This is a genomic window from Pseudarthrobacter enclensis, assembly GCF_030811655.1.
Lineage (GTDB): Bacteria > Actinomycetota > Actinomycetes > Actinomycetales > Micrococcaceae > Arthrobacter > Arthrobacter enclensis_A.
In genome coordinates this window covers 113773-165164 of the sequence record NZ_JAUSRE010000010.1, presented here as the reverse complement: position 1 = coordinate 165164, position 51392 = coordinate 113773, and the positions used below count along the sequence as shown (strand labels likewise).

Here is a 51392-nt window from a genome sequence, read left to right as displayed (position 1 = left end):
GCGCGCGTTACCAGCAAAGCCCTGTTGACCTGCGGAAACGCTGGATTCGTCAAGGGAAGGGAGTTCTCGCAGCTACTTCTACTCCCGTACTTTAAGAGCCGATAATGGTGATTATGTCAACTAGTACTCTGCGTATTGCATCAGATGAATCAATCGTCCCAATCCCCCGGATCCACAAGGAGTTCTCTCACTTCCTTGAGATTCCGCGGAATTTGCAGCCTGACAGCCTTGATGTGCCGCTGGCCAGGTGCTGCCTGACGAGTGCAATGCTGACCCTTAGAGCTGTTACGACAAGCCTCTGACCTGCGGTTTTGTGCTGATGATGCATTTAATGAATCATTGATTCAGGAACTGTGCACGGATTTCGACGGAACTGTGGGGCGAAAATGGCGGTCGACGGGTCCGGGCGTGTGCTGCAGCTGAGCGCTGTTCAGCTGCTGCATCCCGAGGAACAGACGCTTGAGGACATGCTGGCCGGGTGGCGCAACCAGCAGCTCTCCAGGAACCTCCAGGTCGACACGATCGACAAGGGAATCGCAAGTGTCCGCAGGTTCGTGAACCATGTGAACGAGTTCCCCTGGAACTGGGGACCGGAACACGTCGAGGAGTATTTCGGTGACCTCCGCTCGATCCACCAGCTGAAGCACTCCACCGTCCGCGGCTACCAGTCCACGCTCCGCCGGTTCACGTCATACGTGTCGAACCCCGACTACGGCTGGGACCGGGTCTGCGAACAGCGCTTCGGCACACACCCGTCCCAGGTCTTCTTTGACTGGAACACCGCCTCCCACACACAGGAGTACGAAGGACGCGCCTCCAAGCGGCCCTTCACCAAGACGGAACTGCAGATGCTGTTCGATCACGCCGACGACCAAGTCCAACTCATCGCCGCCTCAGGCAAGAAAGGCTGGCAGGCAGCCTACCGGGACGCCGTCATGCTGAAAATCGCCTACTCGTACGGGCTCAGATTCAACGAGCTCCGGCACCTGCAAACCATCGACTTTGCGGCCAACCCGCAGGCGCGAAGGTTCGGCAAGGCAGGCGTCTGCAAGGTCCGGTTCGGCAAATCACGCAAGGGCTCCCCGCACAAACCCCGCAGCGTCCTGACAGTTTTCGACTGGACCGCCGGCATTCTCGAAGACTGGCTCGCCAACGGACGAGGCACGCTCGACACCCTGGACCTGTTCCCCAGCGAACGCGGCGGCCTAATCTGCGAATCCACCCTGCTCCGCCGGCTCCGGCGCTACCTCAACGAGCTGGGCCTGCCAATGGATGGCCTGGACCTGCATTCGCTCCGGCGCTCCTATGCAACGGACCTGCTGGAGGACGGATGGGATCCTAGATTCGTGCAACATCAAATGGGCCACGAACACGCCTCCACCACCGGGATCTACCAGTTCGTCAGCGACGACTTCCGCAACATGACTCTCCGGGCGGCCCTGGACCGCACCATGGACGACGTCCTGGGCGTGCAGATGCGAGGTCAATGGTGAGACGCGAAGTCGAATACAAATGGCGGCTCTCCGAGCTCATGGCAGCACGGGGACTGCACAACACCACCGACCTCATCCCCCTGCTGGCCGAGCGCGGCATCAGCTTGTCCCGGCCACAGGTTTACCGTCTCGTCAACCAGAAACCCGAACGCGTCGCACTGCAGGTTATCGCCGCGATCTGCGACATCTTCTCCTGCGGACCCGAGGACCTCATCACCGTCACGGCCGCCGATGTCCGGGCACGCAAAACCGGAACCAGCGCCCCCAACGTCGTCGACCTGAACCGAACCGTCAGACCCCGACGGGCACGCATCATCGACAATGACCACTGACAAACCCGAAGGCCTCAGCCCCCGCAGCACCAGCCGCGGCCGGCCCCGCACCAGCGGAACCGCCACGTGCGCACGCTGCGGCCGGGCCGTCGGCAAAACCCGCGCCACATGGCCCGAAGGTCGAATCTGCGGCCCATGCTTCACCACCGCCACCCGCACCCAAGGGACCTGTCCGGAGTGCGGCCAGCACAGACTTCTACCCGGTCCAACGGGCATCAGCGGAGGGCCACACTGCGCGCCCTGCGCCGGCATCCTCCACGACTTCCACTGCACCCGCTGCAATACGGAGGGCGAGTTCTACCGGCGCGGTATCTGCGCCCGCTGCGCCCTCCGGGAGGACCTCAATGAGCAACTGCTGACAGAATTTTCCGACCCCGAAACAACTGGCAAAATCGTCGATGTCCTCTGCAAAGCAGACCGGCCTGAAAGCATCATCACGTGGAAGCGCTCCCCCAAAGTCCAAGCCCTCCTAGGCTCTCTTTCACGCGGGGAAATTCCACTGACGCACGAAGGACTCGATGCCGCGGCCGAAACAGCGAGCCGCGAAGCCAATCACCTGCGCGCCCTGTTCATCCATCACCAACTCCTCCCCTACCAAGACCCATATCTGGCCCGGTTCGAGACCTGGATTGAGAACAAGCTCCGCGACTTGCCCGAGGAGGTCGCCAAACCCGTCGCACAGTTCGCCACCTGGCACCACCTCCGCCGCATCCGGTCCATGACAACACCGGAGAAAAGCGCTCAGGCCCCGGTCCACTCCGCCAAACAAGAGATCACCGAAACCATCAAATTCCTGGACTGGCTCTGGGATACCCACCAGCGGACCGCAGCGACCTGCATCCAGCAAGACATCGAAACCTGGCTCGCGACTGGCCCCACGACCAGGAAAGCCATCCGCACCTTCATCGTCTTCATCAAGAACACCGGCACCAACCACCGAGTGGACATGGGCCACTACACCGCCAAAACCCGCCCAACAATCACACAGGACCAACGCATAGCGTGGCTGCAGGAACTACTGACCGGCACCAGCGAATCCCTGCCCTACCGCGTCGCAGGCATCCTGCTGCTTCTCTACGCCCAACCGCTCGTGAGGGTCGCCAAACTCCGGATCGATACCGTCGAAACCAATGAAGCCAACGGCAACATGTGGATCACCTTCGGCACGCACCCGGTGCCCGTTCCCGAGCCCTTCGCCGGCTTGCTTCGAGAGCACCTTAAAAGACGTCCGAACCTCAGGACAGGATCAGACACCCAAAGCCCTTGGCTCTTCCCTGGAACCCGGGCCGGACAACCCCTACACCCCAACGGCATCATGGGCAGGCTCCGTGGCCTGGGCATCGACCTACTTGCCGCACGGAACACTGCGTTGGACGAACATCTGTTAATGTCACCACCGCCACTGGTCGCCGACGCTCTCGGCTTTAGCCACCAAGTAGCCTTCCTCCACGCCGACAACGCAGGCGACGCCTGGTCACGCTACGTCAACCTCCGCACCAAGCCCTGACCCCGTGGGCAGACCACGCGGATGCTCCGAAACGGACGACAGGAACTCCTAATTTTGACTAGGCGGAAGCTTTGCTGCCCGGTAATACCACCAGACACTGAAGACGAAAAGAGCCAAATTTAGAGCCTGGGTGGCCCAGTACCAGACAGTCGCCTTGGCACCCTCTGCGAGCACCGCATACAGGTTGCTGGCCGACAGCAGCACAGCGAAAATCCCCATAATGACGGCGTCCATCTTCTTTGGCCGCTTCCAATCCCAGGCGCCCATGCCCTGAGCCTAACGTCAGCATCATGGGTTGTCACGAGAGTTTTAGGACCGCATGCGCCCGTCCTTGGCACCCATGGATATCAAGCGCATCGCATCCTAATTGATGATCATGCGGCGTTTTACGGCAGGATTACGCACACACTGAATCCGCAGGGATGCCAGTAAAGTTGCAAAGCTAAAATTGTTGTCAACCAAGGTTGCCTAAGCCCATACTGTCACTTTAGCAATTGGGGCCGGGCGAAGGGAAGCAGAATGGGATGGTTTACCGAGGGCAGTGATCACGAAGGCTACGTCGTGTCCGTCTTCGCAGATGGCATGTACGGCTCGGGTGGCAGGTACATGGAGATCAACCTGATGACGCCCGACGGCCGGCCGGTCAGTCACGAGAATGACCCGGACAGTGATGCGTGGCGGCCGCCGTCCCAGGTGGTCGGATGGCGGGTTGCCTGCAGCTGCGTTCCGTTCCGGGAACACGTCATCCTGGACCCGTTGTGGACACGGGTCTGGGACCCGGCTGACGAGGACATCGCGGCAGGGCGCATCTACGCCGGTCCGCCTGACAGCGCTGATGCCGCTGACATCAGCGACCGGGAGAACCTGGAGCCAGTGTTCCTGCAGGTGTGGCAAGGCCATGTCGCCCCGGAGGTGTCGCTGCACACCATCGGCACCCTGAGCCAGACCCTGAAGGACCTTGAAGCCCAGCTAGACGATGCAGTCGCAGCTGCCAGGGCTGCGGGTGTCTCCTGGGACAAGATCGGACGGGCGTTCGGAATCAGCCGCCAGGGAGCGCAAAAGCGGTGGGAGGCACGTGACGGGCAAACAGCTGCAGAAACGTGAGGCGTGCAGCTCCCCGCGGAGCCAACCGGTCCTATTAGTACCCGGATAAGGGCCGGCCGTGCCGTCAACGCCCTCGGCGGCCTGATTCGGAGCAGTTTTCCCGGCTGTCGTGCTTGACGTTCCTGCTGGCGGCACTGACACTCGAACTCACCACATCAAAGGGGTTGGAGGCGGCCGTGAAAGGTCAGCGGATCGGCTACGTGCGCGTGAGCACACTGGACCAAAACGAACTGCGCCAGCTCGAGGGCCACGTCCTGGACAGGGTTTTCAGGGACAAGGCTTCTGGCCGGGACACCGCCAGGCCGCAGCTGACTGAGCTGCTGCGGTTCGTTCGCGACGGGGACACCGTCGTCGTGCACAGCATGGACCGGCTGGCCCGGAACCTCGATGATCTCCGCGCTCTCGTCCAGGGCCTTACCCGGCGAGGGGTGCGGGTGGAGTTCCTCAAGGAACAGCTCCTCTTCACCGGTGAGGACTCCCCCATCGCGAACCTCATGCTCTCCGTCATGGGTGCCTTCGCTGAATTCGAACGGTCACTGATCAGGGAACGGCAGCGCGAGGGCATCGCCTTGGCCCAGCAACGCGGCGTTTACAAAGGGCGGAAGAAGACCCTTACGCCGGAACGGGCAGCCGAGCTGATCCGGCGCGCCGGCACCGGAGTCCCGAAAGTTGTTCTGGCCCGGGATTACGGGATCAGCAGGGAAACCGTCTACCAGTACCTCCGGCAGGCAGCTCCAGCACAGGTCACCTCCCCCAGTACGACGGCTGCTGCCGCTGCAGCGGGCAACCAGCAATGACCTACCACGGGTCGTCAACCAACCTCGGTGCCGGAACCGGTTGAAGCGGCTGTTGAAGGCGTCTCGGGGTCAGTGAAAACAGCGAAGCATCGACGACATGCGAACGCATCGCTGCAGCCCCGCCGCCCGGCCCAATGCGGTCCCGCAAATGCACATCTGAAGCAGTCCGCATCGGAATATGCACCATCATCGGCATCAAGCCTGACCGTCATGGCTCGATGGTAGACGGCCGTCCCAACCCGTGAATAGAGAACGCGGGACAAAGCGGACTTAGCGGCCAAGGTGGTCGTTCATTCCGCGAACGCCGTTCCTCCTGTTCCCAGCTGGCTTCAAGGTCCAGCCTGCAAGATGTGGGTGGAACTCCGGCCAACCGCTATTTGGCCGGAGTTTCGCCATATCCGCTGCGCAGGCTTAACTGACTGCAGTCACGGTGTACCGCCGTCGCTCATACTTTCTTTGGAACCTCGAAGCAGCGCTCCCCTCCCCCAGGGTTACGGTAGGTCCGTTATCGGCGTTAGCAGCCCGGGCGGGTAGAAGTATGCCAACAACCCGCCGAACCACCACACGCGACGTGGCCATCCTTCCTACCCGTGTGAATGTCATCGAGTACAGATTCCATGGAGGATTTCGATGATTCTTTAGCAAGTCGCGTACTTTGTTCGCTTTATCGGCAAACACTGCCGGCCTCCTTCGGCCTACTCGGCCGACCGGTTTGAGCGTGTCCTAACTCGTTGGCTTAACAATCAGCGCTCAAGCGTGCGGGACGGCCTGCTTTCGCGGGAGAAAGCTGCGAGCTAGTGCGGCTGTTACCTGGCTGGAAGTCACCGAATTGGATACGTCGAAGCTGGGATCAATTGCTGCTCCGCGTGATCCAATTCAAGACTGAGCATGAGCGGTGGCCATCACGGGAGTCCCCGGACCGCCAGGAGCGAACGCTCGCGCGTTGGCTCTCCCGCCACGGCCATCCGAGACAGCGCCCGTCTGACCTGACTTCAAACAGAACGAATGGCCCGGCTCGACAAAGATCTGCCCGGCTGGCGGATAAGCGATTCCCCGCGGAGCCGTGACGAGGGCTGGAACTCGCAGCTGCAACAACTTCTGGATCACATAAGTCAGCACGGGAGCCTGCCCGTCTGGGCAGGCTCCCGCTCGAAAGAAGAAAATTCGCTGGGAAACTGGCTGCGGTCCCAACGACAATCTCTACAAGCGGGCCGACTCCAGCGGGAACGAGGTGACAAGTTCGACGCCATCGCCCCAAGCTAGGGCGGGACTAGCTCCCCTTGCCTTGCACCGCGGGCTCGACGGCTCGTTGGTCGCCGCCGCTCTGGGTGAGCGTGCCCTGTCTTTTCCGCTCGTAGCCTGTGGCGGAACTCTGCAGATCTGCAAGGCCAGGGTCTAAGGACTTACCGATTAGCTTCCGCGCCACCGGGTTTCAGCCGGTGCCGGGGCCCGCCTGGTCTCTCCCGATGGAGTCGCCCTCTGCTGCATGATCGTGGCCGCCCGTGGGCTGCCGCGGTCGCAAGCTCGCTGCCCAACGGGCTGCAACGGTTGGAAGCCGCCGCGGCAAGTGACCGACGGGGCACGAGGGCCTTAGGACCGGGTAAGAGGCTCCCTCATGCCCAAAATTCGTCGGCGCTGGCCGTGTCGGTAAAGTATTCCCGGCCCTCTAGTACCTTGCCATCCCGCAGCACGAAAGCGATAACCGTTTCGGCGTCCAGCGTCTTTCCGTTGTTTTGAGCATGGCTCTGCTGGATGCCGATCGTGTGGTCTTCGCCTCCGACGATGTCCTCGACTGTCGCCTGGAAGGACCCGTTCGAGCGGCTTCCGAGTTCCCCAAAATATGCCAGAACGGCGTCCCGTCCTTCCTTCTTTCCGGACAAGACGCCACGGCCGGCCGCATACCAGACGGCATCGTCAGCAAATAGCTCGGCGAGGGTATTCATATCCCCTGCGTTGAAGGCATCGTACCCACGACGTACCAGTTCCGCGTTTTCCTGAGCACCCATTTTTCGGCACCCACCCTCTATCAGTGTTTGTAAAAAGAACATTTGAGGTCAGAGCCGCCGCTGGCCTGTAAACGACGGCCATAAGCAGCCCTATGGCGAAGTTTCGGTGGAGTTGTTCCGCTGCAGTCGGCAGTAAACACTCTGCTTCACATTCGTGGCATCAGTCCGAGCTGCCCCATCATAGACGCGACATCCGGGTGGGCCCGGAACGAGACGATCTTTCCGTTCCTGACCGAGGCGAAGTAGGTTCCCGTGCCGACCACTGACTTGCCCGTTGCCGGAATCTCTTGGTCGCCCATGCGCAAGGGACCGGTGTTCGTGCCGGTGAATTCGACTTCGGCTGCCACCTCGTTGTCGCTGACTACCCGGTTGATGGTCTTGACGTGCATGTCGGGAAAGGCCGAGAACCATGCGTCCATATAGGATTGGACCTGCTCCCGTGTCCGGAACGGCTCGGGCGCCATTACATCCGAAAAGGTGAACTCGTCGGCCAGCAGGCCGGCGAATCCGACCGGATCGTGCTGGTCCCAAGCCGCCATTCCGCGGTCGTCAAGCTGCTCAACTTCCGTGCGTGACATCACACATCTCCTTTTTGAAATTGTCCTGACGCCGATGATGCTAGCCTTGCCGCGGCCGCAATCAATGGGCCGTTGGACCCGAATATCCGGACCACCGCGAGGCCACTAAACACTCATGCCTCGAGCCGACGCAGGAAGACCACGAGGCCCACGGCAGACTCCTGTACAAGCCGCGCGCAGCCTGCCACAGTCGTGGGGTCCGAAGACTTTCCAATATGCAGCGCGATCCCGTGGGGGTGTGGATCAGTAACGACAGCCCGGGTTCGGCGGTCAGCTCCATGCCTATATACGCGAGGGCCAGGTCACCGACGGCGTGGTGGGGCACGCCGTCGACTTCGGAAAGCGTCGCTGATAGTACTGAGACCACCGGTGAGGTCATGGGAATCTCTTGTCCCTGGGGCCACGTCCGGGATCGTCTGGCAGTTCACCATGATTTTCCCTGACTGGCCTCCATCTGCCCGTCACGCATGGAATGCTGGGCTGGTACAACCTTCTACTCGACTGCCTCCCGGCGGTCAATCCTCGAAAGGATCGCTATGCCCCTACGTAAGGAACCGTGGCCCGAAGGAACTCCGAACTGGGTCGATGCACAGGTGGACGACGTCAAGGCAGCGGCCGCCTTTTACTCCACCCTGTTCGGCTGGGACATTCAGGACGCCGGACCCGAAGCCGGCGGCTACCACATGGCCTCCCTGGACGGGTCCGTCGTGGCCGGAATCGGCCCGAAACCCGATAACGCCGGTCCCATGCCCTCGGTGTGGAGCACCTACATAGCTGTTGACGACGCCGACACCACCGCAGGGAAAATCACCGCCGCAGGCGGGTCACTGATGATGCCCCCATTCGACGTGATGGACCAGGGCCGGATGACCGTGGCCTTCGACGCCACCGGCGCCGCGTTCGGGCTCTGGCAGGCCAAGGCACACCACGGCATCGCCCGCCACGGCGAACCCGGATCCGTTACCTGGAACGAGCTGCACACCCGCGACTACCAGCGGTCCCGGGACTTCTACTCACAGGTCTTCGGCTACACCTACACCGACCTCGACGGCGGGGACGCCTTCACCTACGCCACCATCGAACGCGGCGCCGACGGTCAGACCGTCGGCGGGATCAGCCACGACACCTCCCTTGGCGAGGGAATGCCCAACTACTGGTTGACCTGGTTCGCCGTTGCCGACCCGGACGCCACAATCGAGCAAGCCACCGGCCTCGGAGCCGGGGTACTGTTCCCTGCCACTGACAGCCCATTCGGCAGAATGGCAGTCCTCCGGGGGCCCCAGGGCGAAGTCTTCGGCATCATCCAACCACCCGCCAACCAGCCCACAGACACCAACCAGGCCTGAGGCACCGGAGGGTGGCACAGTACCTCGATAGCTGGCAACCCTCCGCGGGCCCCAGTCCGAATTACGACGGCTCCAAGAAGTAAGGGCCTTCAAAAAGTCTGGTCAGTTCCACCAGCGAGGCCGGGATATGTCCGCACCAGGAAACGTCACCGTCCCGAAAGCCGCCCCTTGCTGTACATCCGGTCGCTGGTTTTCGGGCGCCGCCAACATCCGCCCGACCCGGCTAACAATTGAAAGGCAACAATGGCCCACGCCGAGAACGAGATCACTATCCACCGCTCACCGCTGGACGTTTACGCATTCCTCGCGGACGGATTGAACAACCCGAAGTGGCGTTCCGGAATTCAGTCGATTTCCTTGAAAAGCGGTACACCCGGGACCGTTGGCGCCGTCTACGGCCAGACTCTCACTGGGCCGGGCGGCCGGCCCATTGCCGGTGATTACACGATCACCACGGCCGACCCCGGCAAACGCCTGAGCTTCCAGGTTGTCGCTGGACCGGCACGCCCCGCCGGTGAATACCACCTGACCGAAGTCGCCACCGGAACCGTCGTCCACTTCATCCTGGACTTGCAGCCGAAGGGCCTGATGAAATTCGTTGAACCCATGATTACCCGCACCATGCGGGCCGAGGTCGACCAACTAGGCAACCTCAAGAACATCCTTGAATCCTCGTAACCAATGCCCCGCTGGCGCGGAGGTGCGGTTCACGGGGTAGGTTCGGTGACCTCGACGCCGTTGTTACCTATGCTGCGTACCCTGTCACTGACGACTTCCGGGATCAGGACCAACTGGCAGGGCGTCCAACTGTCGGGCCCGGGGCAGGCGGGCCGCGGCGATCGGCCTGGGCTCTGCCGATGGACTGATGGGGCTCCGCTAGGCCTTGGCGGGCAGTGCCTTCGGACATTCACAAGATCCCGAAACCTGCGTAGCGTGAACCATATGGACACCGCCGTCATCCGGACCGTCGGGCTGCGTAAGGACGACGGCCGCGTCAAGTTCGGCGCGGACTCCGACCGCGTTCACGAGCTATTTCCCCTGCTCGGTCCCCTCAAAGTCAAGGGCCTCCTCATCTCTCCTCCCTCGCTTGAGGAGCTTCTGCCGCTACTACGGCGTGACGGCCACACCGCCCGCCAACGGAGCACGGCATGACGGCCCACTCGCCGCCGCCATCGCAAGTGAGGAGCAGGCGGGAATCTGAGATGAGTACGCTCCTGACCCTGTACTGGCAGCGGCTGCGCAGAGACCGCTGGCGGCTCCCTATCTGGGTGATCACGATCGGCTTGCTCGCGTTCCTGTCGGTCACGACGATCCTCCAGACCTATGGCGTCGAGTCATCCCGCGCCGAGGTCCTGCGGCTGGCGACTGCGACCCCCGCGATCCTCATGCTCCGCGGCCTCGTCCGTGGGCCGAGCGAAGGCGCGTTCACGTTCTTTGCGCTGTTCGCATTCATTTCGCTTCTGGCCGGGTTCATGAGCACCTTCCTCGCCGTGCGACACACCCGGGCCGAGGAAGAGTCGGGCCGTGCGGAGCTCGTCTCGGCGACATCCGCGGGGCGCTGGACACCGCTGGCCGCAACGGTTGTCCATGGGTTCGTCGCGAACGTTCTCGTGGCGGCGGCCCTTGCCGCCGGTCTCACGGTCGGCGGGCTCGAACCCGGCGGTTCGCTCGTGACGGGCGCGGCAGCGGGAGCCGTCGGGATGGCATTCCTCGGCGTCGGGCTGCTCTCGGCCGAGTTCATAAGTACTTCGCGCGGGGCCAACGGGATCGCCTCGGCGCTCGTCGCACTCGCCTACCTCCTTCGCGGCTTCGGCGACGCGACAGGGAAGGTGAGCCAGGACGGTCTCACCGTTACGGCAGCGTGGCCGAGCTGGCTCTCACCCATCGGGTGGGGCCAGCAGACCTTCGCGTACACGGGCAACCGACTCTGGCCAATCGCGCTCCCGCTCGCGCTCGGAGCAGCGTGCATCGCCGCGGTCGTCGTCCTCATGTCACGGCGCGACGTCGGCGCAAGCGTCCTCACGGGACGGGCAAGCCGCGCTTACGCGCGGGCGAGCCTCCGAGGCCCGTTCTCACTCGCAGTACGCCTCCAGCTGGGTGCGATCATCGGCTGGTGCGGCGGCGGCCTCGCGACCGGACTCCTCGCTGGAGCCCTCGGCTCCGCCGTCCAGCAGTCCCTCAACGATGCCCCATCAATGACGAGCGTCCTGCGCGCCCTAATCCAGGCCCAGGGCACGTCCATGACCCAACTCGTGATCTCGGTCCTCTTCGAATTCGCCGGGGTACTGGCCGCGGCATGCTGCCTGCAGACAATCATCCGGTTAAGGCAGGAAGAGACGGCCGGCACCGCCGAGCTTATCCTGGCGCAGCCCCTCAACCGAGTCCACTGGCTCGCAAGCTTCCTGGCCCTAGGTGCAGCCTCGGTCGTGCTCGTCATGGCGTTCGCCGCGATAGGCGCAGGGGCGTCCCTGGCCGCGTCCGGGGACACCTCGGGCGCCGTCACCGGTGTGTGGCAGAGCGCCGCCGATCAGATCCCCGCCGCCCTGATCTACCTTGCGCTGCCGGCGGCCGCCTTCGCCCTCTGGCCGCGCTCAACCATGCCACTTGGCTGGGGCACCCTTGTTCTGGGCGTGATGATCGGCATCTACGGCGGCATGATCGGCTTGGACAAGAGTATCCGCGACCTCTCCCCGTTCACCCACACGCCCGTTCCCTCGGCCGACGGCACCGACTGGACCGATGGGTTCTGGATGCTCGGCATCGCCGGGGCCCTCACAACCCTTGCGCTCCTCTCCATGCGGTGGCGGGAGCTAGGAACGGCGTGAATGGACATCCCCACGGCCACCTCGAGCTTTGGCGTAGAACAATCCTGCCGGCGGCTCGCGGGGTAGAGGGCGATTTTGGAGCGGTCGCCGTCCTGCGGGTGCAGCCAGCCATGCAATTACTCGGCAGCCTCGCGGCCGTGAAAGCACCGACCATGATCGCTGCCGACGAAATGAGCTCCACATCATGGCAGCTCTGGCCACCCCTCCCCGAGGCAGACGAAATCTCCATAATCGGCATTCGACCTGTTTGAGATCCCGGTTCTTGGGCCTCCTGAACTTCTTGCTACGGCCCCTTACGACTTCCGAAGCCTGGATGTCGAAGGAGTCCATCAGCGCCACTGTCCAAGCACCAACTCGCAGTGCCATGGACATCGCAGTAGGAACTGAACCTGGGCGGTGGTTCCCGACCGCCTTGGTTGGCGCGGTAAAATAGGGCTACAGTTTATGGCTACAAAATAGTAGGATGGGATATGGCACCGCGGTGGGAACCATCGAGCGAGAAGCACGGCGTTTCGCGCCAGGACCAAACATTCGCGATCATGCACGCGAACTTCGTTCACGAGCTGGACGAGCCGGTCAAGGAGGGCAGGATCGTCCTTTACATCGGCCCGGAGCATGCTCAGACGGATCGCGAGATTGAGATTCTGGTGCACGAGTTCGGCGATGGAAGAGAATCTTCAATCTTCCACGCGATGCCGCTTGGACCAAAGTTCAGTCGATTCCGAGAGGAGCACCCTGGTGGCTGGAAATGAAATGGATTACGAGGCGCTGGCGCAGCGTCTTACCGACCCGGGAACGGAAGCGCGCGGGAAGGGAACTCCGCTACATGGACCTGATGCGGCCGAGGCTGGCCGATCCTTCCTGTTGCGGGAGTTTGGCAGCGAGGAAGCCCTGCAGGAGGCCCTGCGGCCGGGGCGTCCCAAAGTGGGCCACAAAAAATCCGAAGGTCCGTCTCCGACGGTGCGGGGACGGATTTCTGAGAACGAGTACCAAGCGTTCAATGACTTGGTTGCGGAGACAGGGAAGGGCCAAAGCGCACTAGTCCGTGAAGCCGTCCACCTACTGCTGCAGCACCACCATAAGATCGCCAGCTGACGCAGGAGCTGTCAAGGCAATGGTGGGGAATAACAGCTTAGATCTAGGAGGGTTCCCTGATGGTTGAGGTTGTGGAGGAGCGGGCGAGACTTGTGTTGGAGTATATAGCTATGCTCCAGCGGCAGGGCTATCGCCCCACAGTCGCCGAGGTGGACGCTTATGCTGCTCGTCCACACAGGGAAGGGCCCAAGCGACAGAACTTTGCTTACAGCCTGAGCACTATGATGGAGTCAGCGTTTTCAGGCCCCTTGATCGAGCGAGGCGAAACATATCTCGACTATTTGAAGCGACTCCGGTGGGCCAAAGTTTCGCAAAGTACGGTGGCGCTGACCCCTCTCGCCCTAGCGATGCTCAGGGACTTGAACTCACCAAAAGTGGATCCCGAAGCACAATCTTACGTCGAGGTGACCGTTGATCCGTCGGACAAGATGGCTTTCGCACGGCTTCTCAATCAATTTAATAATCTTGGGCCTGGCCTTCTCATTGATCCATACCTACGGCTGGAACAGTTCCTGGAAGTCGCCGAAGCAACCCCGGTGACACGCGTGCTTACCTCTTCTCGCGCATTTGGAACAGACCCGCAGCGCCGGCTCTATCAGCGCGCGCTATCTGCGGCCGATGGCAAGATTCAAGTTCGCCACATCGACAAGCTTCACGACCGGCATTACATCCCGGAGACGGGAAATATCTGGATGTTGGGCGTGAGCTTGAATGGCGTTGCCAAAAATATCAGCGTGCTGACTCAACTAGGCGATGAAAGCTCCAAGGTACTTCGAGACGCCTACGAGGGTTATTGGCGAGATGCTTTGGTTCTGGAGCCAACCAACGCAGTCGGTGCTGTTGAGCTTGAAAAAGAAGAAAGCAATAGCGCTAGCCCCAGCTAGCGGCTACGCGTCTCCGTAGCGTCCGGAAGACGGGATGTAAAACTGGCCAGGGCCCGTTCGCAGCTTCTCTCCTTCATCCGAAGAGGCAACCACTCCCCTAGGTTGACGGAAGATCAACTATCGGCTCTTTAAAGCTGCCGGGGGAGTGCCTCCCAGAGGGGCCGTTTCCTGACGTCGTTCGTCCCGCTTTTTCCCGAATTCTTGGCGATAGAACCGGCCAGCCAGCAGCTGGTTGACGGCGTCCTGCCATGCTCGTACTCGCCCCGCGTACGGCCTGGTCTTGCTACAGAGTTGGGGAATCCAGCCGGTCGTCCCGGGCTCTCTCCTTGTTCATCGGTGCGGCTTTAGCAAAACATTAAAGACTGTTTCCGAAGGGGGCGTGGAAGCCACGATACGTCGCCTTGGAACGTGCCGTCGATCTGAGTTATTCACTCGGTCAGCCAGGTTACCGCTTCGTCCATTGAGGTGAAGAACCGCGTCTGACACGAAGGGGTATGCCGTGCGGCATAAAAGGTGGCTATGACTTCGTCTACGGGACTGGCGCCCACGAGGGCCATCTGCGCGAGTGGCCACGGGGCTGCAAAAATCTCCGTGGCGCGGCGATCGATCCACTTCATGCTGGCCATTTCCACCAGCATTGGGAGGGCGCGCCCTGCACTCAGCTCAGCAGCGCGGCTCTTCAAGGCGGTCGCCTCGATTTCAGTGACCACTGCTCCGGGCGTCCATCGCACATGCAAGTAACCGTGAGGGGATAGATCGATGGTCACGATGTCACTTTCTTGCCCATTTAGTTCCACGACAACTCCTCAACACCCCGTACGCAAGCCCGTCCTTACTGAAATCAGCAGTCCAGAAATCTAGTCGTAGGTTCCCTGGGACCCTTTCATGTCACTTGTAAGGCCCTAGGCAGGCGTTCACGCCTCCTTCACGGTTGGTGGCGCAGATTAATCCGGGAAAGGCTTGATAGTTAGGGCTGGCATTCCTTGAGCCCGCGGGCGGACTGCGGGTGCGGAATAGTGCGCGAGGAGGGCTAGCAGCCTACAGGACATCGTTGTCAAATCGGCGCTCACCTCTTGGGAGAAATAGCACTGACGCATTGCCGCCTTGGATACAGGTGTCGGGTCAGCTGGCAATTTGTGCGGACCACGCTTTTATGTCCTCCGCAGTGAACCGTACGTCCGGCAGGGCAGCGCGGAGCCTTGTGGTTAACTCTTCCTCGACAACGAAGAGCGGCAGGCCGCTGGCGGTCGATGCAGTCTCCCGGATTGCTACTTCAACACGGCCAAGCAAAGCATTCAGCATTTCATTAGGGTCCGGGATTTCGGGTGACCCGCTAGTCATTGCCGGCCGGATTTCATTTGGCAGAATTCCTGGGTAGTTCCGTAGGGAACCTTGGTGCTCAGAGCCACTGTGAAGGATCCGGGCCCTAGGCGTGTGACCAAGATGCCCTGCCGGCCATCTTTCATCGCCTCGTGACGGGCAATTTCGACGGCTGCGGTGAGGTCCTCCTGAATAATCCATGGATTATCTCCCCTGACGTGATACGTACTCCCTGCCTGGACGGTGGTGATCATTACGTGGTCCTGCTTCTACTGATAAAGGTTTTTCGTTTTTTGCGGCGCGGATCAGTGTCGTGTCCACCGCTGCTCGGGGTTCTCGGCTCATGGCTTCGATTGGTCCCCGTGGCGACGTTTGGCGCAGAAAAGGGGGCGCTTTCTGAGACGGCTTTTGCGATACGCACAAATATGGTCGCCACAAATTCCACCCCGGCAGGTCCGGAATGGGGGCTGGAGCCTGCCGGGAGTGGAACCCGCAACCAAAGTATCATAGATTCGCCCACTAATTATTCGTGTACGAAGTCTTCAGTAACAATGTTGGTTGTAGGAAAATGCGGAGGGAAGAACGTGGCCAGTGGAGAGACCCCGGTTCAGAAGTTCATGCGGCGGACCGGGAAGTTGCGGGCCATTTTTTGGGCCTGCTCAGCAGGGCCCGGTTCAGGGGCGTGTGATAGTCCGGCAGGACGCGGCCCAGCGCCAACGTGAAGAGCAGCTGCCCCAGTGGACCACGGTACGCAACGCCGACGGCACAAGCTACCTCGTGTCCCGATAAACGCGCGGGTAGATTTCACGCAGGTCTGGGGCTCTTTTCCCACAGCGCAGCATGACCAGATATTGGGGGTGGGTGAGACCCATCCTGTCGAGCACAGGTTTGTATGCAGCGACGACGTTGCGGGCCGCGACGCTTAGGGCAAAGCACAATTGCTTCTCCCGCAGAAGGTCTTCCTTAGCTCCTGCTGTTTCGGTTTGCGGGATGCTCAACTCGGTCAATACAAATCTCCAGAACTGATAATTATCCGAGCATGCTCGGATGGGATGGCGGCAAGCCTGCGGGGTGGAGCTCCTCGGGGCGACCTTCCGACTACGGCTTTAACGCAGGGATATGTCCTCGGGATTCTTCGGTACGACGTAGGTGCTGCCGTCGGGGCGGTGACGGGTTTCCCACTGCTGTGTTTCGGCCTGGCGCTTTCCCAGTAGTTCCCTGTTTGCGCTCGTCATGTCGTGATCAATAGACGTTCTGTGGGCGGGTCCGAAGACGGCCCGCAACTTGCCCATTGCGTTCATGAATCTTTCCACAAAGGCCATCAGTGTTTCCTTTGCTGTCTCTTTTACACCTCGAAGCCGCCGGACTTCAGTCCCGCCGCAGGGCTGCAGGGAACGAGCGCTCCCTCGCTGCTGAACTGACCGAAGCCGGCGCCGCCCTCAAGAAGGAAGCGATGTCCGTGCCGGGAATCATGATGCAGAAACTGAAGCTGGAGCGCGAGGACGTTATACAGCTGCATACAGCAATGACCCGGCTTATCGCTGCAGCAAAGACTCAGCCCGCGATCACGGAGACGACCAACTCCTAACGCCAAGTGCGACCGGATCAACCCCTCAATGCCGAACCCGCCAGAGACTGCTTGCCAACTTGACGGCGCCGAGGGACGACGTTTGGCCCGCTCCCACAAGGTAATCAGGCCAACATCCCTGCGACTGACTTCACGACCAGCCAGAACAACCCGGTCGCCAACCAACACGGAAATGGCCCAGCAGCAGCGACAACAACGAAAAAACAGATGGCGGGCCGAAAGGGCCGGCCGTAACGATCAGAAAGCCATCATGGAAGACCCGCGACTCACGGCACCTCACTCACCGGAGGCGGACCATTCGCGGTTCGGCGTGCCGGCGTTGGTCCCGGGTGGGGCTGATACCGCCACATCCGATACCGCGCTAATGCCTCAGGGGTTCCTGGCCCACCGGCCGCCTCTTATCAACAGCAGTCATGCTGGTCGAGCATTCCTGGAACGAGAGACTGGCCGGCGCCGGCCTAACCCACGTCGGTGCGAGAGCCCTTGATGTTCCTTCCGCGACGGAGGAGCCCACGCGACAGGCAAAAATCGCGGGTGACTCCCGGACGCTCGCTTCCTTCCGTGCCCTTGCCTTCCCCTCCGCCGGTCAAAGGCGGATGTAAGAAAATCATGCGCGACCGTCGATATTAGGAGACTTCGCCCTGATCGGAAGGCACTGTCCGTAGCGCGATTGGGGGCCATGAGTAGAGGACCGAACCCACCCCACGCCTAATGCAGTCGGTTGGGGTATTCGCCTGTTGTTGGAATCCCTCGGCCCGCCCCGGGTGCGCGTTTGTTCGGAGGGGCGTTACCGTCAGGCGGGGCAAGGGGTTCGTTGTCCACTAGGGGGCTTAGGGAAGCAGTTCGAGTTCCCAGTCTTTGACGTCGGCCACGGGGGCGAACAGGCTCGCGTTCAGTTCGTCGAGTGGCCGGCCGTTCCTGACCCGGTTGGGCCAGTCCCGGTTGCCGAGGGCGGCCTTACCCAAGGCCACGACGTCGGCGGCGCCATCAGTGAGCATCGATAGGGCCGTTTCGGGGTCATCAAGGTGACCGTTGGCTATGACGGGCAGGCCTGTGTGCTGTTTGGCCAAGGCAGCCAACGATGGTCCCTGGTCCCCGAACGCTGGAGCGTAGGCCCGGTATTCGGTGGTGTGGATGAAGTCGACACCCGTGGCGGCGAGAGTTGAGAAGATAACTTCGGCCTCCTCGGCACCTCCGGCCCATCGGTGGTCGTGGTCGCTGACCTTGGATTGGGAGACGCGAATACCCACGGTCAGGTCCGGGCCTACGGCTTCGCGGACGGCCTGTGCGATTTCGGCCGGGAAGCGGACGCGGTTTTCTGCCGAACCGCCGTATTCGTCCGTTCGCAGGTTCAGGTAGTCGGTGAGGAACTGGTCCAACAAGTATCCGTTGGCGCCGTGGATCTCTACGCCGTCGAATCCTGCTTCCTTGGCGTGCAGTGCGGCATCCACAAAGCCCTGACGAACTTCGTCCATCTGTTCACGGCTGATTTCGGCAGGGACGCGGTACGGGCCCTCGCCGCGGTAAAAGTCCAACTGCTCACCCTTTGGGGCGACGGCCGACGGGGCAATGCTTCCGTCTTTGAAACGGTTTCCCTGCGCCTGGCCCCCGGCGTGCATCAGTTGGGCGAAAATCTTGGAGCCCGCCGCGTGCACCGCGTTAACGACCCCGGTCCAGGACCTGGCCTGTTCCTCCGTTGCAAGACCTGGCTGGTAGAGATAGCCCTGGCTGTAGGAGGCGTCAGGGTAGATGCCCTCCGTGATCAACAAGGCAAACCCGCCGCGGGCAAATGCCTCGTAGTAAGAGATCATTTTCCCGGTAACCAGCCCCTCTTCCGTCGCGCTGATACGCGTCATCGGGGCCAGTGCCACACGGTTTGGCAGGTGGGTAGAACCGATCTGCAGCGGGTTCCAAAGCGGCGTGGAGTTCATCGGATGTCCTTAAATCGTTGATGTACTTCCGGCCCAACGATTGAGTCTTGAGCGGGTGTTGTGGGTCATGAAAGCTGGGCGCGGGAAAGCATTGGCCTGGAAGGCAACATCGGGTTGTCTAGTACGACATGCATCGTAGTACGGAATACATCGTACAATAGAGAACGACCCGACCAGCCAACAGCAGGAGACCTTCCCCGTGCGATCACTTGCCCATCCCGAGAAGGGTGAGCTGCAGTTGGACGCCGTACTGTCAGCCCTGGCGGATCCAATTCGGCGGCAGATAGTCGGCTACCTCGCTGCATCCCCCGGAACACATGCCTGCAGTGCCTTCAATCTGCCGGTTACCAAGTCCACTTCGACGCATCACTTCAGGGTTCTGCGTGAAGCAGGCCTGATTCGCCAGGACTACCAGGGGACCGCGATCCTCAACTCACTGCGGACGGAAGACCTCGACGCACAGTTCCCGGGCCTCCTTCAGGCTGTCCTTAAACCCACTAATGTGGCGCCTTTGTCTCCGGTCGTGGACGTTCACGACCGGGACTGAGCCCACGGAATCACTGCCGGCTTTGCGATGCAGGCGCGGCTCCAGCCGCGTCAGGTGCCTGGAAGTAAAGATGGGCGTGGGCGCCACACCGTTCGTTGAAGCGAGCAGAGCAGTTCGGGCACGATGTGGTTGCCAGATAAGCGTGGATGGACATCTCGCATTTGCAGACACCGCATAGAATTGCCGGCTCTGGCCACTGGTTCCTTGGCCATGTTTGGGCCTGGTGATCGGCCTCTTCCTCGTGACAGAGATGGCAGGGGTAGTACCGAAGACAGCACTTGAACTTTATGGCTATCACATCCACATCGGTGCGGTAGTGGATGCAGTGGGTTTGGTCGTCGACGATTTTGCCGAAGATCTTCACGACTCTTGCCTCGCTCACTTCACGCGGCGGACAAGGATGTCGGGGAAGGCCCTGTGCACAGCCACCGCCGCAACCGATGCCACGGCGTCCTTCAGGATATCGCCGGGGTAGAAGATTAGATCACTGGCGAAGGCAGCCTGCCAGGACAGTTTGAGGTTCACCATCATGCCGAGTACGCCGGGCATGTGTGATGCGACCACCGTCACCACGATGCTGGCGAGGAAGAACCCAAGCCCACGCCGCTTGGCCGGAAGGCGCCGGATGATCTGCTCGGCGGCGATGCCAACGAGAAAGGCCGCAAGAAGGAATCCCATAATGTAGCCGGCAGATCCACCGGCGAGGACCTGCAGGCCCGCTCGGCCGCCCGAGAAGATCGGCAGCCCAGCGAACGCAAGAAGGAGGTATAGCGCGACCGCGGCGACGGCACGCGATCCGCCAAGGACGAGGCCGGTCACCATGATGGCCAAGGTCTGCAGCGTGATAGGCACACCGAAGCCACCGACAGGGATGCCCGGGACAATCGCCGAGGCCGCGATCAACGCGGCGAACACAGAAATAAAGGCCAGGGACTGCGCATCCCGCAACCCATGCGGCGCGCGGCGCCCTGCCTCGGCCCGGCCGCGGCGTGCCGAGGTCGGGGTCGTCGGATGGCTCATAGTTTCTCCTGGTCCTGGGCGGCGTTCTCGATAGAACGCTACACAGCGCCCACCTACGGCCTTTTGTAGCCAAGCCACGACAGCGCCCGTGATCTTTGGAGCGATGGCTACAAAATGACCTCGACCGTAGATGCCGGCCGTGACGTCCCTGCCCGTTTCCTTGGCTGTCGCCATAGCTCGCTGCTTTCGGCGCCCGGGGGAAGAAATATTTGGTCCGCACTTATCTGACAATGCGGTCGCTTGGGACTCACAAAAAGGCTTTGGCCCAGCTGGGGGTCAGGCTGGCCGACCTTCGGGCTCAGTCTGCGGCGTGGCTGCTGTCGTACCCCAATGCACGGCTGGCTTCCAGTCCCGCCCGGGCCACCACCGGCCCCAGCCGTTCAACGTCGGCGGGCCCGATCCGCTGGGTAGGGAACCCCAGGCCCACGGCGCATGCAAGCCGTCCAGTATGGTCGAAGACGGGCGCGCTGATGGAGCCCACGTCCTGGTTGCGTTCCCCGAAGGCCGCAAAGAAACCCTGCTCGCGTGCAACGGCCGCCTGCTGCCTGAGCGTCTCCATTGACACCGGCGTATCGGCCGTAAAGCCCTCGAGCCCCTGCTGGTCCAAGGCGTCCCAGGCTCCGGGGTCGAATGCCAGGAACACCTTGCCGGGGGCGCCTGCATGGAGTGGCATGACCATGCCCACCATGAACGGCCGCATCACCACGTGCCGCGTCTCGGCCACGGCTACGATGGTCCGGAAGGCCCCGTCCCGGGCGTACAGGCAGGCAGTTTCGCCGGTTTCGTCGCGCAGCTGCTGCAGGACCGGCTTCACCAGCCGGACCACGTCCAGCCCGAACGTCCCGGGGGTAGCCCAGCGGACCAGGCCGATGCCGATGCGGTACCGGTCGCCGTCGCGGTCCAGGAATCCCTCGCGGAGCATGTTCTGGACCAACCGCTGGCAGGTGCTGGACGGCAGCCCGGTTTTGCGGATGATCTGCTGCAGCGTGGGCTCGGGCTCCTCCACGGAAAAGCAGTCCAGAATCTCCGCCACCTTGTGCAGGACCAACAGGGGCGAGGCCCCAGCTCCCGGTTCCTTGGCCACTGTCCGAACACCCTTTCAATCTGTTTTCGCCAGCCTCCAGCTTAGTGAGCAGGGAGCCGTCCCAGCGTGTGATCCATTTGACATCCCATCAGGGTGACCCACATCATGGGATTAGAACCCACTTTATGGGTTTACTCGCAAATCCCCAACACAACGACGTGGAGAATCCATGAGCACCCCCGCAATCACCTGTGAAACAGCCCCCGAGCCCAAGCGCCCCGGGATGAGCCGGGTTGGACTGATCGTCCCCAGCTCCAACACCACCATGGAGACCGAACTGCCGGAACTGTTCCGGCGCCAGGCCGAGGCCACCGGCCACAAGTACACCTTCCACTCGGCCCGCGCCGGCATGAAGAAGGTCACCAGGGAAGAACTGCTGGCCATGGTGGGCAAGGCAGCGCAGTGCGCCGAAGCGGTCTCCGACGCCGACGTGGACGTCATCGCCTACGCCTGCCTGGTGGCTGTCATGGCCCAGGGCCCCGAAGCCCACGAGGGCTCCGAAAAGGTCATTGCGGACGCCGCCGCCGGCAACGGACACCCGGCTCCGGTCACCAGCAGTGCGGGTGCCCTGGTCCGCACCCTGCACGAAATCGGCGCCCGGAAGGTCGCCATGATCACCCCCTACATGAAGCCGCTGACCAAGATGGTGGTGGACTACATCGAGGGCTCGGGCATCACCGTGCTGGATGCCATCAGCCTCGAAGTAGCGGACAACCTCGAAGTCGGCTGCCTTGACCCGCAGAACCTCCCCGCGCTGGCCCGCAGCCTGCAGCGCGAAGGTGCCGACGCCGTCGTCCTTTCTGCCTGTGTCCAGATGCCCTCACTCGCCGCCGTCCAGGCAGTGGAGGACGAGCTGGGCCTCCCGGTCATCACGGCGGCCACGGCCACCACCTACGAGATCCTCAAAGCCCTGGGCCACAAGCCTGCCATCACTGGGGCGGGCAGCCTGCTGTCCGGCGCCGGCGCCCGGACCGTGGCCCACACGTAGGCGGCGGGCACCATGTCACTTTCACTCATCGCGTTCCTGGTGCTGGTGGCGGCCTTCGCCGTCGGCTCCTTTACCAAGATCAACGCCGGCCTGCTGGCCACGGTCGCCGCATTCGGCGTCGGCACCCTCCTGGCCGGGATGTCCATCAAGGATGTCATCGGGCAGTTCCCCGCCGGACTGTTCTTCATCCTGGTCGGCGCCACCCTGCTCTTCGCCATTGTGCGGATCAACGGCACCATCGATCTGCTGGCCTACTGGGCAGAACGTCTCGCCGGCGACCGGAAGATCCTGGTCCCCATCCTGATGTTCCTGCTGACAGCAGCCCTTGCCTCCGCCGGCGCCTTCACGCCGGCCGCCATCGCCATCGTTGCCCCGGTGGGCCTGGCGCTGGGCGCGCGGTTCGGCATCAGCACCCTGGCCATGGGCCTGGTCATCGTCCAGGGCGCGAACGCCGGCGCCTTCTCTCCCGTCAACCCCTTCGGCGTCCTGGGCAACAAAATGCTGGACGGCGCCGGAGCCTCGGATGATTCATTCAAGCTCTACGCGTACTGCTTCGTCTTCAACGCCGTCCTGGCCGTGATCGCCTACGCCCTGGTGCAGGCCATCATGAAGCGCCGGGCAGCCAAGGCGGAGGCGCGTCAGGCGGACGCCGGCAATGCCATGAAGAACGACGACGGCGCTGACGCCCCCTCAAGCGGCAGTGTTTCGGGTCCCGGCGGCGCCGGAACGGCCGTCCTCACCGCACCGGCACAGACCATTGTGGCCACCGGAACCAAAACCGGCCCGGTGAAGGTGGCCGCAACCCCCATGCGTATCCTCACGCTGGTGGGCATCGCCTCCCTGCTGGTGCTCACCACCGTCCTGGGACTCGATGTGGGAGTCGCCTCGCTGGTCATCGCCGCGGTCCTGATCGTCCTGGACTCCAACGTGCAGAAGCCGGCGGTGGAAAGCATGCCGTGGTCGGCCATCATCCTGGTCACCGGCATCGTCACCTACGTGGGCATGCTGGAGAAGATGGGCGCGCTGAAGGAACTCCAGGAAGGCATCGCGGGCCTGGGCAACAGTTCCCTCGCGGCGCTGATCGCCAGCTACGTGGTGGCCATCGTGTCAGCTTTTGCCTCCACCACCGGAACCCTCGGTGTCATCAGCCCGGTGGTCGTGCCCATCGCCATGGACCCGCTGCTCACCCCCGTGGGAGTGGTGACGGCCATCGCCATCAGCTCCTCCGTGGTTGACGTCAGCCCCATGTCCACCAGCGGCGCCCTGCTGATGGCCAGCGCCCAGCCCAAGGACGAGCGGATGTTCTTCCGTGCACTGCTGCTGTGGGCCATCGCGATGATCGGTGCGGTGCCGCTGCTCGTCTGGTTCGTCTTCGTCCAGCTCGGCCTCGGCTAAGAGCCCCGGGCGGACAAGGGAAAGGGACGTCCTCGCCGGGGCGTCCATTTTCCTTTGCCTTTCCCCTTGCACGGGCAGGGCGGGCCGGCCCGCCCTAGTCCTTGGGCCGGAAATCGCCCGGCCAGTCCTTCAGCCGGATCCGGCCGAGGTCCTGGATTTCGCCGAGGGTACCCCACTCATCCAGGCCCAGCCGGGCCAGTGGCTCCAGCAGGTCGATGCGCGGGTGGCTGCCGTCCAGCACGGCATCGCTCACGGCGGCATGGGTGACTTCGCCGAAAACCAGGGTCGAGTCCCCTATCGGCAGCACGGAGTGGAGACGGCATTCAAGCACCGCCGGTGATTCCTTGACCCGGGGGGCGGCCACGGTGAGGCTCTGCTCCCGGGTCAGGCCGGCGGCGTCGAACTCGCTGATCTCCGGCGGGAAATTGGTTCCGGTGGCGTTGACCTCCTCCAGAAGTGCGGCCGGGGCCAGGTTGACCACGAATTCCCCCGATGCCGTGATGTTGCGGAGCGAATCCTTCTCGCCCACCGAGGTGAACTGCACGATGGGCGGATTCGTTGAAGCGACCGTAAAAAAGGAGTGTGGTGCCAGGTTGTCGATGCCCTCGGGAGAGACGCTCGAAACCCAGGCGATGGGCCGGGGCACCACCACCGCGGTGAGCAGCCGGTAGAAATCACGGGCGGACGTGCCTGAGGGACTGAAATCAGTTCGCATGCTGCCAGACTAACGATCAGGGAAGGCTGAAAAGGAAGATAGATGTCCATTTCACGGCAGGCCGAAGGACTTTAGGCACGGCCCCCCGGATCGTTAGTGTTGGATCCGGGCTGAGTAGGCCAGCCGGGTCATACGCTCCTGGAGGTCTTCGGCCTCGGCCCTGGTGAGGCCCAAGGTATCCAGGATCGCGCCGGGCACGGTAAGAGCCTTGTCCCGCAGCGCCGCCCCCTCAGGGGTCAGCGCAACCGCAAGGGATCGTTCATTTCCCTCGGCCCGTTCACGGGTGAGGTACCCGTGCCCTTCGAGCCGCTTGAGTAATGGAGAAAGGGTTGCGGATCCAAGCAGTAGCGTCTGGCTAAGTTCCTTTACCGTGCGCGGGCTTTCCTGCCACAGGGCGAGCATCACGAGGTATTGCGGATGCGTGAGGTTCAGTTGCTCCAGCAGGGGCGTGTAGGCGTTGATGACAGTCCGCGCAGCGACGGACAGCGCGAAACATAGCTGCCGCTCGAGCAGAAGATCATCTTCGCTCCCTGAAGGGGAAGTCATGACTGCAATGGTAACTGCGCGGGTTCGTCAACGGTGAAATCACCAGCGCGATGGGATATTTCGTGCATGAATAGTTCGTGGACGAATCTATGATATATTTGCGATTAGTTCCATCTCGGCAGGCGCTATCCCCCAATATGGGCCTGTCGAGGTGGAATCCCCTGTCTGGTCTCTTCGCGCCGTGCCGGCGGTCGGCAAAGTGGCGCATCCGGGCATCGGAATTTCTCCTAACTCCGGTTGGTGCACTGAGCACAGCCGCCTACTTGAAGGCACCATGCGCTGGTCCAGAATCCTTCGCAGCGGCATCGGGCCCTGAAGTGGCCCTTGTGGTTAGTGTGGGCCTGTCTTATTCAATCGTTCAGCGCGGCCACAAGAGGGAAGGTGAAGCAATGAGAGCTAACCCCGAGGCAATTCCAGAAGGAAGCCATGTTCAATTAATGGCCCACGGCCAACATCTAGGTGGCGGCGTTATCGACACCTGGATGCCCGACGGCTCAGCCTTCTGGATTTGGCTCGATCGCGGAGCAGGTCGACGCCTCGTACACGAAATCGACGACGTGCATGTCCTAGTCTCCGCGAGGGATCCGCGATCCGCTTCCCATGATGACTGATAAGTAGCCCTCAATCCCACGAACTCCGAGCCTGATTCTGCAAAATCCCGATCCACGAAGTTCCACCATTCGGGACGGCGACGACAAGAAATTAGGCTGACATTTTGAAGTCTCACGCGGTGGCCGAGGTGCGAGTGATCGGGGCTCAAATACGAGTATGGCTGCTCATGGTGACACTGTTAGGTTCCCAACAGACTCCCGGGCAGCTCAGGCAATCCGCTATCGGGAGAGCGGGAAGGCTGGTTGATGGTCGGAAATGTGTGCATGGTGCCGGTTTCAACAAACCTGTCATGCCAGGAAAGCGCTTCGGCGAGAAGGTGGGGGGAATGTTGCCCGTAGCTCTCACGTCTGGCGCGGTCGTAGTAGTCCTGGAGCATGGGCCGGTAAAGGGGGTGCGCGCACCGGTCGATAATGAGTTGCGCGCGCTGCTTGGGTGCGAGCCCGCGTAGGTCAGCAAGGCCTTGTTCGGTGACGATGATCATTGTGTCATGTTCGGTGTGGTCGACGTGGCTGACCATGGGCACGATGCTTGATAGTCCGCCATTTTTGGCGGTGCTGGGTGACATGAAAATGGAAATTGAACCGTTTCGGGCGAAGTCCCCGGAGCCGCCAATTCCGTTCATGACTTTACTTCCGGCGATATGGGTGGAATTGACGTTGCCGTAGATGTCGGCTTCGATCATGCCGTTCATGGCGAGGACACCAAGGCGGCGAATGAGCTCAGGGTGGTTGGAGATTTCCTGGGTACGCAGCAGGATCCGGGTGCGGTAGAAGTCGATGTTGTCTTTGAATTCCTGTACGCCCGCGGCACTGAGTGAGAAAGACGTGGCCGAGGCCATCTTCAGCACGCCTGTGCGAATCAGGTCAAGCATGCCGTCCTGGATGACTTCGGTATAGGCGGTAAGCCCTTCGTAACCACCCTCGGAGAGAGCCGCGAGTACGGCGTTGGCGATGTTACCCACCCCAGATTGAAGCGGGAGCAGGTTCCGGCCCAGCCTGCCCCGTTTGATCTCATGTCCGAAGAAGTCCAGCAGGTGGACCGCGATACTCCGGGAGGCTTCATCGGGGGCGGTGAAAGGGGAATTTCGGTCAGGTGCGTCGGTGGTAACGACGGCGACGACTTTGGCGGGATCCACGTGCAAATACGCTTCGCCGATGCGTTCATCCGGTGCCGTCAGCGGTATGGGTTTCCGCTCCGGGGGCAGGGCCGTGCCGTAATAGATGTCGTGCATGCCTTCGAGTCCGGCTGGTTGAAAGGCATTGACTTCGAGGATGACCTGGTCTGCCTGTTCGAGCCAGGTCTTGTTGTTTCCGACCGAGGAGGAGGGTACTAACCGTCCGTCCTCCAGAATGCCCGCGACCTCAACCACTGCAAGGTCAATCTTGCCGAAATACCCGGACCAGGTGTGCTGGGCAACGTGGCTGAGGTGCATGTCGATGTAGTCGATTTCACCGCTGTTGATTCGCTCCCGAAGTGCGGGGTCGGACTGGTACGGCAGCCGCAACTCCATGCCATTGGCCTTCGCCAAAGCACCGTCGAGCTCGGGAGCCGTGGAGGCTCCGGTGAGGACTTTGATCCGGAACGGGCTGCCCGCGGCAGCCGCGGCCTCCATCCGGGCGGCCAAGGCCTGCGGTACGGCTTTCGGGTACCCGGCGCCGGTGAATCCGCTCATGGCCACCGTCATGCCCGGTTTGATCAGAGCAGCGGCCTGCTCGGCAGACATCATCCGGTCGTGCATGCCGGCGTTACGGATTCGGTCGCACATCAAGGCTCCTTCGTTGGGAAACTCCACATCAAACCAACGGGCTTGACAGGATGGAGCCGGGCCCGCGGCCCGTGCCCCACTATCGGTTGATCTGGCTGAGGTATCGTCGACGGCCTAGGACCGGCGCACATGGATCGTGGCGAGGCCGTTCCTTTCTACAGTCGCGTCGCTGTACCGAGTTCAGCACACGTGCCGACCGGGAAAGTTCCCGGCCGGCACTTGCGGTTGGCCTGCGGTCTGCGGGCAGGCCGGATGCTAGCTCGCGTAGGGGTCGGCGATGCCGATGTACTGGGTGTAGAGGTATTCTTCGATGCCTTCCAGGCCGCCTTCGCGTCCCAGGCCCGACTGCTTGACGCCGCCGAAGGGTGCGGCCGCGTTGGAGATGACACCGGCGTTCAGGCCGAGCATGCCCGTTTCGAGTTTTTCCCCCATCCGGATGCCGCGGTTGATGTCCTTGGTGAACACGTAGGCCACCAGGCCGTATTCGGTGTTGTTGGCCAGCCGCACGGCCTCGTCCTCGCTGCTGAAGGTGATGATCGGGGCAACGGGCCCGAAGATTTCCTCGGAAAGGATGCGGGTCCCCTCGGAAACGCCGGACAGGATGGTGGGCTGGTAGAAGTAGCCGGGCCCCTCCACCGGAGCGCCGCCCAGGACTGCCTTCGCGCCGGAGGCGAGGGCATCGGAGACGAGTTCGTGGACCTTGTCCCGGCTCTTGGCGTCGATCAGCGGGCCCACCTTGGACTCGGGCTCGGTTCCGCGGGCGGTGGTCATTTCCTTCATCTTCGCGGCGAATTTCTCGGCGAATTCGCCGGCCACCGACTCATGGACGATGAAGCGGTTGGCCGCGGTGCAGGCCTCGCCCATGTTCCGCAGCTTGGCTGCCATGGCGCCGGTGACGGCGGCGTCCAGGTCGGCGTCCTCGAACACCAGGAACGGGGCGTTGCCGCCGAGCTCCATTGAGGTCCGCAGAACGTTTTCCGACGCATCGGCCAGCAGTCGGCGTCCCACTTCGGTGGAGCCGGTGAAGGAGAGCTTGCGCAGGCGGGAGTCCTTGATCAGGGGCCCGGTGGTGGCTCCGGCCGTGGAGGTGGGGATGACGTTGAGGACACCGGCGGGCAGGCCGGCTTCCTGCATGACGGCGGCGAACAGCTGGGACGTCAGCGGCGTCAGGTTCGCGGACTTCAGCACCATGGTGCAGCCTGCGGCAACTGCCGGGGCGATCTTGCGGGTGGCCATGGCCAGCGGGAAGTTCCACGGCGTGATCAGCAGGCAGGGGCCCACCGGCTTCTTGGCCACCAGGAGCCGGGACTTGCCATCGGGCGAGACGGAGTAACGGCCAAAGGCCCGGACTGCTTCTTCGGAGAACCAGCGCAGGAACTCGGCGCCGTAAGTCACTTCGCCGCGGGCTTCAGCCAGCGGCTTGCCCATTTCCAAGGTCATCAGGAGGGCGAAGTCTTCTGCCCGTTCGGTCACCATGTCGAAGGCACGGCGGAGGATTTCGCCGCGTTCCCGGGGCGGCACCTTCGCCCAGGATTCCTGGGCAGCGGCGGCGGCGTCCAGGGCGGCTGCACCGTCCTCGGGACCGGCGTCGGCGATACTCAGCAGCACCTTCCCGGTGGCGGGATCCTCGACGTCGAACGTCTTGCCCGAGGCGGCGTCGCGCCACTCACCGTTGATGAGAAGCCCGGTAGGAACGGCGGCAAGAAGTTCGGTTTCTTGCTCAATGGTCGTTGTCATTCTTATCTCCGAAGTTCTTTTTGGCCGGATGTGAAGCCGTCTGTTGTCAGGGGCCGAGCGGCGAGAAGTCAGTGGCGGTCAGGTAGACCGAGGAAATAGTCAGGGTGAGTTCACCATTGGCGACGGACGCTGCGCGCGCAGTCACCCATCGGGGATCGTTTTTGAACTCTTTCCAGTTTGATTCGGGGTCGCCCTCATGTCTTACGAGGTAGATGAGTGTGTCCCGGTCTTCAACGGGTAGCCAGTAGCCGATGTCGTGGATGCTGTGGTCCGGGAAAATCTTGGTGGTGTGGTTGCGGAAGCGTTCCAGAAGCGCCTCCATCTTTCCCGGTGCGGCGGTGTAGGTCCGTAGCTCAAATGTCACGGTTGTTTCCTGTCGTTGAGGACGGTAGCGAGAACCGGGGCGTCGGACACCCCGGTCACCGGCAGGAGAGGGAACTGCCGGTGACCGGTACCGCGTCTGGGGGGCACGCCCCTAGCTGGTGCGTTCGTGATCGGTGTCGAACATGATGACCTGGCGGACTGCTTTCCCGTCGGCCAGCTGGTCCATGGCCTGGTTAATGTCCGACAAACCGATGCGGGTGGTGATGAGTTCTTCGACGGGGAGCCTGCCTTCCCGCCAGAGCTGGGCGTACTTCGGGATATCACGTGCTGGTACTGCGGATCCGAGGTAACTGCCGATGATCGTGCGTGCTTCGGCAGTGATGGTCATTGGCGGGATCTGGGCGCGGGCGTCCGGTGAGGGCAGCCCGGCGGTGATCGTCGTTCCACCCACCGCGGTGGCGGCAAAGGCAGTTTCGAAGGCCCTGGGGTTCCCAGCGCATTCGATGACGTACTTGGCCTTTATGCCCTGCTCAAGCGCCTGCTGCGGGGTAAAGGTTTCGTGGGCGCCCAGCCGCCGGGCGTGCTCGAGCTTCTCCTCGAGTGTGTCTACGGCGACGATGCGTGAAACGTTCTGGGAGATGGCCGTGATAAGTGCTGCCATTCCTACGCCGCCGAGCCCGACGATCATGATGCTGTCTTCTGGTTTGGGGCGGGCTGCGTTCAGGACGGCGCCGCCGCCGGTGAGCACTGCGCATCCTAGGACGGCGGCGATGTCCGGGGGAACGTCATCCCCGACGGGTACGGCGGAGGCTCTGTCGACGACGGCGTGGGTCGCGAAGCCTGAAACGCCGAGGTGGTGGAAGACTCGCTCACCGCCGCGGCTGAGGTGCGCCGAGCCGTGCAGCAGGACGCCTTCACCGTTTGTTTTGGAGCCTGCAGTGCAGGGCAGGCGGCCGTCCTCGGCACAGTTGTCGCACTCCTCGCATCTGGGGAGGAAGGACATGACGACCCGCTGGCCGGCCTGGATGTCCGATACGTCTGACCCGACTTCCAGGACCCGTCCGGCCGCTTCGTGTCCGAGCAGCATTGGCACCGGGCGGACCCGGTTACCGTCGACAACGCTCAAATCCGAGTGGCAGATCCCGGCTGCTTCGAGCCGGACCAGGATCTCGGTGGGGCCGGGCTTTCCAAGCTCGAGCTCGGAGATGGTAACGGGCCGGGATTCAGCGAAGGGCCGGGGACGTCCGATTTCTTCAAGAACTGCGCCGGTGATTTTCATTTGTCCGTTTCTTTTCCGTGTCGCTGTTTGGTGTGTGGCGCCTCTGTCTGGCCAGGCTGCGCGGTTTTGAAGGTTGCTGCCGCCACTTTGTCTGCGAGCGGGTCTCCGGCGCGCAGTGGGGCGTTCTCGAAAATCCCTTCGTGGGCGAGGACGGGTCTGCGGTCTCCGGCAAGTTCCGGGTATTTTTCTTCGAGCTTTTCGCGTTTGGACATCAGCCCGTGCCATCCGCGCACTGTCTCCGGGTCTCCCCGGCGGATCCCGCGCCAGGTGTTGGGCATCTGCTCGCGTGAGGGACCAGGATCTGCAGTGCCTGAGAGCTTGATTGCGGCGGGAATCCTGCCCGTGGGGGCACCGCATTCACGGCACGGCGGTGTGTCATCAAACATCGACTTCAAGGCTGCCTCGAAGCGGTGGCCGTCGGAGCATTTCACATCGTAGAGGATCATGACTTGTTCCTAGGAGTAGTATCCGTCGGGTGCGAATCGGAGGGTTTTGCGTTGCTCCGGGTCGTGGCCAAAGATGACGTGCGCGTCGGTGCGTTCGGCAATGCCGCGCAGCTTTTCTACTGATTCCAGCCACTTCAGGTTGTCCCACACGATGGCCGCTCCAACGGCCGGCGGACCCCAACTCGCTCCGAGGTAGACCGCGTCGGACGTGAAGATCTTGGTCCCGTCGTTGGGAAGATCGACCTGCAACGACATTGTGCCCCAGGTGTGGCCAGGAGTGGCGATCACGCTCACGCCCGGAAGGATCTCGGCGTCACCGGCCACCGGTTCGAGGTTGAGGCCGTCGAAGTCCGAAACCAGGTGGGCACCCTGGAAAGCCCCGGAAATGCCCTTGACACCCTCGATCTCATCGGTGCTTGCAATAATTCTGGTCTTGCCGTTGTCGAACATTTTCGCGTTGGCTGCGTGGTCGAAGTGGAGGTGGGAGAGGACGAGGATATCAATGTCACTCGGTTCAAGCTCCAGCTCCGCCAGCGCTGAATCCAGGTAGCCAGGGCCTGAGGGGTCTTCTTTGACGGGGAAGAAGTCCTGGAAGCCGGTGGGCGCCCACCGGCTCTCCCAGTCACGTGGCACTCCGGTATCCCAGAGCACCCGGCCTTCGGGATGCTCGATCAGTACCGCATGCGTGGGGCAGTCCCCCCATGCGGGAGGCGCGGTCTTGTTGTTGCGATCCATGATTGTTGTTCCCCCCTTGAGCAACAACCAGGTGTGGTCACACTCCATGACCCCACTGGAGAGTACGTGCAGTTTCATGTCGTCACCCATGACGATCCTTTCCGTTGGGAAAACCTCCATCGAGACTATGCCGCGTCTCACACTGCGGCTATGTCACCAATAACCACCAAGTGGACTCCCCGCAGGGCGTTGTGCACTCTTCTGGGATACTTTGACTTGAACGTGAGGGAGGCGGACATGGAAACCGCAGGTTTGTGGCTGGAACGCATCGAGGCCGGAATCAGCGACGATGAGTTGTCCAAGGCCTTGGACGAAGCACTCGGCCGCCATGAAATTACAGCTCGGACCGCCGGCGCCGCGCGCAGCGTTAACGCACTGTTGCGCCAGCAGCGTCAACGCGAGGACCTTCTCAGGGCCCTCCATGAGACCGCTACCGACCTGACGGGCATCAGGGACGTCGAGGCTGTATTGCTGGCAATCGTCAAACGCACGCGCATCTTGGCCGGGAGCGATATGGCGTACATCAGCCTCAACGATTACGCCAGAAACGAGACGTACATCAGAAAATCCGATGGGGTCGCCACCGAGGATTACCGGACCATCCGAATGCCGATCGGAACTGGCGTACTGGGCAAAGCCGCGGCGGGTCTCTCGCCCTTTCAGACCGTGGATTACCTCACCGATGATGCCCTCTCGCACCTGCCCGACATTGACAGCATTGTCAGCAAGGAGGGGGTGCGGGCGATACTTGGTGTTCCGCTGTATCTCTACGGCAAAGTCATCGGCGCGCTTCTGATCGCTGACAGGAGGCCGCGCACGTACCCTCCGGAGCTTGTTGATCTAGTGGATACGATTGGCAAGCACGCCGCCGTCGCGATCGACAACGCGCAGAGCTTTACCGAGGCTACTTCGGCACTTCAACGTCTGGGAAACGAAAACCGCACCAGGCAGGAAGAGATGGGCGTCCTTCAGGGACTTGTCGACCTTGACGAGCGGTTCATCGAAGTCGTGGTCCACGGAAGGGGCCTGGAAGGCTTCGCCGCCCTTTCCCGGCAGATTCTTGGCACGGACATCCTGATACTGGATGCAGCAAACGGAGTTCTCCACGAAGAATCAAGGGAGTCTCTGCATCCGGTTACGGCTCCGCTTAGTTCCCTGCTAACAGCGAAGGACTACCAGGCGGCGTTCACATCAAGCCTGAATCGGGCCCTGGCTACCGGGCGCCCGCAAATCTTCGCAACAACTCGGGAAGACGTTGTTCTGGCAACAGCCCACGCCGGCCCTACGCACCTGGCCACGCTGGCGATCCGTGGGCCGCTGACCGGAACCCAACGTGTGGTGGCCGAACGGTTGGCCGTTTTCCTGACGGTTCTGCGGCTTTTCACTCAAGCAACACAGGACTCCGCCCAACGGCTCCAGTTCGAAGTCCTCGACGATCTTCTCTCCGACCGGAATGTTCCTTTAGACCTCATCCAGCAAAGAGCCGCGCGCTTCGGTGTCCCCCCGACCGGCGAAATGACCCTGGCTGTCTTCGATTCCGCAGGCGCCGACTACGCCAGAGTGGAAAAAACCATTCGTGAGGGGCTCGGGACCGCGACAGCCCTCATCGCCCGTCGCCGGTCGCGCACGTATGTACTGGCCGCTGGAAGTAAAAACATCATCGAAGCTGTCATGACAAAGCTAAAAGAATCAAGCATCCCCACCACCGCCGGACACGCGGGCACAAGCAACGGTCTCGCCGGCATCAAAAAAGCACACCGCCAAGCCGAACTCGCCCTCACCAGCCTCATAGTTCTCGAACGACACGGAGAACTCCTGGACGGAAACCACCTCGGACACTTAGGGCTGCTACTTGGAGCGGTCCACTCCAACGGGGACCACGAAAGCCTCTACTCACAGATCCAGCCCCTCATAGACCACGATGCAAAACACAACACCGATCTGACCCGTACGGCCTGGACGTTTCTAGAGACAAGCCGCAACTACGCCCGCACCGCGGAAAACCTTTTTGTTCACCGCAACACCGTCAAGCAACGCCTGGAACGCATCTCTCTGCTGATCGGAGAAGACTGGCTCCACCCCACCCGTCAACTCGACAACCACCTCGCCCTCAGGATCTGGCACCTGAAGACCAGCGGCAATCCATCCGCATTGTGACAGCAGGCGGCAATGGCCGCATTCGTCGGGCCAATACGAGGAGCTTTTGATAGCACAACCATGGAGCCCTATTCCCCACAATGACACCTCAAATTTTAGGGGGTCGATCTTGCCCCTGGGGCGGAGAGCGAACGGCCCAGGCGGTGAACAAACTCGTCTTCCTCGGATACGACTACACCCCGACCTGGCGTCATAACCGCCTGACAAGGGAGGACACGGCCAACGGACGGAGCTCCCACTCGTTCTCGGATGCCCGCCCCGGGTTGCAATTGGTGTACTCACAGATGCCCCCGCTGCCCAATCCCTTCCGCCGCACGGCGGGGGCCACTCCCCCGGAACTCATCGGACGCCAGGGAATGCTCGACGAGTTCGAGTACGGCCTTAGGCTCGGTTCGGGCGCACCAGGATTGTTGACCATCATCTCCGGCGCCCGCGGCATCGGCAAGACAGCGCTGCTCAGCGCGGCCCAAGAAAAAGCCCGCCAGCAAGGCTGGATCGTCATCGCTGAAACAGCCACGCCCGGCTTCCTCGTTCGGATCGGCGAGACGATCGGCGTCATCTGGAGGAACTTGGCCCCGGCCCTGCCGGCCGCCGAATTACCGCCCTGGGCGTGGCCGGCTTCACGATAGCGACGCAACTGCCGCCCGAGCGGCAGGTAGAAAGTCGTAGGCCGCCCCAGACGGAGCGTCCGGGGCGGCACGTCTAGCGATCTCGAGGTTTCGACTGGAACGATGGCGGCGATGCCATCCCTTGTCTCCGACCCGTTGTCCTTGACGCCCTTTTTAATTGACGGTGTCCTCGTGGGCCGTGTCGCGGCGAGACGGAACGGGATGCACTTTGGCAGCGGCCGCAGTCGCAGCAGGCCAAACCAATGCTTGTTAGACGACAGAACCCGAGCCCTGTGCTGTTGATTCGGCGGGAAGCAGCCGGGGGTTCGCAGCCCTGTAGTGTGCGGCAATGTCATCACTCGTCGTGATCCACGCATCCGGCTGAGCTGTTATGAACTCCAGTGCCATTTCGAGATACTTGTGCCGGAACGGCTGATTAATGATAAAGGGGTGCAGGCAGAGAGCCATGACCCGGCCGCTGTCGGCGGCATCCTTGCTTAGCTGTTCGTACTGATCTTTTACGACCTGCAAAAAGTCCTTTCCCCGGAGGTTCCTGCCGGAAAAGAGGGTCACGTCATTGACTTCAATCGAATAGGGAACGCTCATCATGCCATCCACGTTGAGGTCAAAGGGCTGGTCGTCTGAGCACCAGTCGAGCACATAGTTCAATCCAAGCTTTGCGAGGACTTCGGGGGTGTTGCTGGTCTCCGTCAGGGCAGGGCCCAGCCACCCCTGTGGCTTGCAGCCTGTATGCGCCTCGATGGTTGAAACTACGTTCTTGAGGTAAGCAGTCTCTTCTTCTCGTGACATCCCAGATTGGAAGGTGGAGTTGTCCTGCCCGTGCGCCACCCACGCCCAGCCCCGCTCAATCCCGGCTTTAATGACTTGCGGGTATCGGCTGCACACATCGGAGTTGATAATTGCGCTGGCGCGAATTCCGTGCCTATCGAGCGCTGCAATCATGCGCCAGATTCCAACACGGAGGCCATAGTCACGCCAGCCGTAATTGAGCGGATCGGGCTGCAGGCCGGCCGTCCCGCCGAAGATGCTGGTGGACGGCTTGTCAACCTGGTAGTGCTCGATGTTCAGACCCACGTAGAAAGCGACGCGCTTACCATCGGGCCATTGAAGAGCCGGTCGATCAACAATTGCGCTGTAGTCGTAAAGGTGATTATCCATCCGATATCCTTCTTCCGATTCTTGAGGACAGAAGCCACTTCTGTAGAGTGGCTTCATCCTTCACCCTGCGTGGCCCCATGTCTATAGCTCTCGGCTTTTTTCTTGGCCCTCGGGGACGGGGTTCTTCGGCGACGATATAAACAAGTCACAGACGACCCTGCACTGTTGGTTGGCTAGAGACCCTAGCGGTGATCGCATATCCGGGATACGGGTCCGGGACTTGCCGGGCTGGTTGGTTGAGTAACAGAGAGATAGAGACCCTGTGCGCCCCTCCCCATGGGCCAGCGCCAGGAGATCGTGTGCGGCGTTGACTCTGCCAGGGCGGCGTCCGGCACGTTTTACGAGCACCTGGTGATCCATTTGAGCGGTGCATGCTGACACTTCGCTGAGGGTTTTGGCAGCATCAGGTCAAGCCGCTTTGAAGCACACCGCCGGCGTCTGAGACAGTCGGATGCGCGTACGGGAGGGCGAGTCCACGCTACGGAGGTGTGGGCAATGGCGCAACCTACGCCGACCTCCCAATTCCGTACTCGAACGGCTATTGACGAGCATCACGGGCGTTTGGAACGCGCGGGGGAGACCGTTATGCTCTCCTTCGCGGACCTCGCCTGCCTGGGCCCGGGGGCGTTCCACCCCGCATTACATCCCAACGGGGACGGCAAACCCGGTTAGCACTGGCCTTTAACGCTGCCTGGCGTGTCGTATACCCTGGCAGCACACCGCCTCAGCCCGCCGAGCAATCAGGATCAACGGTCCGGAAGGACATTCATTATCTGGGGACATTTCGCTTCGCTCTCCCTGTGTCCTCGGGGGCACTAGATTGGTGCGAGGCTAGACGAGCAGGCCCTCGATCTCTGCGGCGGCTTCTTGGAGCTTGGTGCCGAGTTCGATCCGGAGTTGGTCGGTCATTCTGTGGGCCGGAACCGACACGTTGATCCCGAAGCAGCCGCCGCTTGGGCTCACGACAGCGGCAGCTGCCGAGGTCACGCCGTCTTCGCTTTCTTCCTGGCTCGTGGCGTAACCGGTCTTCCGGATGATCTCCAAGGCGCGCTCCAGTTCGGTCCGGGTCGTGATGGAGCCTTTGGTCAGGCCTGGCAGTTCTTCCTGGGGGTAAAGCTTCCGCAGCTGCTCATTGCTGAGGCGGCTCAGCATGGCCTTGCCGGTGGCAGTGCAGTTCGCTGGCAGTGTCAGGCCTTGCCGGGAGGCAACGCGTACCGCCCTGGCGCTTTCGATGGCGTCGATGAAGTGGGTGCTCGTCCCCTCCAGCTTGCCGAAGTGAACCGTCTCCCCCGTCGATTCGAAAAGCCGTTCCAGTACGGGATGGACCAACGTCCTGATGTCCACCTGCCGCCGAATTGCGACGGCAATGGAGCTCAGGGCCTGGCCCGGCTCGTAGGCCTTGGTGGACGGGTTCTGCCGGACGAAGCCGCGGTACTGGAGCATTCCCAGCAGACGGTGGGCGGTCGAGGACGCCACGCCCAGGAAATGGCTCGCATCGGTGAGTCTGATGCTCGGCTGGGTTTCAAACAACAGCAGCAGGCGCAGTGCATTGTCGACGGACTCGATGCGGTACTGCGGAGGAGGTCCGTATTTGGATGGGCCCTCCACGTCTGTTGGTTGCATGGGCCTAATCCTACCCAGCCGAAAACCTGCCTCCGGAGGGGCCTGGTTGTCTGCCCTCACACGCCGGAACCTAGCCTTGCGAGTTCGTGCCGCCAGGCTGTGCCGGTGTTGAAGGAGCCGCCCAGGTCGGGCAATTCGGCCATGTCGGCTTCCGGCAGGTCCATCAGTTCGCCGCCCGCGGCAGACACCTGCAGCGCCAGTGCGGCAAGACCGTCAATACTTATAGCCTGCAGCACCGCCTGTTCCACTGTTGCAGCAGCACTGGTGATGCCGTGTCCGCGCAGAACGACTACGGGCCTATCCCCCATGGCCTCTAACATTTCGGCGGCCAACTGCCTGTTCCTGACCAGCACCCCGCGCGGATATACGGGGACGCCGCCGGCTGCCAGCCGGGTTCCGGGGATGTCGTAGGCTCCGACGATGGGCCGCACCGCAAGTCCTGCCAGATCTGCAGCGACGGTCCTCGACGGGTGGGCGTGGACCACCGCCCGGATGTCCGGGCGCCGCCGGAGTACCTCGGTGTGCAGCGGAAGTTCGTTGGGAACGCTGTATCCGCCGTCGAGCTCCCCCGCTCCTGCCGGGTTGCCATCAAGGTCCACCAGGTGGATGTCGCTGGCCGCGGTGTAGGCCAGGCCGCGTTCCTGCGGACCGCGGCACCTGACCAGGAGCTCTGTTTCCGAGATCCTCAGGCTGATGTGGCCGAGAATGCCGTCCGCAAGGCCGCGGTTGGCCAGGACCCGGCAGGCCAGCGCAATGGATTCGCGCTGCGCCTGCCCGGCATCGGCGAAAGCCGGACGGTCCGTGCTCATGAAGCAACCACTGGTTGCGGGTCGAGCTGGGATTCAAGCTTGTCCCGCAGCTCCTGCACCGTGATGCCCGTTGCCATGCCCCGGCGGCAGGCCACGAGTGCCTTGGGCCAGTTGACGATGGCCGCGCCGCGAAGGCTGGTTCCGTCTGCGGTATAGAGGGCGGCGAACCTGCCGTGGGCCTCTGGGTGCCCGATAACGGTGTGGCTGGCGCCGCCGCCCACACGCCCCACCACCTGGATCTTCCAGTCATGCTGGTCGCTCCAGACATATTCCGTGGGCGTATAGGCCCGCGGCGCGCCGGGGTGGGTGATGTTGTGCGCAACGCAGGATGCCTGCTCGACGGCGTTTGTCCAGTGTTCGATCCTGGTGTCTTCGCCGTGGGTGAGGTGGCGCCAGCGGGCCACGTCGCCCACGGCGTAAACGGCGGGCGCATCCACGGCCCGGCAGAATTCGTCCAGGACCACCCCGTTGTCCACCAGCAGCCCTGAGGAAGCGAGCCACGCGTCATTGGGGACAGCACCGATGCCAACCAGCACCACGGAGGCATTAAGGCGTTCCCCGTTGGTCAAGCGGAGGACGAAGGACCCCTGCTCACCTTCAAGCGACTCCACACCGGTGCCGAAGATGGTCCGGACCCCGTTGCTGCGGTGCAGATCCCCGAACCACTGGCCGATCTCGGGATTGAAGATCCGGCTCATGGGGACGGGCAGCGGGTCGATCACCGTAACATCCAGGCCCAGGGACCGTGCGGTGGCCGCGGCCTCGGCGCCGATGAAGCCCGCGCCGATAACCGCAAGGTGGCCTCCAGATAGCAGGTCCGCGCGGAGCCTGCGGGCGTCCTCGAGCGTGCGGAGCACATGGATTCCGGGCCGCTGTCCCCAGGGCGAAGGCCGGGCCGAGGCTCCGGTGGCGATGACGAGGTTGTCGAAGCCTACCGGCTCGTGGCCTTCCAGTTCGAGCGTCCTTCCGGCGATGTCGACGCCGATGGCCCGGTGCCCGAGCAGGAGCCGGATCCTGGCCGCATCGGCGTCGCCCCCGGTCAGCAGCCGGATGGAGGATTCCTCCGCCGTGCCGGCCAGCACCGCCTTGGACAGAGGCGGCTTGTCGTAGGGAAGTTCCGTTTCCTCCCCCACGAGGACGATGTCCCCGGTGTAACCCTCCAGCCGCAGTGACTGGGCGGTCCGGACGCCCCCGATGGATGACCCGACGATGACGGTGGCGTCACTCATGCGTCCTCCACCACGAGGGCGGTAACGGGGCAGCTGCGCGCAGCTTCAGTAACCCGCAGCCGGTCGGTTTCGGGTACCTCTGTGCGCAGGACAACGACGATTCCGTCGTCGTCGAGATCGAAATAGTCAGTGGCTCCAACAACGCAGTTGGCATAGCCCTGACAGGCCTGCAGGTCGGCTTTCACGACAGGCATGGTCGGCTCCTTCGCTTGGTTTGATGCTGTTTGTGGGTCCTGGTTACTGGTCTTCGGTGATCAGGGGCCCGAACGGGTTTCCGATCATTGCCGAAAAGGTGGCCGGGGCCTGCCAGGTTAGGGCTTCGAGTTCCAGCGGACACAGCGTGACCCACTGGCCGGAACGGGGCGAAGTGATCATTAGCCGGGACCCGTTCCGGGTCTCGACGCGGGTCACCTGGACCTCGGAGAATTCGTTGGCGATCACGATGGGAGTCCCCACGGCACTGGCTTCGAGCCGGGTGCGTTCCTCTGCTGCCCGGATGGCTGCGAGACGGTCCTCTTCTTCACCTTCCCACCCGAGTTTCAAAGGAAGATCGCCAGGTTCTGCATCCGGATGACGGACTCGTCCAGCATGATGGTGCGGCGGGCCAGTTCCCAGCCGGTTCCGGTGCGGCGCAGGAGGTCCTCCCGGCCTGCGGACACCGTGGCGGCCTCGCCGACATCGCCCCGGCTCCGGAAGAGCAGCACCGCCGATTCGGCGACGATTTCGTCCGCCTTGTCCGTGCGGAAGGTGCGGACGTTCGTGACGTAGTGCCGCAATCTTGACGGCGGATCCTCGGTCCAGGCGTGCTCGGTGGCGAAACGTGCCACCCGGCGGCTGAGCGAGTACTTGTTCTCGTCGAGGTGCGCCATGCCGGGTGAGGTCGAGTAGCCGGCACCGAGGGCGGTGGTGACGCGTACGGGCATGAGGTAGTGCACGTCGTCGGCGATCCGTGCCAGCCACTCGTCGTAATCCTGCGCGTCGAGCAAATAGGCCTCGTCCACCAGCCAGCGGTGCGCCTCCAGGTGCAGTTCGTCGTTGAAGGGAAGGCTGTGCCCGGTCCGCTGCGTGCGCGGGGCGTGCGCTCCGAGTACCGATTGTTCCGAAAGGGTCATGCCGTTGACTTTAGTGGCAGTCATTCCTAGGCCTCCTGGGACATCATCGCGGGCACAGCTGCTGCGGTGTGCGGGGCGGTTTCAGTTGCACAGGCCGCGGGTGCGGCTGACACCGGATCAACCCCGACGTGCAGCTGGGCCGCGGCCCGGGCCGGGCGTTCGAGGTGGTCCGCCCAGCGCAGCAGCAGCTCGCGCTGGTTGTATTCGCTGTACCCCACCCGGGTGGATCCGGGGCCGGAGTACTGTTCAGGGGTCAGCGGTTCGACGACGTTCCCGCCGTTTTCCAGCAGGCCCATGCGGCCGTTGAGCAGCAGCCGCCGTGCCATGGATCCGGCCGCGGTATTGGTCAGGGACACCCAGTTTTCGACGTCGTCCTGCTCGAACATGCCGCCGCTGCCGAAGCACATCAGGTATGCCTTGTAGGAAAGCGCCTTGTACTCTTCGGAGGCGTTTTTATCCACGGCGAACCAGGACAGCACTTCGGTTTCGTTTTCGCTGATGGGCTGCCACTGGCGGATGGAGATAAAGGGAAGGACTTCGTCTGAGTCTTCCTCCACGCGGGGCCAGTTGTGCACGAAGCTCATGTTGGGGAAAAGGGAGGCGGCGGAAATCATGAAACCGTCCTTGCCGATGACATCCAGCTGCTGCTGGCTCCACTGCTCCTTCATCCGTTCAATCATGTCGTCCGGGTAACCCACGTAGCGCAGCCTGTCCTCCAGGCTGCCTTCGGGGAGCTTGTAGGTGGTGCCGCCGCCGTTGCCCGCCCAGTAGGTGGTGCCGTCCTTGCGCTTTTCCGCCTTGGGCTCGCGGAACAGGCCGATCTCCACCACAGAGGTGTGGGTCTGGGGCGTGTGGTACATGTCGCCTGCGAAGTTTTCGGCGCCGATTTTCCAGTTGGCCTTGATCCGCCATCGCTGGGGGCCGCGCAGTTCAATTCCATCCGTGCTCTGCTTCGTGTAGTAGTCCAGGTAGAACTTGAAGTCGCCGAGGAAGTCCTCTAGCGGTTGCGCATCCGGATCCATGCTGATAAAGATCAGGCCGTTGTAAATTCCCAGCGAAGGCGCCGGCAGCAGGGTCTGGCCCTTCTTCCGGAAGCCCTCTTCGCCGCCGAAGGCCTCCTGGTGGAACGGCAGCCCCACGATGCGTCCGTCATTGCGGTAAGACCAGCCGTGGTAGGGGCAGCGGAAGTGCGACGCGTTGCCCATCTCCGCCCGGCACACCTGCATGCCCCGGTGCAGGCACATGTTGAACAGGGCGCGGATTTCGCCCATTTCGTCCCGGGAAATGATGAAGGAATCTTCGAGCACCCGCCGGACAACATAGTCGCCGGTTTCCGGCACCTCAGACTCATGCGCGACGAACAGCCAGCTGCGGCTAAAGAGCCGCTCTTTCTCGAGGTCGAAGATTTCCTTGTCGTTGTAGATATGGGCCGGGATCATCCCTTGCCGCACATCCTGCAGGACCACACTCTGGTCTGTCATAGCTGTTCTCCTTGGAAGTTTTTCTCTGCACAGCAGAGACTATTTCTTTAGATAAGAGAATGTCGGAAATTGTGAGCTGCGTCAACCCCTTTGCCGGGGCGCGGGTGGGAGGGGTCCGATTAGTGACCGTTTTCCGGTGAATCCGAATCGCGGGCCGCCGCTTCTCCCCGGTCCAAGGCGGCCAGCGCCTCCATGTCGGCGGCTCTGAGCTCGAAATCGAACACCGAAATGTTTTCCTTGAGCCACTCCGGAGCGGCAGCCTGCGGAACAGGCACCAGGTCCTGCTGCACGTGCCAGCGCAGAAGGACCTGGGCCGGGCTTTTCCCCAGCCGTTCCGCAATCCCGACCACGGTCGGGTTCTCGCGCAGCCCGGAATTGCGCCCGATGGGGCTCCACGCTTCGGTGACAATTTCCAACTCCCGGTGCACGGCGCGTGGCTCAAGGCGTGCCAGGTCCACGCTGAGTTGGATCTGGTTGACATCCGGAACCACACCAGTTGCCTCGATGATCCTTGCCAGATGCCCGGGCTTGAAGTTGGAGACTCCGATGGCCTTGACGCGGCCCTCTTCGAGCAGCTTGACCAGGCCCTTCCACGCTTCGACATACTGTCCCCAGCCCGGATTGGGCCAGTGGCACATGAACATGTCCAGGTAGTCCACGCCAAGCCGCCGCAGGCTGTCGTCGTAGGCCCGCTGCACGCCGTCGATGCTGTGGGACTCCTTGTTGAACTTGCTGGCGATAAACAACTCCTCCCGGGGAATACCCGAAGTCCGCACGCCTCTGCCCACCGCTGCCTCATTCCGGTATTGGAAGGCCGTGTCGAGAAGCCGGTAGCCGGCCTGGACGGCATAGCGGACGGCGGCTTCGCATTCGTCCCCCACCAGGGGCCAGGTTCCCAGCCCGATCCGGGGAATTGTGTGTCCGTGCTGAAGGTCCAGCCTGGGGAGTGCGGCTGCGTCGGTGGTTATAGGGTTGTCATAGGTCATGGGATGTCCTCCTTGAGTGTGGATTCGGGTAGGAAACAGGCACGACGACGGGCCCCGGGTGCTGTCACAGGCCCCGCCGCCCAGGCAGCCAGGTTGCCGCGGCCGGGGCGGAGATCAGGAGGCCGGCCGCGAGCAGAGCCCCTGCCACGGGAACGATGGTGACCAGGCCGGCCATGCCGATGGGCGCGAGGAAGAGCGCCGAGGCCCGGAAGGTGCCCGTGACGGCCAGGGCGTCACCGCGCTCTTCCGGATGGACGGCCTCTGCAGCGATGGCCGGGCCTACCGTCTGCAGTATGCCGGCACCTACGCCCGAGAGCGCCAGAGCGGCAGCCGCGATGGCTGTCCAGCCCGCGACCGGTCCCGCAGCTGCCAGGCCCAGACCAGCCGCGAGCACCCCGGTCATGAGGGAGGCCCTGATTCCCTTCCGCCGGACCCAGCCGCTGGCCGCGCTGCCGCACAGCACCATGGTGTTGGCTGTGGACATCAGGACGCCGGTGGTAATGGCAGACTGGCCCGCGAGGGACAGCACCACCGGCACGTAGGAGTCCAGCAGGCTCTTCCACGCCCCCGCCGCCCCGTTCATCCAGCAGGCCGCGTCAACCCCCGGCCGCCGCCACAGATGCTTCCCGCCGTCGGGCGCGGATTTCGTCCCCTCAAATGGGGGGAATTTGATGATGAGCAACAGCGGACATACGGCCAGGGCCCCAGCGGCGGCCCCAGCCAGCATCGGCAGCTGGACAGAGGTCTCCCAGAGGTATCCGGCCGCGGCAGGCCCGGTCAGGGCACCGATTGCAGCCGCCAGGTTCACGTCCCGCAGTGCCGCCACCGCGGAGGACGAAGTTCTGACGGCGTGGGTTTGGCTGCTGGTCCAGAACAAGGCTCGCGACGTGCCTTGGACCAGCTGGGCTAGGGAGAGGACCCAGAGAGCGTCCGAGGAAGCCAACAGGGCACATGATTCCGTGATCAGCAGTGCGGCCGCGATGAGGAACCACTTGTCTGGGAAGGTGCGCATGAGCGCCCCCATGCATAGGCGGGTCGCTATCTGCGCGACGGCGGCTACCGCCACCAGCAGGCCGACCTGGCTGGGACTGTAGCCTGCGCGGACGGCGACCAACGGGACCACAACCGACAACGTACCGAGCGCGAAGGAGAATAAAACGTTCGCGACCGCATTCAGCGCCCTGTCGGTGCCTGCCGAGGGAGACCACTTGCCCCGGGCGCGCGGCTCCCCGGGCATCACATGGCGCCCGGCCGGCGGCCCCTAGCGGCCGACACCGTCAAGGTAGGCCTCCGCCTCCTCCAAGCCCACGACGTCGCCGTACTTGTTGTCGATGTCGAAGAGGCTGGCGAGGTGGGGCAGCTCTGCCCGGTCGCCCACGCCCTCCTCTACCACGACGGTGTGGAATCCATAGGAGCAGGCATCGACGGCGGTGGCACGGACACAGCCGCTGGTGGTGCAGCCGACAAGGATCAGGGTATCCACTCCCCTGGCCACCAGACGTGCGGCCAGGTCGGTCCCGAAGAAGCAGGATGCGTACTTCTTGACGAGCAGCATTTCATCGTCCCGGCGGCCCAGCCGTTCGTCCAGCTCAACCCATTCGCTGCCCTCCACCAGCCAGCTGTTGGACGGGATTTTCCGGATCCACTTGCCGGCCTCCTGCAGGTCGGCGTCGTAGGCGACAGTCGAGAAGATGACAGGAACGTTGGCTTCCCGGGCAGAGCCCAGCAGCTGTCGGGTGGCCTCGAGCTGGCTGTCAAGATCTCCGGCCAAGGGGGAACGGGTGTCGGTGAAGCCCCGGATCAGGTCGATCACCAGCAGTGCCGGACGCTCCCCGAACCCTGTGCGGCCGCCGAGTCCTTTGTTCCTGAATTCTGTCCGCAGGCGCTGGTATTCCTCCACCGCGGTACTGGTAGGCGTAGTCATGTGTGTCCTCACTAAGAAAATGGTGGTAGTTCGCGGAAAACGGCAGGGGTCAGGCCTTGCGGCTAAGCCTGCGCTCGACGGCCCACAGGGCCAGGTTGCCAACCAGGGCAATCAGTGCCAGCAGCACCACGATGCCGTACATTGCCGGCAGGTCCAGCTGGCCGTAGGCGCGCAGGGTCAACAGGCCAAGGCCGGCGCGTGCGGCGAAGAACTCGGCAATGATGACGTTGATGAAGGCGATGCTGAAGCCAATCCGGATGCCCACCATCAATGACGGCGCCATGGCCGGCACGTAGATCTTAGTCACCGTCTGCAGGGGCGACAGGCTCAGCGACCGTGCCAGCTTTGGCAGCAGGGGGTTTATGGCCCGTACGCCGGCGGTGGTTGAGACCATGATGGGAAAGACCGCCGCCAGGGCAGCCATTGCCGACTGCGCGCCCACGCCCACGCCGAAGATCTGCAACAGGACAGGAAAGAAGATCACGCGCGGGATAGCGAACGCACCCGCGACGATCGGATCGAAGACCGCGCCCAGGAATTTGCTGCGTCCGATCGCATAGCCCAGCGGGAAGCCGGCGGCCGCCGCGATGAGGAATCCGATGAGCACCGCTTGGAGCGTGGCATTCAGGTGGCGGTAGATGGACCCGTTGGCGAAGAGCTCCACCAGGGCGGTGAGGGAAGCAGCAGGCGATGCGACGAGGTCCGTCACCATGGACAGAGCTGCCCAGATTGCCAGCAGCACCACCATGACTCCGGTGCGCCAGAGGGTGTCGGTGATGGTGGAGCGGTTCCTTGTGGCGTTCCGGTCGGTGGTGCGGGGAAACAAGGGAAGTGTGGCGGTCCTCAAAGCATGTCCCTTCTGATGCGCTTTTCCAGCCAGGTCAGAATGCTGTTCACAATCACGCTAAGCACGACGACGACGGTGATGTAGGCCCACATGTCCGCGGTGTTCAGCTCCCGGTAGTAGAAGCCGGCGCGAAAGCCGATTCCCTGCGCCGCCAGGATGAATTCCATGGCGATGGTGCCGATCACCGCATAGATGAAGCCGAGCTTGACCCCCGGGAAAACCAGCGGCGTCGCGGCGGGAAGCAGAACCTTCACGTAGTACTGGGACGGCGAGGCGTTCAGCGAGTTGGCCACCTTGTGCAGGATCGGCTTGATGGAGTTCAGTGCAACCATCGTGGTCAGTGCGATCGGCACCAGTGACATGCTCGCTGCGATGAGGATGATGGGACCCGCGTTCAGGCCCATCACCGCCAGCAACACCGGGTAGAAGAGCAGCGTCGGCATCGCATAGCCGGTGACGATGAAGGGCTCCAGGATGCGCCCGGCGGCGGGAATCCTCCACAGGAACACCCCGAGCGGGATCCCCAGCACCAGGCCAACGGCGAAGGCCACCAGGATGGTGGTGATGGTGCGCGCTCCGTCGGCGGCGAACTGGCCGGTAGGGACAATTGATGCCAGCCGGGCCAGGATCTCGGACGGCGGCACCATGAGGGAACGGTCCACTAGCCCCGTCCTGGTGGTCGCCTCGAGCAGGACAACGAGTCCGGCAACGATCGCCCAGCGTACTGCCGCAGCGCGCCGCGTCATCGGCACGGGTTGGTTCTTTGGCAGAGTCTTCGCGATCGTCACGCCAGCTGCGCCCCTGGTCCAAGGGTCTTCTCCGCCTCCACTTTGACCAGCGACCACAGGTGGTCCTCCAGTTCGCGGAACCGCGGCAGTGTGTGGGTTCCTTCCGGTCGCGGGCGGGGCAGGTCGATTTTGACGACCTCTTTAACCACCGAGGGCCTGGCAGACATGACCCACACCTCGTCGGAAAGGTAAACGGCTTCCTGGATGTCGTGGGTGATAAACAGAACACGGTTGCGGGTCTTCTCCCAGATACGAAGCAGTTCCTTGCCGATGAACTGCCTCGTCTGCTGGTCCAGGGCGCCGAAGGGCTCGTCCATGAGGAGCACCCGCGGTTCCATGGCCAGCGCCCGCGCAATCGCGACGCGCTGCTTCATGCCGCCAGAGAGTTGTCCGGGCCGGTGGTCCTCGAACTGGCGCAGACCCACCAGTTCGATCATTTCGCGGGCCCGTACGTGACGCTCGGCCTTGGGGACGCCCTTGACCTCCAGGCCGAAGGCGACGTTGTCCAGCACGCTACGCCAGTGCAGCGTGGAGTCTTCTTGAAAAACCATGGCCGTATCGCGCCGCGGGGCGGTGACCGTTTCGCCGTCGATGCTGACCGAGCCGCGGGTGGGCTTGAGCAGGCCCCCGACCATGTCCAGCAGGGTGCTCTTGCCGCAGCCGCTGGGGCCGATGACGGAGACGAATTTGTGTTCCGGGATGGAGCCGGTGACGTTGGCGACGGCTTCGGTGGCGCCGGCCGCAGTCTGGAAGGTCATGCCGATGTTGTCGAACACAACGTCGTGCTCTTGCCGGGTGGAAGGAATGGTGGGTACCTGGTTCATGCGAGGAAGTCCCGCATCAGAATGGTGTCCATGTTTGGGTCCTTGGTGATCTGGCCTTGTTTCTTGCCGGCGTCGACGACGGCGGCCAGCTGGGCGTCCGTCAGCTTGAGGCTAAAGTAGCTTTGTGAGTTTTTCAGGGCCGCACGCGCTACTTCAGGTTTGTAGCCGATGGCCTTGGCGTAGACGGCTGCCGCCTTGTCCAGGTCGTTCGTGATGAGGTCCATTGCCCTCTTCAGCGAACGGCCCCACCCCTTGAGGGCTTCGGCGTTCTCGTCGGTGAAGGAACCAGTGGCCACCAGGCAGGTGTCGGACCAGTCGGTGACATAGTCCCGGGAGCGCCATATGACCTTGCCGCCGTTCTCATCGGCAATCTTCTCTGACAACGGTGATGCCGTCCAGGCGACGTCGACGACCCCCTTGGAGACGACGGTCCAGGAATCACTGGCCGATCCTACGCTGACGAGCTCGACATCCTTGCCCGGTTCCAACCCGGCCTCCCGCAGTGTCCGCTCGGCGAAGTAGGAGGAATTGGAGCCTGGCGTGCTCACGGCAATCTTTTTGCCCCGGACGTCTGTAATGGAGTTCACTTTGGAGTCCGGCAGGGCGATGAAATCCACGGATGCCGCAGTGTAGACATTGCCGAAAATCTTGACGTCCATGCCCTTCTCCGCAGCGATGAAGACGGGAATGGTCGAGGAAGTGCCCAAGCCGATTCCAGATTCGATGCCGCGCACGGTGTCTAGGCCGCCAGGGAACTGAATATGTTCGAGCGTCAGTCCCTCTTCTTTGTAGTAGCCCTCCGCCTGGGCAATGAAAAACGGCGCCGAATGTATCAGGCTTGCCAAGCCCGTCACAGCCGCATCGCCGGAATAGCCTTTGTTGCCGCTGGCTCCGCTTTGCCCGCAGGCCGTCAGGGAGGAGCCCAACCAGATAACACCTCCCGCCGCGGCAGACAGTTTTAGGAATCCGCGACGACCTAGCGGGTCAGTCGTTGTTGACATGCAGTTCTCCTTGTCATCGTGCTCGTGTGTTTGAGCCAGTGAAGCACATCACTTTACTGCTGTCCAGAGTGTGTCTCTGCTGTGCAGAGTACTCTTACCAGATATGCGCCCTGGAGCGAGCGTCGTCGCTAACTTCAGGGTTTTCAGACACAGACGCCAATGACCCGAGTTCTCCAGCTCAACTCCTGTGGGCATAGTGAAGAACCTGGCGAGGCCTTTGCGTCCACCATTTGAGCAACCATTTGCCCAGGCTGCTTGTGCCGGGTCTCCCCTCTCGGCACGCAGGTCACGTCGGTTCACCTGCAGATCTCCTGAAAATGCCGACAGGCTTGTTCCCACCCTTCTTGCCGGCGGATCCGTAACGGCTTCCTAGACCTTGGGCCAACGCAATCCCTACCCAAACTGGTCCGCTATCGGGTTACATCCTCAGGTGGACGTGGCGGATGAGCATACAAGAAACATGTGTGACTGCCTGCAGGTTGTCGGGAGTCGAAGCCGCCCGTGCGGGTCTCAAGTCCGTGAGCACTGTCTTGATTAGCCGGGCGTGAATTCGGCATCTCGAGGCCCGAGATCCCCGGGTTCCTGCGGTTCGCCTTAACGGACCGTGCAGGGCTCGTTTCCCTGACAGACAAAAGTCCGCCGTGGGTCGCGGACGCCAAGAGTGCAGTAACAGCTTCAGGTCCGTCATGATGCCCCACCCTCGCAAGCCATCAAGGGCTTGGCCAGGGAGGGCGCGGTAGCTAACGCCCACATCAGGGGTCAGGGGTCGGGACCTGGCGGGGGAAGCGCGACCGATTCCGGCCGGCCGGGCGTTTAGCAGCGATCAGCGCTGCCGCAGTCAACTTCCCGGCCTCAGCCAGTGACGCCGCAACGAAAATAGCTCTACGCGTCCAGGACTAGTTTTGGGCACTTGGAGCGGCTGACGCAGATGAACATGGTGTCGTTCCTGGCGCGTTCCTTTAGAGAGAGGATGCTGTCTCGGTGGTCGACTTCGCCTTCCAGGACCTTGGTTTCGCAGGTACCGCAGAACCCTTCCTCGCAGGAGGACATGAAGGAGGGGTTCACCTCGAGTACGACGTCGAGGATGGACTTTTCTGGTGGAACGGTTAAGGTGCAGCCGGATTGGCGCAGCTCAATTTCGAATTGTGCGTCTGCCTTCGTTTCATCTTCGGCCTGTGTGCGGGCCGGTGGGGTGGCGGATCCAAACAGTTCGGCATGGAAGGCCTCTGCACCGAGTGTGGCGGCGGTGATGCTCTGGAGGTCGGTCAGTAGCCGTTCCGGTCCGCACGCATACACGGAGGTTCCCTCGGGCGCGTTCTGGATTTCGGCGAGCAGGTCGGCGCGGCCTCGCTCATCCCTTGGGTAGAGCGCGAGGGAATCTCCCATGATTTCCTGGAGCTCGTCGATGAAAGCCATGGTTTGCCGGCTGGATCCGCAGTAGACGAGGCGTGTGCTTTTGCCTGCTGCCTTTAGTTCCCGTGCCATGGCCATGATGGGCGTGATGCCGATGCCCCCTGCGACGAGGAGGTAGTGTGTGGCGCCGTCCTCTACTTTGAAATGGTTGCGTGGTCCGCGCGCTTTGAGTTTTGTACCAAGGCGGATCTGGGAGTGCAGTTCCTCTGACCCGCCGCGTCCGCCGCTCTCACGAAGAATGGCGAGACGGTAGTTCTGGAGTTGACGTGGCTCCGAGCACAGGCTGTAGTGCCGCACCAGGCCCGAGGGCAGGATGACTTCCAGGTGGGCGCCGGGCTCCCAGTGAGGGAGTGGGGCCCCGTCGGGAAGGGACAGTTCGAGGGACATGACATTGTCCGATTCCTGGCGCAGGCCTCGGACAACGAGGTCTAAAGTGTCGTGGGACATGTTCATGCTCCGGTGATGGGGTGTTGGAAGAGTTTGCCGGGAATGGCTTCCCTGGTTCCGCCCTTGAGGACCTCAATGAAGTCACGTGCCAGGTCCGTTTTCCTGACTGTGACGAGCATGTCCAGTTCGCGGCGGAGGACCCTCATGGAGGTCGAGCCGGGTTCGGAACTCCAGCCGCCCAGACCAACGAAGACGCCTGCAAGGAGAGTCCCCTGGTTGCGTCCGGCTGTGGCCATGTTCTCGACGAAATCGTCGGGAATCTCCTCGAGCCGCGATCCGAGGAAGACCATCATGTCTGTGCTGGCTGCGAGGTCGCTGATGGTTTCGGTCGCGAAGTGCGTTTCCGGTTCGTCGATTGCCCGCACGAACACCCCGTCCGGGTGGCTTGCGGGTGCAGCGATCAGGACTTCGCGCAGTCCGGCGTCGAACATTGACGAGACGAGCGCCGCGCCAGACGGTCCGAGCGGGACAAGAAGGATGCGGGCCTTGTAATAGGCACGCGACGTCAGGTGAGTCATGGGCTTTCCTTATGTTGTGTTGTCGCTGCTCAAAGCGAAGGTCGAATGACCACGTGGGGGCTGCTGGGTCCCGATCGGTCCAGGAGGGTCCGGAAGAGTTCATCGACGCCTTCCAGTCCGACGTCGATGCTGGGCACGTGTTCCAAGCCCGTGTCATGGGCGGCAAGAAGCTCTATGCTCCTGGTGAGGGCCTGGGGTGAACGCCCACGTACGCCAACCACACCGGATGCCCCGCGCACCAGGGTCTTGAGGTTCACTTCGGCGACGGGGGTTTCTCCGAGTCCGGCCAGTACCAGTCGCCCCAGTTTTCGGAGGTGTTCGGTAGTTTGGAGTGCGGGTCCACCAAGGCCGACGGTATCGACGATGGTGTCGAATCCGGTGGCCTTGCCGTGTCGGCCCAAGGCCAGCGACGTTGCAGCGGCGTCGTCATTGACGACGATGGAGGCG

General features: G+C 62.5%; 55 protein-coding genes and 1 pseudogene (1 of these 56 running past the window's edge). 19 read left to right on the top strand and 37 right to left on the bottom strand.

Translation table 11 applies throughout. The features are described 5' to 3' along the window. Positions 1 to 386: 386 nt before the first annotated feature. The 3 genes from J2X98_RS11625 to J2X98_RS11615 are packed head-to-tail and all read left to right on the top strand — an operon-like array spanning position 387 to position 3332. Positions 387 to 1493, top strand: a complete 1107-nt coding sequence (locus J2X98_RS11625) for a tyrosine-type recombinase/integrase (RefSeq protein ID WP_307308149.1) — start codon at positions 387 to 389, stop codon at positions 1491 to 1493. Then, on the top strand, positions 1487 to 1825 hold the full coding sequence (locus J2X98_RS11620; protein ID WP_307308146.1) for a helix-turn-helix domain-containing protein: 339 nt from the start codon (positions 1487 to 1489) through the stop codon (positions 1823 to 1825). Before J2X98_RS11625 ends, J2X98_RS11620 begins: the two co-directional genes overlap by 7 nt. After that, positions 1815 to 3332, top strand: a complete 1518-nt coding sequence (locus tag J2X98_RS11615) for a recombinase XerD (protein WP_307308142.1) — start codon at positions 1815 to 1817, stop codon at positions 3330 to 3332. The genes J2X98_RS11620 and J2X98_RS11615 overlap by 11 nt, the downstream gene beginning before the upstream one ends. 48 nt (positions 3333 to 3380) lie before the next feature. Here the strand turns inward: J2X98_RS11615 and J2X98_RS11610 are convergent, their stop codons facing one another. Then, a complete protein-coding gene (locus J2X98_RS11610; protein ID WP_307308139.1) occupies positions 3381 to 3599 on the bottom strand; it encodes a hypothetical protein in 219 nt (72 codons plus the stop codon). Between the two features lie 252 nt (positions 3600 to 3851). Here J2X98_RS11610 and J2X98_RS11605 point away from each other — a divergent pair, with 252 nt between their 5' ends. The 3 genes from J2X98_RS11605 (at position 3852) to J2X98_RS22230 (ending at position 6496) form a co-directional block, all read left to right on the top strand. After that, positions 3852 to 4436, top strand: a complete 585-nt coding sequence (locus J2X98_RS11605; protein ID WP_307308136.1) for a hypothetical protein — start codon at positions 3852 to 3854, stop codon at positions 4434 to 4436. Positions 4437 to 4612: 176 nt separating this feature from the next. Next, positions 4613 to 5233 carry a recombinase family protein gene (locus J2X98_RS11600; RefSeq protein ID WP_307308134.1) on the top strand — a complete coding sequence of 207 codons (621 nt, stop codon included), beginning with the start codon at positions 4613 to 4615 and terminating at the stop codon, positions 5231 to 5233. Positions 5234 to 6238: 1005 nt separating this feature from the next. Next, the gene (locus tag J2X98_RS22230; protein ID WP_373460872.1) at positions 6239 to 6496 is read left to right on the top strand and encodes a helicase associated domain-containing protein; all 258 of its coding nucleotides are present in this window, start codon (positions 6239 to 6241) and stop codon (positions 6494 to 6496) included. A 350-nt stretch (positions 6497 to 6846) separates the two neighbouring features. Here the strand turns inward: J2X98_RS22230 and J2X98_RS11595 are convergent, their stop codons facing one another. Both J2X98_RS11595 and J2X98_RS11590 read right to left on the bottom strand, forming a co-directional pair. Beyond that, positions 6847 to 7239, bottom strand: coding sequence for a nuclear transport factor 2 family protein (locus tag J2X98_RS11595; RefSeq protein ID WP_307308131.1), 393 nt, complete (start codon positions 7237 to 7239; stop codon positions 6847 to 6849). A gap of 146 nt (positions 7240 to 7385) precedes the next feature. Then, a complete protein-coding gene (locus J2X98_RS11590) occupies positions 7386 to 7817 on the bottom strand; it encodes an ester cyclase (RefSeq protein WP_307308129.1) in 432 nt (143 codons plus the stop codon). Positions 7818 to 8353: 536 nt separating this feature from the next. Here J2X98_RS11590 and J2X98_RS11585 point away from each other — a divergent pair. From J2X98_RS11585 to J2X98_RS11555, 7 genes are all read left to right on the top strand, one after another. Next, positions 8354 to 9163 (top strand): VOC family protein, encoded by an 810-nt coding sequence (locus J2X98_RS11585; protein ID WP_307308127.1) that lies wholly within the window; start codon positions 8354 to 8356, stop codon positions 9161 to 9163. 243 nt (positions 9164 to 9406) lie between these two features. After that, positions 9407 to 9841 (top strand): SRPBCC family protein, encoded by a 435-nt coding sequence (locus tag J2X98_RS11580; protein WP_307308125.1) that lies wholly within the window; start codon positions 9407 to 9409, stop codon positions 9839 to 9841. A gap of 255 nt (positions 9842 to 10096) precedes the next feature. After that, a complete protein-coding gene (locus tag J2X98_RS11575; RefSeq protein ID WP_307308122.1) occupies positions 10097 to 10315 on the top strand; it encodes a hypothetical protein in 219 nt (72 codons plus the stop codon). 50 nt (positions 10316 to 10365) lie between these two features. Then, positions 10366 to 11988 (top strand): ABC transporter permease, encoded by a 1623-nt coding sequence (locus tag J2X98_RS11570; protein WP_307308119.1) that lies wholly within the window; start codon positions 10366 to 10368, stop codon positions 11986 to 11988. A 470-nt stretch (positions 11989 to 12458) separates the two neighbouring features. Next, on the top strand, positions 12459 to 12740 hold the full coding sequence (locus J2X98_RS11565) for a hypothetical protein (RefSeq protein WP_307308117.1): 282 nt from the start codon (positions 12459 to 12461) through the stop codon (positions 12738 to 12740). Next, positions 12727 to 13083, top strand: coding sequence for a hypothetical protein (locus J2X98_RS11560; RefSeq protein WP_307308112.1), 357 nt, complete (start codon positions 12727 to 12729; stop codon positions 13081 to 13083). Before J2X98_RS11565 ends, J2X98_RS11560 begins: the two co-directional genes overlap by 14 nt. 59 nt (positions 13084 to 13142) lie before the next feature. After that, positions 13143 to 13967: a hypothetical protein gene (locus J2X98_RS11555; protein WP_307308110.1), complete on the top strand. Its 825-nt coding sequence runs from the start codon at positions 13143 to 13145 to the stop codon at positions 13965 to 13967. Positions 13968 to 14395: 428 nt separating this feature from the next. Here the strand turns inward: J2X98_RS11555 and J2X98_RS11550 are convergent, their stop codons facing one another. The 4 genes and pseudogenes from J2X98_RS11550 to J2X98_RS11535 form a co-directional block, all read right to left on the bottom strand. Continuing rightward, positions 14396 to 14734 (bottom strand): DUF7793 family protein, encoded by a 339-nt coding sequence (locus tag J2X98_RS11550; RefSeq protein ID WP_307308108.1) that lies wholly within the window; start codon positions 14732 to 14734, stop codon positions 14396 to 14398. A 570-nt stretch (positions 14735 to 15304) separates the two neighbouring features. Continuing rightward, positions 15305 to 15541 (bottom strand): hypothetical protein, encoded by a 237-nt coding sequence (locus tag J2X98_RS11545; RefSeq protein ID WP_236800024.1) that lies wholly within the window; start codon positions 15539 to 15541, stop codon positions 15305 to 15307. Positions 15542 to 16100: 559 nt separating this feature from the next. Further along, positions 16101 to 16279, bottom strand: a pseudogene (locus tag J2X98_RS11540) (MarR family transcriptional regulator); the annotation flags it as partial. A gap of 114 nt (positions 16280 to 16393) precedes the next feature. Further along, positions 16394 to 16609, bottom strand: coding sequence for a hypothetical protein (locus J2X98_RS11535; protein WP_307308102.1), 216 nt, complete (start codon positions 16607 to 16609; stop codon positions 16394 to 16396). Between the two features lie 11 nt (positions 16610 to 16620). Here J2X98_RS11535 and J2X98_RS11530 point away from each other — a divergent pair, with 11 nt between their 5' ends. Next, the gene (locus tag J2X98_RS11530) at positions 16621 to 16875 is read left to right on the top strand and encodes a hypothetical protein (protein ID WP_307308100.1); all 255 of its coding nucleotides are present in this window, start codon (positions 16621 to 16623) and stop codon (positions 16873 to 16875) included. Positions 16876 to 17705: 830 nt separating this feature from the next. Here the strand turns inward: J2X98_RS11530 and J2X98_RS11525 are convergent. Further along, positions 17706 to 18806, bottom strand: coding sequence for an NADH:flavin oxidoreductase (locus J2X98_RS11525; RefSeq protein WP_307308097.1), 1101 nt, complete (start codon positions 18804 to 18806; stop codon positions 17706 to 17708). A gap of 199 nt (positions 18807 to 19005) precedes the next feature. On the opposite strand from J2X98_RS11525, the gene J2X98_RS11520 reads away from it, so the two are divergent. Further along, complete coding sequence (locus J2X98_RS11520; RefSeq protein ID WP_307308093.1) at positions 19006 to 19353, top strand: ArsR/SmtB family transcription factor; 348 nt, start codon at positions 19006 to 19008, stop codon at positions 19351 to 19353. Between the two features lie 10 nt (positions 19354 to 19363). On the opposite strand, the gene J2X98_RS11515 is transcribed toward J2X98_RS11520, so the two are convergent. The 3 genes from J2X98_RS11515 to J2X98_RS11505 all read right to left on the bottom strand — a co-directional run bounded on the left by J2X98_RS11515 (position 19364) and on the right by J2X98_RS11505 (position 21457). Beyond that, on the bottom strand, positions 19364 to 19717 hold the full coding sequence (locus tag J2X98_RS11515; RefSeq protein WP_307308090.1) for a CHY zinc finger protein: 354 nt from the start codon (positions 19715 to 19717) through the stop codon (positions 19364 to 19366). Between the two features lie 14 nt (positions 19718 to 19731). Next, positions 19732 to 20373 (bottom strand): biotin transporter BioY, encoded by a 642-nt coding sequence (locus tag J2X98_RS11510; protein ID WP_307308086.1) that lies wholly within the window; start codon positions 20371 to 20373, stop codon positions 19732 to 19734. A gap of 298 nt (positions 20374 to 20671) precedes the next feature. Next, positions 20672 to 21457, bottom strand: a complete 786-nt coding sequence (locus tag J2X98_RS11505) for an IclR family transcriptional regulator (RefSeq protein WP_307308083.1) — start codon at positions 21455 to 21457, stop codon at positions 20672 to 20674. A gap of 169 nt (positions 21458 to 21626) precedes the next feature. Here J2X98_RS11505 and J2X98_RS11500 point away from each other — a divergent pair, with 169 nt between their 5' ends. Beyond that, on the top strand, positions 21627 to 22445 hold the full coding sequence (locus J2X98_RS11500) for a maleate cis-trans isomerase family protein (protein ID WP_307308080.1): 819 nt from the start codon (positions 21627 to 21629) through the stop codon (positions 22443 to 22445). A 12-nt stretch (positions 22446 to 22457) separates the two neighbouring features. After that, the gene (locus J2X98_RS11495; RefSeq protein ID WP_307308078.1) at positions 22458 to 23840 is read left to right on the top strand and encodes an SLC13 family permease; all 1383 of its coding nucleotides are present in this window, start codon (positions 22458 to 22460) and stop codon (positions 23838 to 23840) included. Between the two features lie 94 nt (positions 23841 to 23934). Here the strand turns inward: J2X98_RS11495 and J2X98_RS11490 are convergent, their stop codons facing one another. From J2X98_RS11490 to J2X98_RS11455, 8 genes are all read right to left on the bottom strand, one after another. Continuing rightward, positions 23935 to 24555 carry a flavin reductase family protein gene (locus tag J2X98_RS11490; RefSeq protein WP_307308076.1) on the bottom strand — a complete coding sequence of 207 codons (621 nt, stop codon included), beginning with the start codon at positions 24553 to 24555 and terminating at the stop codon, positions 23935 to 23937. Positions 24556 to 24648: 93 nt separating this feature from the next. Beyond that, on the bottom strand, positions 24649 to 25101 hold the full coding sequence (locus J2X98_RS11485; RefSeq protein ID WP_307308073.1) for a MarR family winged helix-turn-helix transcriptional regulator: 453 nt from the start codon (positions 25099 to 25101) through the stop codon (positions 24649 to 24651). A gap of 790 nt (positions 25102 to 25891) precedes the next feature. Further along, entirely contained in the window at positions 25892 to 27478 is a 1587-nt protein-coding gene (locus J2X98_RS11480; RefSeq protein WP_236800038.1) for an acetyl-CoA hydrolase/transferase family protein, read from the bottom strand. Positions 27479 to 27733: 255 nt separating this feature from the next. Then, positions 27734 to 29215: an NAD-dependent succinate-semialdehyde dehydrogenase gene (locus tag J2X98_RS11475; RefSeq protein ID WP_307308070.1), complete on the bottom strand. Its 1482-nt coding sequence runs from the start codon at positions 29213 to 29215 to the stop codon at positions 27734 to 27736. A 46-nt stretch (positions 29216 to 29261) separates the two neighbouring features. Beyond that, positions 29262 to 29579: an NIPSNAP family protein gene (locus J2X98_RS11470; protein WP_236800041.1), complete on the bottom strand. Its 318-nt coding sequence runs from the start codon at positions 29577 to 29579 to the stop codon at positions 29262 to 29264. A 111-nt stretch (positions 29580 to 29690) separates the two neighbouring features. Beyond that, positions 29691 to 30818, bottom strand: a complete 1128-nt coding sequence (locus tag J2X98_RS11465; protein ID WP_236800042.1) for an alcohol dehydrogenase catalytic domain-containing protein — start codon at positions 30816 to 30818, stop codon at positions 29691 to 29693. Next, a complete protein-coding gene (locus J2X98_RS11460; RefSeq protein ID WP_236800045.1) occupies positions 30815 to 31264 on the bottom strand; it encodes a zinc ribbon domain-containing protein in 450 nt (149 codons plus the stop codon). Before J2X98_RS11460 ends, J2X98_RS11465 begins: the two co-directional genes overlap by 4 nt. Before the next feature lie 9 nt (positions 31265 to 31273). Then, positions 31274 to 31999, bottom strand: coding sequence for an N-acyl homoserine lactonase family protein (locus tag J2X98_RS11455; protein ID WP_236800046.1), 726 nt, complete (start codon positions 31997 to 31999; stop codon positions 31274 to 31276). Between the two features lie 237 nt (positions 32000 to 32236). Between J2X98_RS11455 and J2X98_RS11450 the strand changes: the two genes are divergently transcribed. Next, on the top strand, positions 32237 to 34156 hold the full coding sequence (locus J2X98_RS11450; RefSeq protein ID WP_307308065.1) for a helix-turn-helix domain-containing protein: 1920 nt from the start codon (positions 32237 to 32239) through the stop codon (positions 34154 to 34156). A 143-nt stretch (positions 34157 to 34299) separates the two neighbouring features. After that, the gene (locus J2X98_RS11445) at positions 34300 to 34785 is read left to right on the top strand and encodes an ATP-binding protein (RefSeq protein ID WP_307308063.1); all 486 of its coding nucleotides are present in this window, start codon (positions 34300 to 34302) and stop codon (positions 34783 to 34785) included. 249 nt (positions 34786 to 35034) lie between these two features. On the opposite strand, the gene J2X98_RS11440 is transcribed toward J2X98_RS11445, so the two are convergent. The 18 genes from J2X98_RS11440 to J2X98_RS11355 form a co-directional block, all read right to left on the bottom strand. Further along, the gene (locus J2X98_RS11440) at positions 35035 to 35943 is read right to left on the bottom strand and encodes a polysaccharide deacetylase family protein (protein ID WP_236800049.1); all 909 of its coding nucleotides are present in this window, start codon (positions 35941 to 35943) and stop codon (positions 35035 to 35037) included. Positions 35944 to 36774: 831 nt separating this feature from the next. Further along, positions 36775 to 37566 (bottom strand): IclR family transcriptional regulator, encoded by a 792-nt coding sequence (locus J2X98_RS11435; RefSeq protein WP_236800051.1) that lies wholly within the window; start codon positions 37564 to 37566, stop codon positions 36775 to 36777. A gap of 56 nt (positions 37567 to 37622) precedes the next feature. Continuing rightward, entirely contained in the window at positions 37623 to 38375 is a 753-nt protein-coding gene (locus J2X98_RS11430; protein WP_236800054.1) for a class II aldolase/adducin family protein, read from the bottom strand. Beyond that, positions 38372 to 39604 carry an NAD(P)/FAD-dependent oxidoreductase gene (locus J2X98_RS11425; protein ID WP_236800056.1) on the bottom strand — a complete coding sequence of 411 codons (1233 nt, stop codon included), beginning with the start codon at positions 39602 to 39604 and terminating at the stop codon, positions 38372 to 38374. Before J2X98_RS11425 ends, J2X98_RS11430 begins: the two co-directional genes overlap by 4 nt. Next, entirely contained in the window at positions 39601 to 39798 is a 198-nt protein-coding gene (locus tag J2X98_RS11420; protein WP_236800057.1) for a ferredoxin, read from the bottom strand. The genes J2X98_RS11425 and J2X98_RS11420 overlap by 4 nt, the downstream gene beginning before the upstream one ends. Positions 39799 to 39841: 43 nt before the next feature. Next, a complete protein-coding gene (locus J2X98_RS11415) occupies positions 39842 to 40147 on the bottom strand; it encodes a hypothetical protein (protein ID WP_236800059.1) in 306 nt (101 codons plus the stop codon). Continuing rightward, positions 40144 to 40740, bottom strand: a complete 597-nt coding sequence (locus J2X98_RS11410) for a 3-phenylpropionate/cinnamic acid dioxygenase subunit beta (RefSeq protein WP_236800061.1) — start codon at positions 40738 to 40740, stop codon at positions 40144 to 40146. The genes J2X98_RS11415 and J2X98_RS11410 overlap by 4 nt, the downstream gene beginning before the upstream one ends. Positions 40741 to 40742: 2 nt before the next feature. After that, positions 40743 to 42197: an aromatic ring-hydroxylating dioxygenase subunit alpha gene (locus J2X98_RS11405; protein ID WP_236800062.1), complete on the bottom strand. Its 1455-nt coding sequence runs from the start codon at positions 42195 to 42197 to the stop codon at positions 40743 to 40745. A gap of 119 nt (positions 42198 to 42316) precedes the next feature. After that, a complete protein-coding gene (locus tag J2X98_RS11400; RefSeq protein WP_236800065.1) occupies positions 42317 to 43183 on the bottom strand; it encodes an aldo/keto reductase in 867 nt (288 codons plus the stop codon). Positions 43184 to 43247: 64 nt separating this feature from the next. Next, positions 43248 to 44420 carry an MFS transporter gene (locus J2X98_RS11395; protein WP_236800068.1) on the bottom strand — a complete coding sequence of 391 codons (1173 nt, stop codon included), beginning with the start codon at positions 44418 to 44420 and terminating at the stop codon, positions 43248 to 43250. 24 nt (positions 44421 to 44444) lie between these two features. Further along, on the bottom strand, positions 44445 to 45107 hold the full coding sequence (locus J2X98_RS11390) for an N-carbamoylsarcosine amidohydrolase (protein WP_236800069.1): 663 nt from the start codon (positions 45105 to 45107) through the stop codon (positions 44445 to 44447). Between the two features lie 49 nt (positions 45108 to 45156). Beyond that, a complete protein-coding gene (locus tag J2X98_RS11385) occupies positions 45157 to 45954 on the bottom strand; it encodes an ABC transporter permease (protein ID WP_236800070.1) in 798 nt (265 codons plus the stop codon). After that, a complete protein-coding gene (locus J2X98_RS11380; protein WP_307308047.1) occupies positions 45951 to 46742 on the bottom strand; it encodes an ABC transporter permease in 792 nt (263 codons plus the stop codon). Before J2X98_RS11380 ends, J2X98_RS11385 begins: the two co-directional genes overlap by 4 nt. Then, positions 46739 to 47566, bottom strand: coding sequence for an ABC transporter ATP-binding protein (locus J2X98_RS11375; protein ID WP_236800072.1), 828 nt, complete (start codon positions 47564 to 47566; stop codon positions 46739 to 46741). Before J2X98_RS11375 ends, J2X98_RS11380 begins: the two co-directional genes overlap by 4 nt. Continuing rightward, a complete protein-coding gene (locus tag J2X98_RS11370) occupies positions 47563 to 48567 on the bottom strand; it encodes an ABC transporter substrate-binding protein (RefSeq protein WP_236800074.1) in 1005 nt (334 codons plus the stop codon). Before J2X98_RS11370 ends, J2X98_RS11375 begins: the two co-directional genes overlap by 4 nt. Positions 48568 to 49449: 882 nt before the next feature. Beyond that, positions 49450 to 50427 carry a PDR/VanB family oxidoreductase gene (locus J2X98_RS11365; protein WP_236800076.1) on the bottom strand — a complete coding sequence of 326 codons (978 nt, stop codon included), beginning with the start codon at positions 50425 to 50427 and terminating at the stop codon, positions 49450 to 49452. Positions 50428 to 50429: 2 nt separating this feature from the next. Further along, on the bottom strand, positions 50430 to 50945 hold the full coding sequence (locus J2X98_RS11360) for a hypothetical protein (protein WP_236800078.1): 516 nt from the start codon (positions 50943 to 50945) through the stop codon (positions 50430 to 50432). Between the two features lie 29 nt (positions 50946 to 50974). After that, positions 50975 to 51392, bottom strand: the 3' portion of a protein-coding gene (locus J2X98_RS11355; RefSeq protein WP_307308041.1) for a zinc-dependent alcohol dehydrogenase. The gene runs 752 nt beyond the window's last position; only the last 418 of its 1170 coding nucleotides appear in the window; its start codon lies off the right edge, out of view — the gene reads right to left on this strand; it ends in the stop codon at positions 50975 to 50977.

What these genes read in the sequence shown, in the direction of transcription:
- J2X98_RS11440 (WP_236800049.1), bottom strand. Translation starts at nt 35,943, where the DNA reads ATGGATAATCACCTTTACGACTACAGCGCAATTGTTGATCGACCGGCT.
- J2X98_RS11400 (WP_236800065.1), bottom strand. Translation starts at nt 43,183, where the DNA reads ATGACCTATGACAACCCTATAACCACCGACGCAGCCGCACTCCCCAGG.
- J2X98_RS11365 (WP_236800076.1), bottom strand. Translation starts at nt 50,427, where the DNA reads ATGTCCCACGACACTTTAGACCTCGTTGTCCGAGGCCTGCGCCAGGAA.
- J2X98_RS11625 (WP_307308149.1), top strand. Translation starts at nt 387, where the DNA reads ATGGCGGTCGACGGGTCCGGGCGTGTGCTGCAGCTGAGCGCTGTTCAG.
- J2X98_RS11555 (WP_307308110.1), top strand. Translation starts at nt 13,143, where the DNA reads ATGGTTGAGGTTGTGGAGGAGCGGGCGAGACTTGTGTTGGAGTATATA.
- J2X98_RS11570 (WP_307308119.1), top strand. Translation starts at nt 10,366, where the DNA reads ATGAGTACGCTCCTGACCCTGTACTGGCAGCGGCTGCGCAGAGACCGC.
- J2X98_RS11410 (WP_236800061.1), bottom strand. Translation starts at nt 40,740, where the DNA reads ATGACTGCCACTAAAGTCAACGGCATGACCCTTTCGGAACAATCGGTA.
- J2X98_RS11480 (WP_236800038.1), bottom strand. Translation starts at nt 27,478, where the DNA reads ATGTGCGACCGAATCCGTAACGCCGGCATGCACGACCGGATGATGTCT.
- J2X98_RS11375 (WP_236800072.1), bottom strand. Translation starts at nt 47,566, where the DNA reads ATGAACCAGGTACCCACCATTCCTTCCACCCGGCAAGAGCACGACGTT.
- J2X98_RS11450 (WP_307308065.1), top strand. Translation starts at nt 32,237, where the DNA reads ATGGAAACCGCAGGTTTGTGGCTGGAACGCATCGAGGCCGGAATCAGC.
- J2X98_RS11545 (WP_236800024.1), bottom strand. Translation starts at nt 15,541, where the DNA reads ATGATCACCACCGTCCAGGCAGGGAGTACGTATCACGTCAGGGGAGAT.
- J2X98_RS11510 (WP_307308086.1), bottom strand. Translation starts at nt 20,373, where the DNA reads ATGAGCCATCCGACGACCCCGACCTCGGCACGCCGCGGCCGGGCCGAG.
- J2X98_RS11435 (WP_236800051.1), bottom strand. Translation starts at nt 37,566, where the DNA reads ATGCAACCAACAGACGTGGAGGGCCCATCCAAATACGGACCTCCTCCG.
- J2X98_RS11620 (WP_307308146.1), top strand. Translation starts at nt 1,487, where the DNA reads ATGGTGAGACGCGAAGTCGAATACAAATGGCGGCTCTCCGAGCTCATG.
- J2X98_RS11495 (WP_307308078.1), top strand. Translation starts at nt 22,458, where the DNA reads ATGTCACTTTCACTCATCGCGTTCCTGGTGCTGGTGGCGGCCTTCGCC.
- J2X98_RS11465 (WP_236800042.1), bottom strand. Translation starts at nt 30,818, where the DNA reads ATGAAAATCACCGGCGCAGTTCTTGAAGAAATCGGACGTCCCCGGCCC.
- J2X98_RS11485 (WP_307308073.1), bottom strand. Translation starts at nt 25,101, where the DNA reads ATGACTTCCCCTTCAGGGAGCGAAGATGATCTTCTGCTCGAGCGGCAG.
- J2X98_RS11405 (WP_236800062.1), bottom strand. Translation starts at nt 42,197, where the DNA reads ATGACAGACCAGAGTGTGGTCCTGCAGGATGTGCGGCAAGGGATGATC.
- J2X98_RS11525 (WP_307308097.1), bottom strand. Translation starts at nt 18,806, where the DNA reads ATGAACTCCACGCCGCTTTGGAACCCGCTGCAGATCGGTTCTACCCAC.
- J2X98_RS11535 (WP_307308102.1), bottom strand. Translation starts at nt 16,609, where the DNA reads ATGGCCTTTGTGGAAAGATTCATGAACGCAATGGGCAAGTTGCGGGCC.
- J2X98_RS11395 (WP_236800068.1), bottom strand. Translation starts at nt 44,420, where the DNA reads ATGCCCGGGGAGCCGCGCGCCCGGGGCAAGTGGTCTCCCTCGGCAGGC.
- J2X98_RS11425 (WP_236800056.1), bottom strand. Translation starts at nt 39,604, where the DNA reads ATGAGTGACGCCACCGTCATCGTCGGGTCATCCATCGGGGGCGTCCGG.
- J2X98_RS11605 (WP_307308136.1), top strand. Translation starts at nt 3,852, where the DNA reads ATGGGATGGTTTACCGAGGGCAGTGATCACGAAGGCTACGTCGTGTCC.
- J2X98_RS11595 (WP_307308131.1), bottom strand. Translation starts at nt 7,239, where the DNA reads ATGGGTGCTCAGGAAAACGCGGAACTGGTACGTCGTGGGTACGATGCC.
- J2X98_RS11455 (WP_236800046.1), bottom strand. Translation starts at nt 31,999, where the DNA reads ATGGATCGCAACAACAAGACCGCGCCTCCCGCATGGGGGGACTGCCCC.
- J2X98_RS11585 (WP_307308127.1), top strand. Translation starts at nt 8,354, where the DNA reads ATGCCCCTACGTAAGGAACCGTGGCCCGAAGGAACTCCGAACTGGGTC.
- J2X98_RS22230 (WP_373460872.1), top strand. Translation starts at nt 6,239, where the DNA reads ATGGCCCGGCTCGACAAAGATCTGCCCGGCTGGCGGATAAGCGATTCC.
- J2X98_RS11590 (WP_307308129.1), bottom strand. Translation starts at nt 7,817, where the DNA reads ATGTCACGCACGGAAGTTGAGCAGCTTGACGACCGCGGAATGGCGGCT.
- J2X98_RS11390 (WP_236800069.1), bottom strand. Translation starts at nt 45,107, where the DNA reads ATGACTACGCCTACCAGTACCGCGGTGGAGGAATACCAGCGCCTGCGG.
- J2X98_RS11360 (WP_236800078.1), bottom strand. Translation starts at nt 50,945, where the DNA reads ATGACTCACCTGACGTCGCGTGCCTATTACAAGGCCCGCATCCTTCTT.
- J2X98_RS11580 (WP_307308125.1), top strand. Translation starts at nt 9,407, where the DNA reads ATGGCCCACGCCGAGAACGAGATCACTATCCACCGCTCACCGCTGGAC.
- J2X98_RS11370 (WP_236800074.1), bottom strand. Translation starts at nt 48,567, where the DNA reads ATGTCAACAACGACTGACCCGCTAGGTCGTCGCGGATTCCTAAAACTG.
- J2X98_RS11490 (WP_307308076.1), bottom strand. Translation starts at nt 24,555, where the DNA reads ATGCGAACTGATTTCAGTCCCTCAGGCACGTCCGCCCGTGATTTCTAC.
- J2X98_RS11610 (WP_307308139.1), bottom strand. Translation starts at nt 3,599, where the DNA reads ATGGGCGCCTGGGATTGGAAGCGGCCAAAGAAGATGGACGCCGTCATT.
- J2X98_RS11430 (WP_236800054.1), bottom strand. Translation starts at nt 38,375, where the DNA reads ATGAGCACGGACCGTCCGGCTTTCGCCGATGCCGGGCAGGCGCAGCGC.
- J2X98_RS11500 (WP_307308080.1), top strand. Translation starts at nt 21,627, where the DNA reads ATGAGCACCCCCGCAATCACCTGTGAAACAGCCCCCGAGCCCAAGCGC.
- J2X98_RS11460 (WP_236800045.1), bottom strand. Translation starts at nt 31,264, where the DNA reads ATGATCCTCTACGATGTGAAATGCTCCGACGGCCACCGCTTCGAGGCA.
- J2X98_RS11565 (WP_307308117.1), top strand. Translation starts at nt 12,459, where the DNA reads ATGGCACCGCGGTGGGAACCATCGAGCGAGAAGCACGGCGTTTCGCGC.
- J2X98_RS11475 (WP_307308070.1), bottom strand. Translation starts at nt 29,215, where the DNA reads ATGACAACGACCATTGAGCAAGAAACCGAACTTCTTGCCGCCGTTCCT.
- J2X98_RS11615 (WP_307308142.1), top strand. Translation starts at nt 1,815, where the DNA reads ATGACCACTGACAAACCCGAAGGCCTCAGCCCCCGCAGCACCAGCCGC.
- J2X98_RS11420 (WP_236800057.1), bottom strand. Translation starts at nt 39,798, where the DNA reads ATGCCTGTCGTGAAAGCCGACCTGCAGGCCTGTCAGGGCTATGCCAAC.